This is a genomic window from Tindallia californiensis, assembly GCF_900107405.1.
In the GTDB taxonomy this organism is placed as follows: Bacteria; Bacillota; Clostridia; order Peptostreptococcales; family Tindalliaceae; genus Tindallia; species Tindallia californiensis.
Map to the genome: position 1 here is coordinate 1 of NZ_FNPV01000011.1, position 52,966 is coordinate 52,966.

87 protein-coding genes (1 of these 87 cut by a window edge) are annotated in these 52,966 nt (G+C 38.9%); 76 read left to right on the forward strand and 11 right to left on the reverse strand.

Going from position 1 to position 52,966, the window contains the following annotated elements:
- The 39 genes from BLV55_RS13190 to rpsI all read left to right on the forward strand — a co-directional run.
- Positions 1-464 (forward strand): EF-Tu C-terminal domain-related protein (locus BLV55_RS13190; RefSeq protein ID WP_242870132.1); only part of this gene is annotated, 464 nt, incomplete at its 5' end.
- 400 nt (positions 465-864) lie between these two features.
- Entirely contained in the window at positions 865-1,179 is a 315-nt protein-coding gene (rpsJ, locus tag BLV55_RS13195) for a 30S ribosomal protein S10 (protein ID WP_093315239.1), read from the forward strand.
- A 97-nt stretch (positions 1,180-1,276) separates the two neighbouring features.
- Positions 1,277-1,912, forward strand: a complete 636-nt coding sequence (gene rplC / locus BLV55_RS13200) for a 50S ribosomal protein L3 (RefSeq protein WP_093315241.1) — start codon at positions 1,277-1,279, stop codon at positions 1,910-1,912.
- Positions 1,913-1,932: 20 nt separating this feature from the next.
- Positions 1,933-2,556: a 50S ribosomal protein L4 gene (rplD, locus tag BLV55_RS13205; RefSeq protein ID WP_093315243.1), complete on the forward strand. Its 624-nt coding sequence runs from the start codon at positions 1,933-1,935 to the stop codon at positions 2,554-2,556.
- Positions 2,556-2,846, forward strand: a complete 291-nt coding sequence (rplW, locus tag BLV55_RS13210) for a 50S ribosomal protein L23 (protein ID WP_093315245.1) — start codon at positions 2,556-2,558, stop codon at positions 2,844-2,846. The genes rplD and rplW overlap by 1 nt, the downstream gene beginning before the upstream one ends.
- Positions 2,847-2,874: 28 nt before the next feature.
- The gene (rplB, locus tag BLV55_RS13215; RefSeq protein ID WP_093315247.1) at positions 2,875-3,708 is read left to right on the forward strand and encodes a 50S ribosomal protein L2; all 834 of its coding nucleotides are present in this window, start codon (positions 2,875-2,877) and stop codon (positions 3,706-3,708) included.
- Between the two features lie 51 nt (positions 3,709-3,759).
- Positions 3,760-4,041 carry a 30S ribosomal protein S19 gene (rpsS, locus tag BLV55_RS13220; RefSeq protein ID WP_093315249.1) on the forward strand — a complete coding sequence of 94 codons (282 nt, stop codon included), beginning with the start codon at positions 3,760-3,762 and terminating at the stop codon, positions 4,039-4,041.
- A gap of 33 nt (positions 4,042-4,074) precedes the next feature.
- Positions 4,075-4,422, forward strand: a complete 348-nt coding sequence (rplV, locus tag BLV55_RS13225) for a 50S ribosomal protein L22 (protein ID WP_176968418.1) — start codon at positions 4,075-4,077, stop codon at positions 4,420-4,422.
- A gap of 1 nt (position 4,423) precedes the next feature.
- Entirely contained in the window at positions 4,424-5,110 is a 687-nt protein-coding gene (gene rpsC / locus BLV55_RS13230; protein ID WP_093315253.1) for a 30S ribosomal protein S3, read from the forward strand.
- 58 nt (positions 5,111-5,168) lie between these two features.
- The gene (gene rplP, locus BLV55_RS13235) at positions 5,169-5,612 is read left to right on the forward strand and encodes a 50S ribosomal protein L16 (protein ID WP_093315254.1); all 444 of its coding nucleotides are present in this window, start codon (positions 5,169-5,171) and stop codon (positions 5,610-5,612) included.
- The gene (rpmC, locus tag BLV55_RS13240) at positions 5,602-5,799 is read left to right on the forward strand and encodes a 50S ribosomal protein L29 (RefSeq protein WP_093315256.1); all 198 of its coding nucleotides are present in this window, start codon (positions 5,602-5,604) and stop codon (positions 5,797-5,799) included. Before rplP ends, rpmC begins: the two co-directional genes overlap by 11 nt.
- 48 nt (positions 5,800-5,847) lie before the next feature.
- A complete protein-coding gene (gene rpsQ, locus BLV55_RS13245; RefSeq protein ID WP_093315258.1) occupies positions 5,848-6,102 on the forward strand; it encodes a 30S ribosomal protein S17 in 255 nt (84 codons plus the stop codon).
- A 27-nt stretch (positions 6,103-6,129) separates the two neighbouring features.
- The gene (rplN, locus tag BLV55_RS13250) at positions 6,130-6,498 is read left to right on the forward strand and encodes a 50S ribosomal protein L14 (protein WP_093315260.1); all 369 of its coding nucleotides are present in this window, start codon (positions 6,130-6,132) and stop codon (positions 6,496-6,498) included.
- 16 nt (positions 6,499-6,514) lie between these two features.
- The gene (gene rplX / locus BLV55_RS13255; protein ID WP_093315262.1) at positions 6,515-6,826 is read left to right on the forward strand and encodes a 50S ribosomal protein L24; all 312 of its coding nucleotides are present in this window, start codon (positions 6,515-6,517) and stop codon (positions 6,824-6,826) included.
- A 29-nt stretch (positions 6,827-6,855) separates the two neighbouring features.
- Positions 6,856-7,395, forward strand: a complete 540-nt coding sequence (gene rplE, locus BLV55_RS13260; protein ID WP_093315264.1) for a 50S ribosomal protein L5 — start codon at positions 6,856-6,858, stop codon at positions 7,393-7,395.
- Between the two features lie 22 nt (positions 7,396-7,417).
- Positions 7,418-7,603, forward strand: coding sequence for a type Z 30S ribosomal protein S14 (locus BLV55_RS13265; RefSeq protein ID WP_093315266.1), 186 nt, complete (start codon positions 7,418-7,420; stop codon positions 7,601-7,603).
- Between the two features lie 21 nt (positions 7,604-7,624).
- Positions 7,625-8,023 carry a 30S ribosomal protein S8 gene (rpsH, locus tag BLV55_RS13270; RefSeq protein ID WP_093315268.1) on the forward strand — a complete coding sequence of 133 codons (399 nt, stop codon included), beginning with the start codon at positions 7,625-7,627 and terminating at the stop codon, positions 8,021-8,023.
- Positions 8,024-8,051: 28 nt separating this feature from the next.
- On the forward strand, positions 8,052-8,591 hold the full coding sequence (gene rplF / locus BLV55_RS13275; RefSeq protein ID WP_093315269.1) for a 50S ribosomal protein L6: 540 nt from the start codon (positions 8,052-8,054) through the stop codon (positions 8,589-8,591).
- 23 nt (positions 8,592-8,614) lie between these two features.
- Positions 8,615-8,983 (forward strand): 50S ribosomal protein L18, encoded by a 369-nt coding sequence (rplR, locus tag BLV55_RS13280; RefSeq protein WP_093315271.1) that lies wholly within the window; start codon positions 8,615-8,617, stop codon positions 8,981-8,983.
- Between the two features lie 34 nt (positions 8,984-9,017).
- Positions 9,018-9,524 (forward strand): 30S ribosomal protein S5, encoded by a 507-nt coding sequence (rpsE, locus tag BLV55_RS13285; protein ID WP_093315272.1) that lies wholly within the window; start codon positions 9,018-9,020, stop codon positions 9,522-9,524.
- Positions 9,525-9,536: 12 nt separating this feature from the next.
- A complete protein-coding gene (gene rpmD / locus BLV55_RS13290) occupies positions 9,537-9,716 on the forward strand; it encodes a 50S ribosomal protein L30 (RefSeq protein WP_093315274.1) in 180 nt (59 codons plus the stop codon).
- A gap of 17 nt (positions 9,717-9,733) precedes the next feature.
- On the forward strand, positions 9,734-10,177 hold the full coding sequence (gene rplO / locus BLV55_RS13295) for a 50S ribosomal protein L15 (protein WP_093315276.1): 444 nt from the start codon (positions 9,734-9,736) through the stop codon (positions 10,175-10,177).
- Entirely contained in the window at positions 10,178-11,452 is a 1,275-nt protein-coding gene (gene secY, locus BLV55_RS13300) for a preprotein translocase subunit SecY (RefSeq protein WP_093315278.1), read from the forward strand.
- Positions 11,453-11,517: 65 nt separating this feature from the next.
- Positions 11,518-12,171 carry an adenylate kinase gene (locus BLV55_RS13305; protein ID WP_093315279.1) on the forward strand — a complete coding sequence of 218 codons (654 nt, stop codon included), beginning with the start codon at positions 11,518-11,520 and terminating at the stop codon, positions 12,169-12,171.
- Entirely contained in the window at positions 12,168-12,914 is a 747-nt protein-coding gene (gene map, locus BLV55_RS13310; protein ID WP_093315281.1) for a type I methionyl aminopeptidase, read from the forward strand. The genes BLV55_RS13305 and map overlap by 4 nt, the downstream gene beginning before the upstream one ends.
- Positions 12,915-12,928: 14 nt before the next feature.
- Entirely contained in the window at positions 12,929-13,213 is a 285-nt protein-coding gene (locus BLV55_RS13315) for a KOW domain-containing RNA-binding protein (protein ID WP_093315283.1), read from the forward strand.
- 17 nt (positions 13,214-13,230) lie between these two features.
- Positions 13,231-13,449, forward strand: coding sequence for a translation initiation factor IF-1 (gene infA / locus BLV55_RS13320; protein ID WP_093315284.1), 219 nt, complete (start codon positions 13,231-13,233; stop codon positions 13,447-13,449).
- A gap of 41 nt (positions 13,450-13,490) precedes the next feature.
- A complete protein-coding gene (gene rpmJ, locus BLV55_RS13325; protein WP_093315286.1) occupies positions 13,491-13,604 on the forward strand; it encodes a 50S ribosomal protein L36 in 114 nt (37 codons plus the stop codon).
- 126 nt (positions 13,605-13,730) lie between these two features.
- Complete coding sequence (gene rpsM, locus BLV55_RS13330) at positions 13,731-14,099, forward strand: 30S ribosomal protein S13 (protein WP_093315288.1); 369 nt, start codon at positions 13,731-13,733, stop codon at positions 14,097-14,099.
- A 21-nt stretch (positions 14,100-14,120) separates the two neighbouring features.
- Positions 14,121-14,519 (forward strand): 30S ribosomal protein S11, encoded by a 399-nt coding sequence (gene rpsK, locus BLV55_RS13335; RefSeq protein ID WP_093315290.1) that lies wholly within the window; start codon positions 14,121-14,123, stop codon positions 14,517-14,519.
- 28 nt (positions 14,520-14,547) lie between these two features.
- Positions 14,548-15,171, forward strand: coding sequence for a 30S ribosomal protein S4 (gene rpsD / locus BLV55_RS13340; RefSeq protein WP_093315292.1), 624 nt, complete (start codon positions 14,548-14,550; stop codon positions 15,169-15,171).
- A 73-nt stretch (positions 15,172-15,244) separates the two neighbouring features.
- Positions 15,245-16,195 carry a DNA-directed RNA polymerase subunit alpha gene (locus BLV55_RS13345; RefSeq protein WP_093315294.1) on the forward strand — a complete coding sequence of 317 codons (951 nt, stop codon included), beginning with the start codon at positions 15,245-15,247 and terminating at the stop codon, positions 16,193-16,195.
- A 46-nt stretch (positions 16,196-16,241) separates the two neighbouring features.
- Positions 16,242-16,583 carry a 50S ribosomal protein L17 gene (gene rplQ, locus BLV55_RS13350; RefSeq protein ID WP_093315296.1) on the forward strand — a complete coding sequence of 114 codons (342 nt, stop codon included), beginning with the start codon at positions 16,242-16,244 and terminating at the stop codon, positions 16,581-16,583.
- An 88-nt stretch (positions 16,584-16,671) separates the two neighbouring features.
- Complete coding sequence (locus tag BLV55_RS13355; protein WP_093315297.1) at positions 16,672-17,523, forward strand: energy-coupling factor transporter ATPase; 852 nt, start codon at positions 16,672-16,674, stop codon at positions 17,521-17,523.
- Positions 17,499-18,362 carry an energy-coupling factor transporter ATPase gene (locus BLV55_RS13360; RefSeq protein WP_093315299.1) on the forward strand — a complete coding sequence of 288 codons (864 nt, stop codon included), beginning with the start codon at positions 17,499-17,501 and terminating at the stop codon, positions 18,360-18,362. The genes BLV55_RS13355 and BLV55_RS13360 overlap by 25 nt, the downstream gene beginning before the upstream one ends.
- The gene (locus BLV55_RS13365; protein ID WP_093315301.1) at positions 18,355-19,155 is read left to right on the forward strand and encodes an energy-coupling factor transporter transmembrane component T family protein; all 801 of its coding nucleotides are present in this window, start codon (positions 18,355-18,357) and stop codon (positions 19,153-19,155) included. Before BLV55_RS13360 ends, BLV55_RS13365 begins: the two co-directional genes overlap by 8 nt.
- Before the next feature lie 16 nt (positions 19,156-19,171).
- A complete protein-coding gene (truA, locus tag BLV55_RS13370; RefSeq protein ID WP_207646086.1) occupies positions 19,172-19,933 on the forward strand; it encodes a tRNA pseudouridine(38-40) synthase TruA in 762 nt (253 codons plus the stop codon).
- 157 nt (positions 19,934-20,090) lie between these two features.
- Positions 20,091-20,519, forward strand: coding sequence for a 50S ribosomal protein L13 (gene rplM / locus BLV55_RS13375; RefSeq protein WP_093315303.1), 429 nt, complete (start codon positions 20,091-20,093; stop codon positions 20,517-20,519).
- Between the two features lie 30 nt (positions 20,520-20,549).
- The gene (gene rpsI / locus BLV55_RS13380) at positions 20,550-20,942 is read left to right on the forward strand and encodes a 30S ribosomal protein S9 (protein WP_093315305.1); all 393 of its coding nucleotides are present in this window, start codon (positions 20,550-20,552) and stop codon (positions 20,940-20,942) included.
- Positions 20,943-21,064: 122 nt separating this feature from the next.
- Here the strand turns inward: rpsI and BLV55_RS13385 are convergent, their stop codons facing one another.
- From BLV55_RS13385 to BLV55_RS13420, 10 genes are all read right to left on the reverse strand, one after another.
- A complete protein-coding gene (locus BLV55_RS13385; RefSeq protein ID WP_093315307.1) occupies positions 21,065-22,087 on the reverse strand; it encodes a tyrosine-type recombinase/integrase in 1,023 nt (340 codons plus the stop codon).
- Positions 22,088-22,417: 330 nt separating this feature from the next.
- Complete coding sequence (locus BLV55_RS13390) at positions 22,418-23,158, reverse strand: hypothetical protein (RefSeq protein ID WP_093315309.1); 741 nt, start codon at positions 23,156-23,158, stop codon at positions 22,418-22,420.
- Between the two features lie 874 nt (positions 23,159-24,032).
- Complete coding sequence (locus BLV55_RS13395; protein ID WP_143033221.1) at positions 24,033-24,836, reverse strand: hypothetical protein; 804 nt, start codon at positions 24,834-24,836, stop codon at positions 24,033-24,035.
- A gap of 158 nt (positions 24,837-24,994) precedes the next feature.
- Positions 24,995-25,180, reverse strand: coding sequence for a hypothetical protein (locus BLV55_RS14500; RefSeq protein WP_143033222.1), 186 nt, complete (start codon positions 25,178-25,180; stop codon positions 24,995-24,997).
- 372 nt (positions 25,181-25,552) lie between these two features.
- Entirely contained in the window at positions 25,553-26,578 is a 1,026-nt protein-coding gene (locus BLV55_RS13400; protein WP_176968419.1) for an Abi family protein, read from the reverse strand.
- Between the two features lie 137 nt (positions 26,579-26,715).
- Positions 26,716-27,093 (reverse strand): hypothetical protein, encoded by a 378-nt coding sequence (locus tag BLV55_RS13405; protein ID WP_093315314.1) that lies wholly within the window; start codon positions 27,091-27,093, stop codon positions 26,716-26,718.
- A gap of 57 nt (positions 27,094-27,150) precedes the next feature.
- On the reverse strand, positions 27,151-27,363 hold the full coding sequence (locus BLV55_RS14505) for a hypothetical protein (RefSeq protein WP_143033223.1): 213 nt from the start codon (positions 27,361-27,363) through the stop codon (positions 27,151-27,153).
- A gap of 1 nt (position 27,364) precedes the next feature.
- Positions 27,365-27,646, reverse strand: coding sequence for a hypothetical protein (locus tag BLV55_RS14660; protein ID WP_176968420.1), 282 nt, complete (start codon positions 27,644-27,646; stop codon positions 27,365-27,367).
- Positions 27,647-28,045: 399 nt separating this feature from the next.
- Positions 28,046-29,680, reverse strand: a complete 1,635-nt coding sequence (locus BLV55_RS13415) for an SIR2 family protein (RefSeq protein WP_093315318.1) — start codon at positions 29,678-29,680, stop codon at positions 28,046-28,048.
- Between the two features lie 75 nt (positions 29,681-29,755).
- Positions 29,756-30,511, reverse strand: a complete 756-nt coding sequence (locus BLV55_RS13420; RefSeq protein ID WP_093315320.1) for a LexA family protein — start codon at positions 30,509-30,511, stop codon at positions 29,756-29,758.
- 171 nt (positions 30,512-30,682) lie between these two features.
- On the opposite strand from BLV55_RS13420, the gene BLV55_RS13425 reads away from it, so the two are divergent.
- Genes BLV55_RS13425 through BLV55_RS13435 form a run of 3 tightly spaced genes read left to right on the forward strand, consistent with a single transcriptional unit; the run spans position 30,683 to position 31,635 of the window.
- A complete protein-coding gene (locus BLV55_RS13425) occupies positions 30,683-30,919 on the forward strand; it encodes a helix-turn-helix transcriptional regulator (RefSeq protein ID WP_093315321.1) in 237 nt (78 codons plus the stop codon).
- Between the two features lie 14 nt (positions 30,920-30,933).
- Positions 30,934-31,113, forward strand: a complete 180-nt coding sequence (locus tag BLV55_RS13430; RefSeq protein WP_093315323.1) for a hypothetical protein — start codon at positions 30,934-30,936, stop codon at positions 31,111-31,113.
- A gap of 18 nt (positions 31,114-31,131) precedes the next feature.
- Positions 31,132-31,635, forward strand: coding sequence for a hypothetical protein (locus BLV55_RS13435; RefSeq protein ID WP_093315325.1), 504 nt, complete (start codon positions 31,132-31,134; stop codon positions 31,633-31,635).
- Here BLV55_RS13435 and BLV55_RS13440 read toward each other — a convergent pair.
- On the reverse strand, positions 31,622-32,104 hold the full coding sequence (locus tag BLV55_RS13440) for a hypothetical protein (protein WP_093315326.1): 483 nt from the start codon (positions 32,102-32,104) through the stop codon (positions 31,622-31,624). The two genes, BLV55_RS13435 and BLV55_RS13440, sit on opposite strands and share 14 nt — an antisense overlap.
- Before the next feature lie 87 nt (positions 32,105-32,191).
- Between BLV55_RS13440 and BLV55_RS13445 the strand changes: the two genes are divergently transcribed.
- The 34 genes from BLV55_RS13445 to BLV55_RS13600 all read left to right on the forward strand — a co-directional run.
- Positions 32,192-32,401 carry a helix-turn-helix domain-containing protein gene (locus tag BLV55_RS13445; RefSeq protein ID WP_242870133.1) on the forward strand — a complete coding sequence of 70 codons (210 nt, stop codon included), beginning with the start codon at positions 32,192-32,194 and terminating at the stop codon, positions 32,399-32,401.
- Positions 32,391-32,660: a hypothetical protein gene (locus BLV55_RS13450; RefSeq protein ID WP_093315330.1), complete on the forward strand. Its 270-nt coding sequence runs from the start codon at positions 32,391-32,393 to the stop codon at positions 32,658-32,660. Before BLV55_RS13445 ends, BLV55_RS13450 begins: the two co-directional genes overlap by 11 nt.
- Before the next feature lie 4 nt (positions 32,661-32,664).
- Positions 32,665-32,835, forward strand: coding sequence for a hypothetical protein (locus BLV55_RS14665; protein WP_176968421.1), 171 nt, complete (start codon positions 32,665-32,667; stop codon positions 32,833-32,835).
- 12 nt (positions 32,836-32,847) lie between these two features.
- Complete coding sequence (locus BLV55_RS13455) at positions 32,848-33,063, forward strand: hypothetical protein (RefSeq protein ID WP_093315332.1); 216 nt, start codon at positions 32,848-32,850, stop codon at positions 33,061-33,063.
- Positions 33,064-33,198: 135 nt separating this feature from the next.
- On the forward strand, positions 33,199-33,783 hold the full coding sequence (locus BLV55_RS13460; RefSeq protein ID WP_093315334.1) for a helix-turn-helix domain-containing protein: 585 nt from the start codon (positions 33,199-33,201) through the stop codon (positions 33,781-33,783).
- Positions 33,784-33,962: 179 nt separating this feature from the next.
- A complete protein-coding gene (locus BLV55_RS13465) occupies positions 33,963-34,706 on the forward strand; it encodes a hypothetical protein (protein ID WP_143033224.1) in 744 nt (247 codons plus the stop codon).
- 42 nt (positions 34,707-34,748) lie between these two features.
- On the forward strand, positions 34,749-34,940 hold the full coding sequence (locus BLV55_RS13470) for a hypothetical protein (protein WP_093315339.1): 192 nt from the start codon (positions 34,749-34,751) through the stop codon (positions 34,938-34,940).
- A 107-nt stretch (positions 34,941-35,047) separates the two neighbouring features.
- Complete coding sequence (locus BLV55_RS14895) at positions 35,048-35,176, forward strand: hypothetical protein (RefSeq protein ID WP_278280059.1); 129 nt, start codon at positions 35,048-35,050, stop codon at positions 35,174-35,176.
- A gap of 81 nt (positions 35,177-35,257) precedes the next feature.
- A complete protein-coding gene (locus tag BLV55_RS13475) occupies positions 35,258-35,680 on the forward strand; it encodes a sigma factor-like helix-turn-helix DNA-binding protein (RefSeq protein ID WP_093315341.1) in 423 nt (140 codons plus the stop codon).
- A gap of 47 nt (positions 35,681-35,727) precedes the next feature.
- On the forward strand, positions 35,728-36,387 hold the full coding sequence (locus tag BLV55_RS13480; protein WP_093315343.1) for a DUF6338 family protein: 660 nt from the start codon (positions 35,728-35,730) through the stop codon (positions 36,385-36,387).
- A 400-nt stretch (positions 36,388-36,787) separates the two neighbouring features.
- Positions 36,788-36,970, forward strand: coding sequence for a hypothetical protein (locus BLV55_RS13485; protein ID WP_093315346.1), 183 nt, complete (start codon positions 36,788-36,790; stop codon positions 36,968-36,970).
- Between the two features lie 116 nt (positions 36,971-37,086).
- A complete protein-coding gene (locus BLV55_RS13490; protein WP_093315348.1) occupies positions 37,087-37,860 on the forward strand; it encodes a BRO family protein in 774 nt (257 codons plus the stop codon).
- The gene (locus BLV55_RS13495; protein ID WP_093315350.1) at positions 37,860-38,087 is read left to right on the forward strand and encodes a hypothetical protein; all 228 of its coding nucleotides are present in this window, start codon (positions 37,860-37,862) and stop codon (positions 38,085-38,087) included. Before BLV55_RS13490 ends, BLV55_RS13495 begins: the two co-directional genes overlap by 1 nt.
- A gap of 59 nt (positions 38,088-38,146) precedes the next feature.
- The gene (locus BLV55_RS13500) at positions 38,147-38,695 is read left to right on the forward strand and encodes a site-specific integrase (RefSeq protein ID WP_093315352.1); all 549 of its coding nucleotides are present in this window, start codon (positions 38,147-38,149) and stop codon (positions 38,693-38,695) included.
- 381 nt (positions 38,696-39,076) lie between these two features.
- A complete protein-coding gene (locus tag BLV55_RS13505; RefSeq protein ID WP_093315355.1) occupies positions 39,077-39,394 on the forward strand; it encodes an HNH endonuclease in 318 nt (105 codons plus the stop codon).
- 114 nt (positions 39,395-39,508) lie between these two features.
- Positions 39,509-39,826, forward strand: coding sequence for a P27 family phage terminase small subunit (locus tag BLV55_RS13510; protein ID WP_093315357.1), 318 nt, complete (start codon positions 39,509-39,511; stop codon positions 39,824-39,826).
- Positions 39,807-41,459 (forward strand): terminase TerL endonuclease subunit, encoded by a 1,653-nt coding sequence (locus BLV55_RS13515; protein ID WP_242870134.1) that lies wholly within the window; start codon positions 39,807-39,809, stop codon positions 41,457-41,459. Before BLV55_RS13510 ends, BLV55_RS13515 begins: the two co-directional genes overlap by 20 nt.
- Before the next feature lie 14 nt (positions 41,460-41,473).
- Positions 41,474-42,622 carry a phage portal protein gene (locus tag BLV55_RS13520; RefSeq protein WP_093315359.1) on the forward strand — a complete coding sequence of 383 codons (1,149 nt, stop codon included), beginning with the start codon at positions 41,474-41,476 and terminating at the stop codon, positions 42,620-42,622.
- 5 nt (positions 42,623-42,627) lie between these two features.
- A complete protein-coding gene (locus BLV55_RS13525) occupies positions 42,628-43,368 on the forward strand; it encodes a head maturation protease, ClpP-related (protein ID WP_093315361.1) in 741 nt (246 codons plus the stop codon).
- Entirely contained in the window at positions 43,355-44,515 is a 1,161-nt protein-coding gene (locus BLV55_RS13530; RefSeq protein ID WP_093315363.1) for a phage major capsid protein, read from the forward strand. Before BLV55_RS13525 ends, BLV55_RS13530 begins: the two co-directional genes overlap by 14 nt.
- Positions 44,516-44,541: 26 nt before the next feature.
- On the forward strand, positions 44,542-44,790 hold the full coding sequence (locus tag BLV55_RS13535) for a hypothetical protein (RefSeq protein ID WP_093315365.1): 249 nt from the start codon (positions 44,542-44,544) through the stop codon (positions 44,788-44,790).
- Positions 44,791-44,809: 19 nt separating this feature from the next.
- Complete coding sequence (locus BLV55_RS13540; RefSeq protein ID WP_330386634.1) at positions 44,810-45,088, forward strand: head-tail connector protein; 279 nt, start codon at positions 44,810-44,812, stop codon at positions 45,086-45,088.
- The gene (locus BLV55_RS13545) at positions 45,057-45,437 is read left to right on the forward strand and encodes a phage head closure protein (protein ID WP_242870135.1); all 381 of its coding nucleotides are present in this window, start codon (positions 45,057-45,059) and stop codon (positions 45,435-45,437) included. The genes BLV55_RS13540 and BLV55_RS13545 overlap by 32 nt, the downstream gene beginning before the upstream one ends.
- 8 nt (positions 45,438-45,445) lie before the next feature.
- The gene (locus BLV55_RS13550) at positions 45,446-45,880 is read left to right on the forward strand and encodes a phage tail terminator family protein (RefSeq protein ID WP_093315371.1); all 435 of its coding nucleotides are present in this window, start codon (positions 45,446-45,448) and stop codon (positions 45,878-45,880) included.
- Positions 45,881-46,291 (forward strand): HK97 gp10 family phage protein, encoded by a 411-nt coding sequence (locus BLV55_RS13555; protein WP_093315373.1) that lies wholly within the window; start codon positions 45,881-45,883, stop codon positions 46,289-46,291.
- Between the two features lie 14 nt (positions 46,292-46,305).
- Positions 46,306-47,361: a phage tail sheath C-terminal domain-containing protein gene (locus tag BLV55_RS13560; protein ID WP_093315375.1), complete on the forward strand. Its 1,056-nt coding sequence runs from the start codon at positions 46,306-46,308 to the stop codon at positions 47,359-47,361.
- A 13-nt stretch (positions 47,362-47,374) separates the two neighbouring features.
- Positions 47,375-47,797 (forward strand): phage tail tube protein, encoded by a 423-nt coding sequence (locus BLV55_RS13565; protein WP_093315377.1) that lies wholly within the window; start codon positions 47,375-47,377, stop codon positions 47,795-47,797.
- 11 nt (positions 47,798-47,808) lie between these two features.
- Positions 47,809-48,192, forward strand: coding sequence for a phage tail assembly chaperone (locus BLV55_RS13570; protein WP_093315379.1), 384 nt, complete (start codon positions 47,809-47,811; stop codon positions 48,190-48,192).
- A gap of 188 nt (positions 48,193-48,380) precedes the next feature.
- Positions 48,381-50,135 (forward strand): phage tail tape measure protein, encoded by a 1,755-nt coding sequence (locus tag BLV55_RS13575; protein ID WP_093315381.1) that lies wholly within the window; start codon positions 48,381-48,383, stop codon positions 50,133-50,135.
- Between the two features lie 12 nt (positions 50,136-50,147).
- Positions 50,148-50,570 (forward strand): hypothetical protein, encoded by a 423-nt coding sequence (locus tag BLV55_RS13580; RefSeq protein WP_207646087.1) that lies wholly within the window; start codon positions 50,148-50,150, stop codon positions 50,568-50,570.
- Positions 50,571-51,602: an XkdQ/YqbQ family protein gene (locus BLV55_RS13585; RefSeq protein WP_093315383.1), complete on the forward strand. Its 1,032-nt coding sequence runs from the start codon at positions 50,571-50,573 to the stop codon at positions 51,600-51,602.
- Positions 51,602-52,036, forward strand: coding sequence for a DUF2577 family protein (locus BLV55_RS13590; RefSeq protein ID WP_093315385.1), 435 nt, complete (start codon positions 51,602-51,604; stop codon positions 52,034-52,036). Before BLV55_RS13585 ends, BLV55_RS13590 begins: the two co-directional genes overlap by 1 nt.
- Positions 52,033-52,476, forward strand: coding sequence for a DUF2634 domain-containing protein (locus BLV55_RS13595; RefSeq protein ID WP_093315387.1), 444 nt, complete (start codon positions 52,033-52,035; stop codon positions 52,474-52,476). The genes BLV55_RS13590 and BLV55_RS13595 overlap by 4 nt, the downstream gene beginning before the upstream one ends.
- Positions 52,477-52,966, forward strand: partial view of a baseplate J/gp47 family protein gene (locus BLV55_RS13600; RefSeq protein WP_093315389.1) — the start only. Its footprint extends 569 nt past the window's final position; 490 of the gene's 1,059 nt are visible here — the first part of the coding sequence; the start codon lies at positions 52,477-52,479; the stop codon falls past the right edge of the window.

Sequence of the window (52,966 nt, forward strand, 5' to 3'; positions counted from 1 at the left end):
AAGTACAATTAGTAGGCTTGTCAGAAGAACCACGCAAGCTAGTAGTAACCGGAGTAGAAATGTTTAGAAAACTGTTAGACTTTGCACAAGCAGGAGACAACATTGGACTATTGCTACGAGGAATCCAACGAGATGAAATCGAAAGAGGACAAGTACTAGCTAAGACAGGAAGCATCAATCCACACACAAAATTCAAAGCCGAAGTATACGTATTGAAAAAAGAAGAAGGTGGCCGACACACGCCGTTTTTCGACGGATACCGCCCACAATTCTACTTTAGAACAACAGACGTAACAGGAAGCATCAAGCTACCAGAAGGAGTAGAGATGGTAATGCCAGGCGACAATATAACCATGGACATTGAACTAATCTCACCAATAGCCGTAGAAGAAGGACTAAGGTTTGCGATCCGAGAAGGTGGCCGAACCGTAGGGGCTGGCGTTGTTGCTGATATTCACGAGTAAATCTCAGCAATCAGACATCTAAGGTAACTTACTAAAAAGGCAGAAGAGAAAAGCTTCTGCCTTTTTCGATGTGAAAGATATTGAACCTAATGATTTCTTGAAAATTCCTTATAGAAATATAGAACCTTCGAAAGTCATGGTGGCAATAATAGAAGAAAAAATAAAAATAAACATTGAAAAAGCTTGCGTTCCTAAGAAAAATATTATAAAATAACTAAGTGTCCTTAATTATGCGATGAAGTGGAAGGTAGCTGAGCGATCAGGGAATTTCTGCTGAGCAAGTCGGATCAAAGAATCGGGCGACAGGCCATAATGCGTTTCGGATTAAAAAAAACACAACACACCCGGAGCAGTGTTCATGGTTCCGTCGCACAAAAGTGCGAATGGAGGAGGTTAAGTAATGGCGAAAAACAAACAAAAGATCAGAATTAGGTTAAAAGCGTACGATCATACGGTGCTAGACCAGTCAGCTGTTAAGATTGTTGAAACAGCGAAAAGAAGTGGTGCTAATGTTTCAGGTCCAATTCCGCTGCCGACTGAAAAGCAGGTAGTGACGATATTGAGATCTGTTCATAAACACAAAGATTCCAGAGAACAATTTGAAATGCGTACGCATAAACGATTGATCGATATTTTGAGCCCAACGCCTAAAACGGTTGATTCATTAATGAAATTGGATTTACCGGCTGGCGTCGATATCGAAATCAAGCTATAAGTCAACTAAAAGCAGCGAGTTTGATAGATAAACACACGGATCATTCTTAGGATGATTGCTACGCAATCCGCTGTAAGATTATCAGGAGGTGTCAGAGATGAAAGGTATTATAGGGAGAAAAGCAGGTATGACACAGGTGTTTGACGACTTAGGGAATGTGACACCTGTAACGGTTATTACTTTCGAGACGAATGTAATAACACAAATCAAGACAAAAGAAAAAGACGGGTACAATGCGATTCAGATAGCTACGGAAAATGCGAAAGAACATCGTGTTATCAAGCCTTTGAAAGGTCATTACCAGAAGGCTGGGGTAAGCTTGAAAAAGTATATGAAAGAGCTTCGCGTCAAAGATGTAAGTGGCTTTGAGATTGGACAGGAAATTAACGCAAGCACTTTTGAAGCTGGTGACAAAGTTGATATTACTGGAAAATCAAAAGGTAAGGGCTTTCAGGGTGTTGTTAAAAGACACAACCAAAGCACAGGTCCTATGACTCATGGGTCCCACTTTCAGAGATTGCCTGGATCAATGGGAGCGTCCGCTTCTCCGAGTCGTGTATTCAAAGGAAAGAAACTGCCTGGACAAATGGGTGCTGCAAGAGTGACTGTGCAAAACCTTGAAGTGATTCGGGTGGATGAGGGGAAAAATGCAATCCTAGTAAAAGGTGCTGTGCCAGGACCTAAAAAAGGGCTTGTGATGCTTCGCGAAGCAAGGAAAACAGAAGAAAAATAAAGTAGGAAGGAGGAACCGGAATGCCTAAAGTACCAGTGTATAATCTTTCAGGAGAAAAAGTTAGTGAGCTAGAGCTGTTAGAGTCTGTGTTTGGAGTAAAAGTGAATCAGCATGCGCTCCATGCTGTTGTGAAAAATCAACTTGCTAATAAAAGACAAGGCACCCAATCTGCTAAACTAAGGTCAGAAGTAAGGGGTGGAGGAAAAAAACCATGGAGACAAAAGGGAACCGGACGTGCTAGACATGGTTCGACAAATTCACCCATATGGGTTGGCGGAGGAATTACCTTTGCTCCTAAGCCTAGAGATTATCGATACAAATTACCAAAAAAACTAAGAAGATTAGCAATGAAATCTGCTTTAACAGCAAAAGTTAATGAAGAAGAGCTAATTGTGGTAGACAATCTAACATTGCAAGAAATTAAGACAAAAGAAATGCATAACATCTTAAAAAACTTAAATGCAGGCGAAAAAGCGTTGATTGTTCTTGATCAAAAAGACGATATAATTATTCGTTCGGCCAGGAATATACCGGGTGTAGAAACAACTTTAGTAAATACGCTGAACGTTTATGACATTTTGAAATACGATAAATTTGTGATAACGAAAAGTGCCGTTGAAAAAGTGGAGGAGGTGTACGCATAATGTTTGATCCATATAGCGTGATCACCAGACCTCTCGTGACTGAACAAAGCATGAGTGACATGGGTGAGAAAAAATACGTTTTTGTTGTTAAGAAAGATGCAAATAAGACTGAAATTAAAAATGCCGTTGAAAAAATATTTTCTGTAAAAGTTCGCAAAGTCAATACGATGAACATGCGAGGTAAAACCAAGAGAATGGGTCGACATGTTGGTAAAAGACCTTCGTGGAAAAAAGCGATTGTAATGCTAACGGAAGACAGTAATGAAATTGAGTTTTTTGAAGGAGTATAATTAACGGCTTTATGGAGGAGGGATAGACATGCCGATTAAAAAGTACAAACCGACTTCCCCAGCCAGGAGACATATGACAGTTTCCACGTTTGAAGAATTGTCAAAAGTGGAACCGGAAAAGTCGCTGTTGGCTAAAAACAACAGAACGGGTGGTCGTAACAGTCAAGGAAAGATTACAGTAAGGCATCGTGGTGGCGGTGCAATGCATAAATATAGAATTATTGATTTCAAACGAAACAAGGATGGAATACCGGCAAAAGTAGCTACCATAGAATATGATCCCAACAGAAGTGCTAACATAGCGTTGTTGCATTATGTAGATGGAGAAAAACGATACATTCTTGCACCTAACAAACTAAAAGTGGGTGACAAAGTGGAGTCGGGGGAAGCAGTCGATATTCAGATTGGTAACGCAAAACCACTAAAAAGCATTCCAGTAGGAACGATTGTACACAATATAGAAATGAAACCAGGAAAAGGCGGTCAAATTGCACGTTCTGCAGGGAACTCAGCTCAATTAATGGCGAAAGAAGGCAAGTATGCACTACTGAGAATTCCTTCTGGAGAAATTCGCTACATCTTGAATGAATGTCGTGCAACTATTGGACAGGTTGGTAATATTGATCACGAAAACATTACTATTGGTAAAGCAGGAAGAAAAAGACATATGGGAATACGTCCAACAGTACGTGGATCAGTTATGAATCCAGTAGACCATCCTCATGGTGGTGGAGAAGGAAAAGCACCGATTGGCCGTCCAGGTCCATCAACTCCTTGGGGTAAACCAACACTGGGATACAAAACCAGAAAGAAAAACAAACAGTCAGACAAAATGATTGTCAGCAGACCGAAAAAGCGATAAGATACCAGACTGGTATAATAGAAAGAGTTGGTATTGAAAGGAGGAAGCTCATTGGCTAGATCAGCAAAAAAAGGACCTTTTGTACATGGGAAATTGCTTAAACAAATAGAAGAAATGAATGAGCAGGGAAGTAAAAAGGTAATTAAAACCTGGTCCAGAGCATCTACCATTTTTCCGCAAATGATAGGGCATACCATAGCGGTTCATGATGGACGCAAACATGTACCCGTTTATGTTACGGAAGATATGGTTGGACATAAACTTGGGGAATTTGCACTGACCAGAACCTATAGAGGTCATGATGACTCGGAAAAAACAACAAAGAGAAAATAATAACATTTAGGCATGTGGAAGGAGGTTGCGGCTATGGAAGCTAGAGCGATAGCCAGACATATACGTATAGCACCAAGAAAAGCTAAACTTGTAGCGGACTTGGTGAGAGGCAAACAAGTCAATGAAGCACTGGCGATTTTAAAGTTTACTCCAAAGGGCGCTTCACCGGTTATTGAGAAACTACTGCGCTCAGCTATTGCTAACGCAGAGAATAATCATAGCATGGATAAGGACGATCTTTATATTTCGGAAATATATGCGAATCAAGGACCAACAATGAAAAGGTTTCGGCCCAGAGCTCAGGGAAGGGCGACACAGATTCTAAAAAGAACGAGTCATATTGGTATTGTATTGCGCGAAAAACCAGATAAGGAGGGATAAGATGGGTCAGAAAGTTAACCCCCATGGGTTGAGAGTCGGAATTATCAAAGACTGGGATACAAAATGGTATGCTAACAAAAAAGACTTTGGTGATATTCTGATGGAAGACTGTAAAGTCCGGGAACATGTAAAGAAAAAATTGTTTACTTCCGGAATTTCTAAAATAGAGATAGAAAGAGCAGCGAATAACCGTATAAAGCTAAACATTCATACAGCGAAGCCTGGAATGGTTATTGGTAAAGGCGGACAAGGCGTAGACGAATTGCGAAAAAATGTGGAAAAAATGACAGGGAAAACCGCATTAATAAATGTTGTTGAAGTAAAAAGACCAGAAGTTGATGCTCAATTAGTAGCTGAAAACATCGCATTCTCCCTGGAGAGACGAGTTGCTTTCAGAAGAGCCATGAAACAAGCAATGCAAAGAGCTTTTCGTGCTGGAGCGAAAGGGGTTAAAGTATCTACGTCTGGGCGTTTAGGCGGAGCTGAAATGTCAAGGACTGAAGGGTACAACGAAGGTAATGTTCCTCTTCACACACTTAGAGCAGATATTGATTATGGATTTCATGAAGCAAATACTACTTACGGCAAACTAGGGGTAAAAGTTTGGATTTATAAAGGGGAAGTATTATCTACAGCGAAAGTGGCTGATGAAAAACCTCTAGAAAATCAAAAAAACAAATCCAATTAAAGATGCAATAATACAGCTAAATGCCTGAGCATCATGGTACAGGAAGGAGGAATCGTGCATGTTAATGCCCAAACGAGTAAAACGACGTCGCGTTTTCAGAGGAAAAATGAGTGGTCGTGCTAATAAAGGAAATACTATTTCATATGGTGATTACGGATTAATGTCTACAGAAGCTGCCTGGATCACCTCGAACCAAATTGAAGCAGCCCGTATTGCCATGACTCGATCCATCAAAAGAGGTGGTAAAGTCTGGATCAAAATCTTCCCACATAAACCAGTAACAAAAAAACCTGCAGAAACCAGAATGGGTGCCGGAAAAGGTTCGCCAGAATTTTGGGTAGCGGTAGTAAAACCGGGAAGAATTATGTTTGAGATTGCCGGAGTATCAGAAGAAAGAGCAAGAGAAGCAATGAGACTTGCGATGCATAAACTGCCGGTGAAATGTAAAATTGTTTCAAGAAGAGAACTTGAAGGAATAGGTGGTGAAGCTGATGAAAGCTAAAGTATTACGTGATATGTCAAGTGCAGAATTGAACCAGAAGATGGTTGATGCAAAAAGTGAGTTGTTCAACCTGCGCTTTCAGTTAGCCACAGGTCAGCTGGATAACCCCTTAAGGATCCGCCACGTGAAGAAAGACATCGCTCGTGTAAAAACTATTTTAAGACAACGTGAATTAGATCAAGGTTAATCAGTTAAACGATATCTGTGCATCCATCAAGGAAAGGAGGCCCTTATCTTGGAAAGAAATAAAAGAAAAACCCGGGTTGGATATGTAACGAGTAATAAAATGGATAAGAGTGTTGTTGTTTCGGTGAATAATATCGAATTGCATCCATTGTATGGAAAATCAATGAAACGTGTAAAGAAATACAAAGCCCATGATGAAGAAAACCAGTGCCAGATTGGCGATCGAGTTAGAATCATGGAAACCAGACCTTTGTCAAAGGACAAACGCTGGAGACTGGTTGAAATCATAGAAAAAGCTAAATAAGAGTAAATTCTGAAAGGAGGGGCCGCAATGATTCAGCAAGAGTCTAGGTTGAAAGCAGCGGACAATTCTGGTGCGAAAGAATTACAATGCATTCGTGTTCTTGGCGGTACCAGAAGAAGATATGCAAAGATCGGTGATGTCATCGTTTGTTCCGTAAAAAGCGCAACACCCGGTGGGGTTGTTAAAAAAGGTCAAGTAGTACGAGCGGTTGTAGTAAGAACAAAATCCGATTCTCGACGTAAAGACGGAACACATATTCGCTTTGATGAAAATGCAGCCGTTATTATAAAAGAGGATAAACAACCAATGGGTACTCGAATCTTCGGACCTGTTGCTCGAGAACTAAGAGAAAAAGAATTCATGAAAATAGTTTCCCTGGCACCGGAAGTATTATAACGAGGAGGTGTGCTGCATGAAGGTCAAAAAAGGAGACACGGTGATCTTAGTTTCCGGTAAAGATAAAGGTAAAACCGGAAAAATTTTGGAAGTATTTCCAAAAAAAGATCGCGTAATTGTCGAAGGAATCAATATGGTTAAAAAACATAAAAAACCTACACAAAAAGTTCAACAGGGTGGTATTGTTAATCAAGAAGCGCCTGTTCATGTATCGAATGTAATGTACTACGACAAAAAAACTGGTCAGGGGACAAAGATCGGATATAAAGTACTGGATACAAAAGAAAAAGTACGTGTAAGTAGAAAAACCGGAGAAGTCATTGACTAATAATCCGCTGAAAGGAGGTGCCACCGGTAATGGCAAGATTGAAAGAAACATATCTAAATGACGTGACGAAATCGATGATGGAAACATTTAATTATAAATCTGTAATGGAAGTGCCTAAACTAGAAAAGATTATCGTTAACATGGGTATCGGCGATGCGAAAGATAATGCTAAATCCTTAGAAGCAGCAGTTGGCGAGTTGACAATGATTGTTGGTCAAAAACCTGTGATTACAAGAGCAAAAAAATCTGTTTCTAACTTTAAGGTGCGTGAAGGAATGCCGGTTGGAGCAAAAGTAACCTTAAGAGGAAAAAAAATGTACGAATTTGCTGACCGACTGCTAAACGTTGCTCTTCCACGTGTTAGGGATTTTCGTGGGGTTAGTGCAAAAGCCTTTGATGGTCGAGGGAATTATTCTTTAGGGATTAAAGAACAGTTAATCTTCCCGGAAATCGAATATGATAAAGTTGAAAAAGTAAGAGGGATGGATATAATATTTGTAACAACAGCGAAGACGGATGAAGAGTCTCGCGAATTATTGAAATTGATGGGAATGCCGTTTGAAAAGTAAGAAGTAAAGGAGGCGCAGGCCAGTGGCAAAAAAATCACTGATAGTAAAGCAACAGCGAAAGCCTAAGTTTTCCACACAGGCGTATAGTCGATGCAAGCGTTGTGGAAGACCTCATGCATATTTAAGAAAGTTTGGCATTTGTCGAATTTGTTTTAGAGAACTGGCATATAAAGGACAAATACCAGGGGTTAGAAAAGCCAGCTGGTAGATTCGGAAGGAGGGAAACGCCATGACAATGACTGATCCATTGGCAGATATGCTGACACGTATCAGAAATGCGAGTGCTGTAAAGCATGAATCGGTTGATGTTCCTGCATCAAACATAAAGAAAGAAATTGCGCGATTACTGTTGGAAGAAGGCTTCATTAAGAGTTATGATGCTATCGAAGACGGGAAACAGGGACTGATTCGGATTCAGTTAAAATATGGAAAGAACGAAGAAAAGGTTATTTCAGGGATTAAAAGAATCTCTAAACCAGGATTACGTGTATATGCTAATAAAGATGATGTGCCAAGAGTTCTTGGTGGTTTAGGAGTAGCTATTATCTCCACTTCAAAAGGACTGGCAACAGATAAGCAGGCACGAGAAGCTGGTGTAGGTGGAGAAGTAATCGCTTACGTTTGGTAAGAAATGTTAGATACAAGGAGGTGGAACCATGTCTAGAATCGGTAAAAAAGCTATTCAACTGCCGCAAGAAGTAAATGTGACAGTTGATGATAATAATTATGTAACGGTGAAAGGTCCACTAGGAACGCTTAGTGAACAAATCAATAAAGATATGATTATTTCTCGAGAAGAAGATGAAATTCTTATCAAAAGACCTTCTGACAATAAAAAGCATAAATCTTTACATGGACTAACTCGTTCGCTAATCGCCAATATGGTACACGGCGTAACGAAAGGTTATGAAAAGAAACTGGAAATTGTCGGGGTAGGATATAGAGCTGTTAAGCAGGGGAATCAAATTGTTCTCAGTCTTGGATATTCCCACACCATCGAACTTACAGCACCGGAAGGAATTACAATAGAAGCACCAACGCAAACAGAAGTAGTGGTTAAGGGTATTGATAAGCAACGAGTAGGTAATTATGCAGCGAAAATAAGAGCGTATCGCAAGCCTGAACCATATAAAGGAAAAGGTGTTCGCTATGCCGGCGAATATATAAGACGTAAAGAAGGAAAAACAGGTAAATAGTGTAATGAAAGGGGTGTCAAAAGTTGCTCAAAAAGCCCAGCAAAAATAGTCTGAGATTAAAACGACACAAAAGACTACGTAATAAAGTGAGTGGTACGCCACAGCGACCAAGATTAAATGTTTATAGAAGCTTAAACAATATTTATGCACAAGTTATTGATGACATTAACGGAAAAACACTGGTTGCTGCTTCATCCTTAGAAAAAGAAGTGAAAGATCAGGTTAAATCCTGTGCATCAAAAGAAGCGTCAGCTCTTGTTGGTAAAATTGTTGCACAGAGAGCTGTGGAACAGGGAATAACAGAAGTAACTTTCGATCGTGGTGGGTACATTTACCATGGACGTGTTAAATCATTGGCAGATAGTGCCAGAGAAGCCGGATTGAAGTTTTAGGGAGACTGGTATTATTAAAGAAGGAGGGTAATTAATGCAGAAGGACCGAATCGACGCTTCACAACTTGACATCAAAGAGCAGGTTGTTGATATACGACGTGTCACCAAGGTAGTAAAAGGTGGACGCAACTTTCGATTTGCAGCTATTGTCGTTGTTGGAGACGAAAATGGACATGTAGGAATAGGATCTGGAAAAGCAATGGAGATTCCAGATGCAATTCGAAAAGGAATAGATGATGCTAAAAAGAATATGATTCAAGTTCCAACAAAAGGAACTACGATACCTCATGAAGTGCGAGGACATTTCGGAGCTGGTAAAGTACTAATTATGCCGGCTGTTGAAGGTACTGGTATCATTGCGGGTGGACCAGTACGTTCTGTTTTGGAACTGGCTGGACTTAAAGATGTAAGAGCTAAATCGCTAGGTTCTAACAACTCAAGAAACATGGTCAATGCAACAATGGCGGGATTGAAAGAACTAAAAAGAGCGGATGAAGTTGCTCGCCTGCGGGGAAAATCCGTGGAAGAAATTTTGGGTTAGGAGTGAACTGTTATGGCAACAATAAAAATCAAGTTGACTAAAAGCCTGATCGGAAGACTTCCCAAGCAGCGTAAAACGGCAGAGGCCCTGGGATTGAAAAAAATCGGACAGGTAGTAGAAAAAGAAAACAATCCTTCTATCATGGGTATGGTTGAAACTGTAAAACACATGGTAGAAGTAGAAGAAGCTTAATAACAGGAGGTGGGAACATGAAACTGCATGAACTGAAACCAGCAGCGGGCGCTGTAACAAAGCCTAAACGCAAAGGAAGAGGTACAGGATCTGGCTTGGGCAAAAGCGCCGGTCGTGGTGGGGACGGACAACGTTCAAGAAGCGGCGGTGGTGTTAGACCTGGTTTTGAAGGTGGACAAATGCCTCTAGCTCGTCGCATTCCCAAACGAGGGTTTACTAATATCTTCAAAAAGCAGTATAACTTGATCAACATTGATGATTTGAATGTTTTTGATGATAACACAGAAATAACGGCAGAGTTGTTAAAAGAAAAAGGACTCATTAAAAAGATTGAAAAAAATGGGTTGAAAATTTTAGGCGATGGAGAACTTACTAAAAAATTAACTGTCAAAGCTACAAAGTTTACAAAATCTGCAGCAGATAAAATAGAAAGTGCCGGCGGAAAGGCAGAGGTGATTTAATTGCTTGAAACCCTGAGAAATGCCTGGAAAATCCCAGACCTGCGAAAGAAAATGACATTTACAATGCTGATGTTAATGATTTTCCGACTCGGGGCCGTTATTCCGGTACCGGGAGTTAACATTGACTATGTTAGGAACATTGTTGAAAACGCAGGTCTCTTATCCATGTTTGACATGTTCTCTGGTGGCGCTTTTGGGAATATGACGATTTTTGCACTTAGTATTACGCCTTATATCACAGCGTCCATTATTATGCAACTTTTGACGATTGCTATTCCAGCTTTGGAAGAATTATCGAAGGAAGGCGAAGAAGGGCGAAAAAAAATTGCACAATATATCCGATATGGAACAGTGATTTTAGCTTTCATACAAGCTACTGGCATCAGTGTGGGCTTGTTTAGAGGAGCTTTAATTCAAAGAGATACATTTAGTATTATTGTTGTTGTTTTAACATTAACAGCTGGTACAGCTTTCTTGATGTGGCTGGGTGAACAAATAACTGAGCATGGTATTGGTAATGGGATCTCTCTCCTTATTTTTGCAGGAATTGTTTCCGGGATACCAGATGGCTTATATAGAACCTTCATGCTGACTAGCCAAGGAGAAATTCATATTATTTCTCTTGTCATATTTGCTGTTATTGCTCTATTGATTGTAGCTGGTGTTGTTGCTATTCAGGAAGGTCAGCGAAGAATACCAGTGCAATATGCAAAAAGAGTGGTAGGCAGAAAAATGTATGGGGGGCAAAGCACGCATATTCCGTTAAAGGTGAACCAAGCAGGAGTTATACCAGTAATATTTGCAATGTCGATTTTGGCATTTCCTCAAACAATAGCCTTCTTTGTCGGAGAAACTAGCGGGTTTGCCAGATTTGTTGAAAGATGGCTTTCGCCTGCAGGGAGTCCTGGTGTTTACGTATATGCGATATTGACAGCGACACTAATTATATTCTTTACGTATTTTTATACAGCTGTGACTTTTAACCCTGTTGAAATTGCTTCTAATATGAAGAAAAATGGTGGTTTTATACCGGGGATAAGACCTGGAAAACCAACGTCAGACTATTTAGGTAAAGTACTCAATAGAATCACCTTAGCAGGTGCTGTATTCTTAGCCTTTATTGCGATGATGCCAATGATTGTTTTGAATCTGACAGGTATGCCTGTTGCTTTTGGAGGAACAGCATTACTAATCGTTGTAGGGGTAGCCTTGGAAACAGTAAAACAAATTGAATCACAAATGATGATGAGGCACTATCAAGGATTCCTTAAGTAAAAAGCATCTCTAATCATAATGGAAACCAAAATGGTATGACAGGACCTTGGACAGGAGATGATACGATGAGAATAATTTTGCTAGGACCGCCAAATGCAGGAAAAGGGACACAAGCAAAAAAAATGGTGAAAGACCTTGGAATTCCTCAAATCTCAACAGGTGATATTTTTAGAAAAAACATTAAAGAAGGAACGCCCCTTGGAGTAAAAGCAAAAAACTACTTGGATGAAGGGCTCTTAGTACCAGATGAACTAGTTGTTGAGATTATAAAAGATCGTTTGAACCAAGAGGATTGCAAGGATGGATTTTTGCTAGATGGCTTTCCAAGGACAGTTGTTCAAGCTGAGGCGTTGGACAACTATCTGGATAGTCACGGTTTGAATTTAGACTTAGTTCTGAATATACATGTTGAAAAAGATGTTCTAATTGAAAGGGCCGTTGGCCGGCGTGTGTGCAAAAGCTGTGGAGCAACGTATCATATTGAATTTCAACCAGTGAAGGTCGCTGGTGTCTGTGATGCGTGCGGTGGTGAAGTTGCTCAAAGAGACGACGACAAAAGAGAGACTGCTGAAAAACGAATTAAAGTGTATTTTGATGAGACAGAGCCATTGATTGAATACTATGAATTGAAAAACTTGCTAATGACAATTGATGGTGAGAAAGCTATAGAGATCGTTACCCATAGCATCATGATGGCAGTAAAGGAAATTTCTAAATGATTTTTACACGTTCTGAACAAGAATTAATCCGAATGAGACGAGCAGGAGTCATTGTGGGTGAAGTCCACGAATTAATGAAACAACATGTGAGACCGGGGATCACTACCAGGGAACTGGATGAAATAGCTGAGGATCATATCAGGAATAGTGGGGCTGAGCCAGCATTTAAGGGGTATGGCGGCTTTCCGGCATCTATTTGTAGCTCCATTAATCATCAAGTAGTCCATGGAATACCTGGAAATGTTAAACTGACAGACGGTGATATTATAAGCATAGATACTGGTGCTCAGTTGGAAGGCTACTTTTCTGATGCAGCTAAAACCTACCCTGTTGGCAACATAAGCTCCGATGCTCAAAACCTCATTGACGTAACACGGCAAAGTTTCTATGAAGGACTAAAGTATGTACGAGAAGGTTGTCGATTGTCAGATATCTCCCATGCAATACAAACCTATGCTGAAAGTTACGGTTTTTCAGTCGTTAGAAATTATGTAGGACATGGGATTGGAACGGCTATGCATGAAGAACCTCAGATACCGAACTTTGGCTTACCTGGAAAAGGACCCAGGTTAAGAAAAGGCATGGTGTTGGCGATAGAACCGATGATCAATGCCGGTAGTTACAACGTACATGTCTTGCCTGATGGATGGACGGTTGTAACCGATGACGGTTCACTGTCAGCTCATTATGAGCATACCGTGGCCGTAACAGAAAATTTGCCGGAAATTTTAACAGGTTGTTGATAAGAGGTGAAACTGTGAAACAGCAGCAAGTAAGAGTGGGGCAAGTAGTACAGTCTAAAAAAGGTCGTGATCATGGACGGTATTTCGTCATTATTGATGTTTTAGATCCCGATTACGTATTGCTTGTTGATGGAAAACTTAGAAGACTTGATAAGCCTAAGAAAAAAAAGGTGAAACATTTTAAGGTCAGCAACCATATCTCGGAAGAAATTAAATGCAGAGTCGAGTCTGACAGTAAGTTAACTAATGCTTTAGTGAGAAAAGAAATAGAAAAGTTAATCGGCAATGAGATAGAGTAAGGAGGGTGAATGGTTGCATGTCAAAAAAAGATGTTATTGAAGTGGAAGGTACTGTTAAAGAAGCCTTACCAAATGCAATGTTTGTTGTACAGTTAGAAAATGGACATGAGATTTTGGCTCATATTTCTGGCAAACTGAGAATGCACTTTATCAGAATTTTACCGGGAGACCAAGTGACAGTGGAACTGTCTCCCTACGACCTAAAGCGTGGACGAATCACCTGGCGTAAAAAATAAGATCCTGCCACGTGTATGTAATGAATTAAGGAGGGGTTGTTTTGAAAGTACGAGCTTCCGTAAAACCAATGTGCGAAAAATGTCAGGTGATCCGAAGAAGCGGTAAAGTGATGGTCATCTGCCAAAACACAAAACACAAGCAAAAGCAAGGATAATAAGGATTTTCAGGGTGCGGCTGAATCAGTAATCCTGATTCCCTGTAAATAGAAACTGGACGCTAGGTCCTTTGAAATCGATGTGAATTTTACTATGATTAAAGAAAGCAGGAGGTGTATTGTTTAATGGCAAGAATTGCTGGTGTGGATTTACCCAGAGATAAACGTGTTGAAGTGGGACTAACCTATATTTTTGGTATAGGAAGAACAAAGTCAAATGAAATTTTGACAAATACTGGTATCAATCCTGACACAAGAATAAAAGATCTGACAGAAGAAGAAATCAACTCTTTGAGAAAGAAAATTGATGCTGACTATACAGTTGAAGGTGATCTTCGAAGAGAAGTTTCACTGAATATTAAAAGACTGAAAGAAATTCGTTGCTATCGAGGAATTAGACATATTAAAGGACTTCCGCTACATGGTCAAAAAACAAAAACCAATGCAAGAACATGTAAAGGTCCGAAAAGAACCGTTGGACGCAAGAAAAAATAGGGTGTAAGGAGGGAAGATTGAATGGCGAAAGCAGTTAGAAAAAAGACTTCAAGAAGAAGAAAAGAAAAGAAGAATATAGAACGTGGTCAGGCGCATATCCAGTCCACTTTTAATAACTCGATTATTACGCTTACAGATACTAGTGGTAACACTTTAGCCTGGGCTAGCTCTGGTCAGCTTGGATTTAAAGGTTCCAGAAAGTCAACTCCTTATGCAGCACAAATGGCAGCTGAAGCGGCTGCAAAAACAGCTATGGAGCATGGATTGAAAACGGTAGAAGTATTTGTTCGTGGGCCAGGATCAGGAAGAGAAGCGGCAATTCGATCCTTACAGGCAGCTGGACTGGAAGTAAGTATGATTAAGGACGAAACTCCAATTCCACATAATGGTTGCCGTCCACCTAAAAGAAGACGTGTATAGATTATAATCAAGGAGGTGTATTCATTAAATGGCAAGATATACAGCAGCGGTATGCAGATTATGCCGCAGAGAAGGTATGAAATTATACTTAAAAGGCGATCGATGCTATACAGATAAATGTGCGATCAATAAACGTAATATGGCTCCGGGCCAGCATGGTACCAGTCGTAAAAAACTATCAAACTATGGAATTCAACTTAGAGAAAAACAAAAAGCAAAAAGATTTTACGGAGTGTTGGAAACTCAATTCCGGAACTACTTTGAAATGGCCGATCATCAAAAAGGAATTACTGGTGAAAATTTGCTAAGAATTCTTGAATCAAGGTTAGATAATGTAGTATACCGTATGGGCCTTGCAGCTTCAAGAGCTCAGGCGAGACAATTAGTAGTCCATGGCCATTTTATGGTTAATGGAAGAAAAGTTGATATTCCGTCTTACCTTGTAAAAGTCGGTGATGAAATTATTGTTTCAGAAAGATCCAAAGGCCTTCCTAAATTCAAGGCACAGATTGAAGAAGCAAAAGGAAACGCTCCGGAATGGTTATCAGTAGACGTTGAAAACCTTCGCGGAAAAGTGGTTTCTATGCCAAGTCGAGAAGATATTGACCTGCCTATTTCAGAAAACCTTATTGTGGAGCTTTACTCCAAATAATTGAAATACAGGACATGATTGCCCTCAACGGTAATAAGGAAACCCGGGGAATCCAAAGGAGGGTCTTATTCGAATGATCGAAATGGAAAAACCGAAAATAGAAATGCTGGAATTGGATGAAAATCAGAAATATGGCAAGTTTGTCATTGAGCCACTGGAAAGAGGATATGGTACTACTTTGGGTAATTCCATGAGAAGAATTATGTTATCTTCACTTCCTGGTGCGGCTGTCACCTCTGTTCATATTGAAGGAATTCTTCATGAGTATGACAATGTAGAAGGTGTTAAAGAAGATGTTACAGAAATTATTCTGAATATCAAAGACCTATCGATCAAAGTCCATGGAAATGAAGAAAAAACTCTTCGTATTGAAGCAGAGGGGGAAGGCGCCATTAATGCTGGCGATATCATTGCTGATGCAGATGTGGAAATTCTAAACCCTGAGATGCATATTGCTACTCTTGCAGAAGGTGCGCGTTTAAATATGGAGATGAATGTATCGCAAGGCAGGGGTTATGTAACGGCAGAAAACAACAAAACTCCGGGAATGCCGATTGGTGTTATACCGGTGGACTCTATATTTACCCCGGTAAAAAAAGTAAGCTACACGGTAAGTAATACTCGTGTGGGACAGATGACGGATTATGATAAGCTGGTGATTGAAGTGCACACTAATGCTAGCATAACACCAGAAGAATCGCTTTCGCTTTCGGCTAAAGTGATGACAGAACATCTTAATCTTTTTATTAATTTGACGGATCATGTAAATGATGTGGAAATAATGGTACAAAAAGAGGACGATGAAAAAGAAAAAGTCCTTGAAATGACCATTGAAGAACTTGATTTATCTGTTCGTTCATACAACTGTTTAAAGCGTGCCGGGATTAATACAGTAGAGGAATTAGCTGAAAAGAACGAAGAAGAAATGATGAAAGTTCGTAATCTAGGGAAAAAATCGCTGGAAGAAGTACAGAAAAAACTGATAGCGCTTGGATTGTCATTAAGAGATAAAGAAGAAGTATAACCAGCCTTATGATAGATAGCTATCATTAGCAAAGGAGGGAAATCCGATGGCAACATATAGAAAACTTGGAAGAAATAGTGGACACCGGGACTTAATGCTAAGAAACCTGGTTACAAGTTTGCTTAAGCATGGCAAGATACAAACTAGCATTACAAGAGCGAAAGAAACAAGAAGATTAGCAGAAAAAATGATTACTCTTGGAAAAAAAGGGGATCTTCATGCTCGTAGAAAAGCATTAGCCTATATAACAGAAGAAACTGTTGTAAAATCACTTTTCGATGATATAGCACCCAAATACCAGGAAAGAAACGGTGGTTACACCCGCATCCTGAAGCTTGGCAATAGAAAAGGTGACGGAACTGAAATGGTAATGATTGAAATGGTTTAATAGCCAATCTCGGGATTAAGTTGAAATGCTTAGTCCCTATTTTTTATTTTAGGATTAGTAACATTGAAACCTTAAGGGGTATTAATTTATGGAAAAAGAGCTTATGATGAATGTAGAAGGTGTAACATTTTTTTATAAAGGGCAGGACACGCAGTTGCTAGCCTTAGATCATATCAATTTATCCATTTCTGAAGGGGAGCATGTTGTCATCATAGGGCATAATGGCTCGGGAAAATCAACTCTGGCAAAACAAATGAATGCTCTTTTGTTGCCAGATCAAGGAACAGTAATGATTAAAGCCATGGATACACAGGACGAAAGTCAGCTGTGGAAAATAAGGCAAACAGCGGGGATGGTATTTCAAAATCCGGACAACCAAATTGTTGCGACAATTGTTGAGGAAGACGTTGCCTTTGGCCCTGAAAACCTGGGAGTTGATCCGCCAGGTATTAGAAAAAGAGTTGATGAATCCTTAAAGGCTGTAGATATGATGGATTTTGCTGCAAAAGCTCCTCATTTACTTTCAGGTGGGCAAAAACAACGCATAGCCATTGCCGGGGTTATTGCGATGAAGCCAAATTGTATTATTTTTGACGAGCCTACAGCTATGTTAGATCCATCTGGTCGGAAAGAAGTTATTAACACAATGAAAAAACTTAATCGAGAAGAAGGAATTACGATTATTCACATCACTCACTTTATGGAAGAAGCTGTTGATGCCGGAAGAATTATTGTCATGGAAGAAGGAAAACGAGTGATGGAAGGAGTACCTAAAGAAATATTTGCACAGGTCGACAAGCTGAAAATGTTAGGCCTAGATGTTCCGCAAATGACTGAATTAGCCCATGAACTGTCTAAATCAGGGATCGATGTGGATAAAAATATATTGACTGTTGAAGAGATGGTGGAGACATTATGTCGATTAAAATTGAAAACGTAAATCATATCTATAACCCGGGAAGTCCATTCCAAGCTAACGCTCTGTCAAATATTAACCTTGAAATCAAAAAAGGTGAGTTTGTTGGTCTGATAGGCCACACGGGGTCTGGGAAATCTACGTTAGTACAACACTTAAATGGGCTTTTAAGACCTACTTCTGGAAGTATTTGGATTGATGACCAGGATATTACAGCTTCTGGGGTGAAAATGAAAGATATTAGAAAAAAAGTAGGATTAGTATTTCAGTATCCCGAACATCAACTGTTTGAAGAAAGTGTTTATAAAGACATTGCCTTTGGACCGATAAATCTTGGATTAGCAAGTGAAGAAATAAATGATCGAGTGAAGGAAGCGATGGCGTTAGTCAATCTATCCTTTGAAGATTTGAAAGACAGATCTCCCTTTGATTTAAGTGGTGGACAGCGAAGAAGAGTGGCTGTTGCAGGGGTTTTAGCCATGAAACCAGAAATACTAATATTAGATGAACCTACAGCTAGTTTAGATCCCAGAGGGAGAGACGAAATTCTGGATCAAATACAGTTACTTCACCAAGAGTATCAACAAACAGTTATTCTTGTTTCTCATAGCATGGAGGATGTTGGACGCTTAGTGGAAAGAATTATCGTAATGGATCAAGGAGAGATTGCTCTTATTGGGAAACCGGGAGATATCTTTGCTCAATCAGAGAAACTAGAAAAGATGAGCCTAGGAGTGCCACAGATTTCAATGCTGATGAAAAGATTGAACCAAGAAGGACATCAGCTACCAGAAGAACTGTTTACGGTAGAGGATGCAAAAATGGCTATTTTGAAATGGTTGAGGAGAAAAGATCATGCTTAAAGACATTACGATAGGACAACATTACCCAACAGGATCTGTTATACATCAATTAGATCCAAGAACGAAAATAATGGGAACCTTTGCTTTTATGGCAGGGTTATTTCTAATACAATCATTTTCAGCCTATATAGCGGTTATTTTGCTTCTTGGAACCGTTATTTTAACATCACAAATCCCTTTCAACTATGTTCTAAAGGGATTAAGGCCATTGATGGTACTTATTTTTGTGACTTTTTTTATTAATCTTTTTATGACAAGAGGAGAAGCTATCTTAGGAATAGGACCACTAACCATCACAAGAGAAGGGCTTAACCAAGGGGTTTTTATGGCTATGCGGTTAATTTTCCTTATCGTTGGAACCTCTTTGTTAACCTTAACCACTTCGCCAATTACCTTGACAGATGGAATTGAGCATCTATTAAATCCACTGAGGAGGATAGGTGTTCCCGCTCATGAATTAGCTATGATGATGACGATTGCGTTGCGGTTTATACCAACTCTCTTGGAAGAAACAGACAAGATCATGAAAGCTCAAATAGCTCGAGGTGCAGATTTTGAAAGCGGCAATTTGATGAACCGGGCAAAAAGTTTGGTGCCTTTATTAGTACCTCTGTTTATTAGTTCTTTTCGGCGAGCGGATGATTTAGCGATGGCGATGGAAGCTAGATGTTATCGGGGTGGAGAAAATCGTACTCGTCTAAAAGCTCTAAGTTGGAAAAAACGAGATGCGTTAGCGCTAATGGTAATAGGAGGATATTTTATATTAATGCTTTTATTGCGTTATATGGGATAGTTGAGGTGTTCGCAAGGTGAGAAATCTAAAAATGACAATCGAGTACGATGGCACTAATTATTGCGGATGGCAAATCCAGAAAAATGGCAATAGTATTCAATCAGAGATCAACAATGCCCTTAATACTTTGACGGGGCAGAATGTGACCATAAATGGAGCTGGCAGAACAGATGCAAAAGTCCATGCTTTAGGACAGACTGCAAATTTTCATATTAGTTGCAGCATACCTACAGAAAAGTTTTCAGCCGCCTTAAACAGTAAATTACCAAAAGACATTGTTGTAACCAAAACAATTGAAGTGCCAAAGGATTTTCATGCGAGGTTTAGCGCTATTGGCAAACAGTACGAGTATAAGATTTACAACCACTTCTGTCGAAGCGCTATTAAGCATAACTATGTATGGTATTTTCCGTCAACTCTAGATATTGAACGGATGAAAGACGCATTACAATCTGTGGTAGGCACTCATGATTTTTCTCAGTTTATGGCAAGCGGAAGCGATGTGAAAGAGACAGTGCGCACCATTACACGTGCTGAAATACTTAGTAATGCAGAAGGAAAAGAGATATCTGTTATTTTTGAAGGTGACGGTTTTTTATATAAGATGGTACGCATGCTAGTAGCAGCAATAATAAAAATCGGGGTTTATAAGTCATCAAAAGAAGAGCTGGAAGCCAGGCTTTTCTCACAGCAACATTGCCAAAATAAATGGACAGCACCACCGGAAGGTTTGTTTCTCAATGAAGTGTATTACGATAAAAAAAATATGCATTGTTGATAAAATAGTATTGACACATTTGGAACAATAAGATAATATGTTAGAGTGTGTCTTGCTGATCCCGCCCCGGGTCAAAGATACCTTTATGAAATTATATAGGACAAGAATCATTTAGAGGATAGAATCGCAATTGTTCTTGCAATAAGGAGGTAATAAAATGAAATCATATATGGCTAAGCCAAAAGAGGTTGAGCGTAAATGGTATGTCGTAGATGCTGAAGGCAAAACTCTTGGTCGTCTTTCAACACAAATTGCCATGGTTTTGATGGGAAAGCACAAACCAGAGTATACTAGTCACATTGATACAGGCGATTACGTTATCGTAATAAACGCTGAAAAGGTAACATTGACCGGTAAAAAACTGGATCAGAAATTCCACGTTCGACACACAGGCTACCCAGGTGGTCAAAGAAAAGTATCATTGAGAAACGTACTTGACAAGCATCCTGAACGAGTGATAGAGCATTCTGTGAAGGGGATGCTTCCTAAGAACCGATTAGGTCGTCAAATGTATAAAAAGCTTAAAGTTTATGCCGGCAGTGAGCATGCACATCAGGCTCAGCAACCTGAAGCCTTGGAAGTGTAGAGACTTTTTTCAGAAAGGAGTTTTCGAAAGATGAGTAATGTAGTCTATTGGGGAACCGGACGACGAAAGACATCTGTTGCACGAGTTCGATTAGTACCTGGCGATGGTAGAATTATTATTAATGATAAAGATATCAATGAATATCTAAATTACGAAACGTTAAGAGAGCAAGTTAGAAGCCCGCTTGAAAAAACAAACACACTTAATAAGTACGATGTATTGGCTAGAGTGCATGGTGGCGGTTTTACAGGCCAATCCGGTGCACTAAGACACGGAATTGCCCGTGCGCTTGTGAAAGCTGATGGCGAATTGAAAGACACACTAAAAAAAGCAGGATATCTTACAAGAGATGCTCGTATGGTTGAGCGGAAAAAATACGGTCTTAAAAAAGCTCGTAGAGCTCCACAATTCTCGAAAAGATAATAAAAAAAACACTGGAAGCCCTCAAATTGTTGAAATTGGGGGCTTCTTATTTTATGAAAAGCTGTGAAAACCCACAAAAAAACCGTAACAACTAACATACAACTAACATGTAACTAACAAATCTAAATCTTATTAATTTCAATAATCAGTTCTCGAATATCTTTATGTGTGTAAACCTTATCAGTAATATCTTTACTGGCATGGCCCATGATTCTTTTGATACAAACCTTGTTTGCACCGGCAGAATCCATCAGACTGGCAAAGGTGTGCCGGCAATCATGAGGGCGATGACTCAGTTGCAGCTGCTCCATGACTCTCTTCCATTTTTCCTCGTAAAAATTCCAATAACGCATCTGCTCTCCCTTGTGGTTGGCAATAAAGAATTCATTTTCAGAGGACATTCTTTTCTCTATTAAGGGAACAATTTTTTCGTTTAGAGGAATCACCCTGTCCATGCTGTTTTCATTTTTAATTCCACCACGAAGATATCGTTCTTCCAGGTTAATGTCTTGATTTTTTATTGTAATCAGCTCTCCAGGTCGCATACCAGTATAAATCATAATAAGTATCGCATCAATATAATCCATCCGTTCAACATGATCCCACAGTAAATTAATTTCTTTCCCTGTAAATACTTCTCTCTTTTTGCCGATATCCTTTCTTCCTAAATCAACGAATTTTGAATAATCTCTGACATCAATATCGTTTTTAAGGGCATAAGCATACATTTGGTTAAACAAAACCTTAATTTTTTTCTTTGTGCCCCAGCCCTTGTCACAATTATCAATAACAGACTGAAGATGTGCGTGTTTAACATCAACAAATCTCATCTGATGCAGCTTTTCTGACTTTTTAAATGCTGCAGTATACCCCAGTTGATTACTCCTCGAAATCTTATCAAATTTTTCGTTTTTAAGCCTTTCGAATAATTCTTCAAAGGTCACAGTGGAAGCTTCTACGGAGTACGGGTTTTTATTATAATCAGAAAGGGCTGTAAGTGCTTCCTGACGTGTTTTATAATATCCGATGGTCTGACATACCTGTTCGCCTTCATCAGTCCATCCTGTTGTTTTTCTGGCGATCCATGGCCGTCTTCTATTTCCGCTTAATTTGTAAACTGTTCCATATCCATTTGGCAATCTCATTTTGTTTCTCCTTTCTTGGTCAGTGATGAAAATGTGTAATCATTTGCGTGATCTAAATAAGCGACCGACAAAACAATACTCAAAGTAAAACCCCGATATGCAAATGTATGTTCGATAATAATGTGAAAGAAAAAGCTGCCGAGGCAGCAATTGAGCACCGCGTGATAATACACACCATAATCTGTTGGAAGCTTTGAAATTATGATTTAAGAATTTTTTATAAAGATTAACTAATGCTCATCATAAAAATTACAAGCTTCAACTAAATTGCAACATATTTTTTTTCTCTCATCATCTGAGTTTAATGAATACTAATCAGGTTCACTAGTTTTATTCTTTGTAAAATAAGAGCTGTATAGAATTTGTTGGAACTAGAATTGGCTGTTCAAGTGATTTTGGCAATAATAAAGTGAAATCTTTTTCTACTTCAAAAGCATAAGCTTCGATCAGATTTCTCTTAAATAAATGCGGAAAAGAATCTTGAGCCGAAGTGCATTTTATTTGGCATAAAGGAAGGCTCATGATTTTTATGATTCCTAAAACAGCACCTATTACATACAAAACTAGTAACGTAGTAACCACTGCATAGAATAATGCAAAATGGAAATATAAATTATTTTGGTCCTCGTTGGAGGTTGATAAAACCTCTTGTATAAATTGTAGATTTAGTAAAGTAGTAAAGAAAGAAAGAGAAATTAAACAAATAACAGACAAACATACAATAGAAATTTTTATCTTGTCCGACATTTTTAGTGAAAAATAGAAAAAACGTTTCATTGTTTTGTGCGTAATAGTTACTACATTGAGAATTGCGAAGAGAAAAGCTAACAGAATTGTAAGAAATGAAAAATAAAATGGTTTTAAAAGGATATCAGAGTAATTGAATTTATAAATAATACAAAACGCAAGCAAGGATGGAGTTAGAAAAATTATTAACGGTGACAAGCCTCTAGTGTGGGGTCTATAGAGGGACCAGAATGACAGGCTGTTATTCCAAATATTTGAAGTAGCGACAACAGCTAATACAAAAAACATGAGAACAGTTGGGACAAGTTCTAATAAAGCACTCATTTTAAACATCCTTTCGAAAGTTAGATATTTTGGTCTGTGATTTACAAACTGCTGTAGTCTTTTTCTAGTTAGACTTATCAAGTTAATGCTATCATCATATTTTTTTGATCCAGATGCTCTTTATCGGCGGCCAGAGCAAAAAATTCATCGGTGGTCTGGAAAACAAACATTCCAGATGTTTATCATTAGCGGAGTTTGTATTGATAAAATGTGCAAATCATGGTAAATTTTAGTTACTAGTGGGAGATGCGAATCTCCTCGTGGCTCGCAGTTTGGTAAATGGGAAAGCTCTATGCAGGAATGATAGTTTTTTTGTTGTCGAACTCGAGACGAATTTTTAAAGTCTTTTCCAATATGACAGAGAGTTTCAATGGGTCGAATATAACACAAGATTGTTTTGACATGCTAAGGGAGGAATAGTAGTATTTAATTAGGTGCGCAAAATATTTAATGAACAATGAGGTGTGCAATGAGACTATCACGGCGTATTGATAATATTATAGTAGATATTGATAACTTTGGAAGGCGTCATGTTCTTGTGTTGATTCCGGTAACTTGTTTAATCATAGTTGTCTTACTTTCTGGTAGGTTTGAGCTTTCAAGCCATAACATTTCTAATATCGTTAACGTCTCTGGAGTTTTAGCAGGTTTTCTTTTCTCGGTACATAGTATTATGTTGTCATTTCCTGATGAAAAAAATTTTGTGCAGCACCTTAAGAAGTCTGGCTACATAAAAATCATCTTTAGGTGTATTTTTACTGGCGAAATGTTTCTTTTTGCAACTTTGTTAATAGGCATTTTTATTCCGAACAAAAACCTGCTTTTATTCACATTCTTAAGTGGGCTAATCTGCGCTATTGTATCAGCAATTTACCTATATAGAATTTCTATCATGGTAAGCAATTCGAAATAATTCATCCTTGAGAGCTTTTTTTATTAAATTTTCATTTTCGTACATATCGTCGGTAAGTTCGATAGCTATTCTTTTTGTTAAACTTTTTTCAATTAGATCAACTGTCTGTGTTATCGGATTATCCTCTAATGTTCCTTTTAACAATAGATTACTGAATTCTGATTCAAGCTCAGGGTTGTCAGCAAGTTGTAAAAGTAATTCCCTGCTGGCGGAATCCTTAACTATATCAAGGTGCACTGATACTTTTTCTAGATCGCCTTGAGAAAAGCTGAAAATATCCTTAAGCTTTGGTGGTGTATCGTTGTATCCTGAGAATGCATAAGTGTATGAGACAGAAAATAGTTTTTTGAAGTTACGCAATGTCGCAGAGATATCATCTATCTTTATTGGTACTAATTTGAACTCATTGATTTCGCAGTGTTCATCAATCAAAAGACTCCTGAAGTGCGATGCTAGTTTTGGTGCGCTACTATTAGAAAGAATGCTGGTTTTGCCAATATCGTGGTTTATATAAAAGTATGTAAAATCTTCTAACAGTTGCTGAAACACTTCAGGACGAATTTTTTCGTTTCGATTTTCCCTATTTCTAAACCGTCTTAAATTACTTTTGCTAATCTCTCCCAATTTTCCAATGTTTCCAAACACTTCTTGTTCAGAAATACTCAAAATTTCGATAACGACGCGTGAGTTGATTTCATATGTTTTTTCAATTTTTAAAGATTCCAAGAGTATTTTCCCAAAGCTTCCTCTTGATTTAAGAATCATTGGTTGGATCTCATAGATAGTCTTATAAAAATAAACTGTTCTTTCGATAAGGCACACCTCCATGAAAGAATATAAAGAAATCCTTAGGTTCGGCTCATTCCTTATGGTGGGGAGACGTACTGCCAAGGATTGTCGTTAATGAGTTGATTACAATCATATTATACAAGCCCATGGCATGCAATACAATGATATAATAACACTTGTTTACCGAAGGCCTTCACTCCTAACTGTGTACACTCGTTTCCGGTTATGGACGGCAGAGAAGTAAGGGCTTTTTGATGAGGCCTTAGCCCAATATCCAGCCCCTTTAATACTGATACATTGTTGACGGTATGCTGTTTCATTGCGAGTGATCCTGCTATGCCAATATTCAATGTGTTATCCCGCAGGCTCTTTATCCTGCAGTTCTTGCAGTTGCCTGCAAGTTCAGACCATCTCATCATCCCGGTAGGATGCCGGGCGCTCGTGGGTGGTTTATTGTTAGCCTACTCACCACCTGGTCGTTGCACCTTCCAGGGAATGTTGAAGGCTATCCCTGGCTTGGCTCACGGTTGACCTTGTAGGTGTTTCCGTGAATTCACCCGATGCATTTTGCCGGTTGCCCGGCAAAGGGGCATAAGTGGAGTTCTTGTTTATGACAGCCATCCTTTTGGGTGGTTGTTTTTCTATAGGTTTATTTATAATGTTATTATGTGACTACTTAAAAGAAAATTTATTTATAGGTTCTTATCTATTGACTCAACCTTTAAAAAAGAAGCTTTGCTAATGGAAAATTTTTGCAACCGATCCATTATATCATCCGGCAATCCTAACAATTCAAAATAAGTTTTATTGAGGATCATTTCATCGTAATAATCGCGGAAAACATGTGTTAAATCCAAGAATAAGGAGCGCAATAGATCCACATTATTTGTTAATAGAATTAATGAAGCAAACACAGCATAAAGATCCTTTTGCCCTAGCCCTTTATTAAACTCATTATCGGAAAGTACGGCTTCATCGTTTATTAATAGGAAGAGTGGATCTTTAGGCAATATACTTTTTATGTGTGGTGAGAAGACCTTATTTCCATGAGCAATTGAGTTTCGATAGTCCAAAAGCAAGGTCACAGCTTTAATGAAAAATTCTTTTTTGTTATCGATTGTTATTGGAGATGCGCTGTATGGAATCATGTTTTGACACACATAATCTTTATCACTGGCGTTCATGGCTTTATACCAGGAAATTATTTGATTGAAAGTAATATCGTTAACAAGAATCCATGGCGGCACGTGATTTTTATTATGACGGTAGTGGTATGAAGTGGTATTTCGATAAGGAGAGTTGCATTTCTTTTCCAGTGCATTTAAAAGTTGGGTTGTTTTGGTTTTTGATCTGGTGGTATAATTTCTTGGATCTAAATAATCATCATGATGAACACCGTAACTTTTTGACACGTGATAAGCTATTTTAGTTTTTAATGACCGCTCTATAATTAAGATATATTTCAATAATACGCCAGCTATCGCTGAGTCTAACAAATAAATGTAATAGATCATTTCGAATGTTGTTCCTTCAATAAATATGTCAACATTGGGGCTTTTTAAAAAAGTGTTTTTATAGCCATTTACAAGAGAATAGTAAGAAATAGAACTCAGTATTTCAATGGTGCGGGAATCTTTTTTTACTGCAATGCCCCTGCTTTGCATCAATGCAATTTGTTCCTCAAAGGACTTGAATGGCTTGTCATAAACCGATGACACAGAAAAAGACCCCCTTACCCGACTGGGTAAATGAGGTCTCTCGCTAGTCGACAAGTCGACCATTGGCCAGCCTATAATGCTGGCTCCTGTACCTATATTATACCCTATCAGGAAAAATTAATCAATCGACACCAAAATTATTTTATAATGACCAAATCTCCAATTTCAATAGGTGAAACCTCGCCAGAAAATGCAGGTTGAATGGAATCCTTATTCAAATTCAACTTACTGTAACTCGATTTAGAATCAAGAGAAAAGTGTTTGTTAAAAGATAACGCATCAAGATCCCTTTTTCTGCAAACTGAGTATTTTGGATAGACCTGAACCACTTCAACTTCCTCTTTAACACGCATGGCATTGCCAAGTGATTTGCCATCAGTATCAAAAAGTTCGTAACCAGTTTCAACTACCATTAATACATGTCCTTTTTTGAGAAGCTTGTTTTCTGAACCACTGTTGACATATATAGTATATTCGTCTGGCATTGCAATTACTCTAATTCCTTGGTTTGCCATTGTGCATCATCTCCTTCGCACTATTCTCGCACACTTATTTATATTGTTATTTTATGACTACTTAAAATTTTTCTTAGCCAGTGTAGCCATGGAAACCATCATGTTTCTCACCATATCCGGTGTCATGCCAAGTCCGGCGGCTTGCTCAATGGTTTTTTCCCAGGCTTGATCCCGCATAAGTAAGATATAAAAAATCCTTGGGTTCGGCACATCCCTTATGGTGGGAGACGTACTGCCAAGGATTGTCGTTAATGAGTTGGTGATAATCATATTATACAATCACATGGCATGCAATACAATGATATAATAAAAACAGGAACTCCACTTGTTTACCGAAGGCATCATCTCCTTTGAAAGGTCTGTTTTCGAAGGCTTCACTGATTGAAGTTCTACTTTCATTGATTATGCTGCCTAAGCCTTTCATGCTGTCAGTTAATTCATTCATACCAGTTTTGATTCCAGGTGCATCTAGTATGTCGTTTATCAATGTGTTATCCCGCAGGCTCTTTATCCTGCAGTTCTTGCAGTTGCCTGCAAGTTCAGACCATCTCATCATCCCGGTAGGATGTCGGGCGCTCGTGGGTGGTTTATTGTTAGCCTACTCACCACCTGGTCGTTGCACCTTCCAGGGAATGTTGAAGGCTATCCCTGGCTTGGCTCACGGTTGACCTTGTAGGTGTTTCCGTGAATTCACCCGATACATTTTGCCGGTTACCCGGCAAAGGGGCATAAGTGGAGTTCTTGTTTATGACAGCCATCCTTTTGGGTGGTTGTTTTTTTGTATTTATTTATGATGTTATTATGTGACTACTTAAAATTTTTCTTATAGGTTATTGCGGCAAATATCAGTTTGACAGATAGGTACGATTTATGGTATGATTTCATTAATTAAGAAAGCCGACTTAGGTGTGTAAGTTCTGCATAATGCATGTGGAGCGCCACCGGGTGGGCTTTATTTTTTATATAATAACCAATCGTATATTTTTATGATTCTTCTTAGATCTGTTTCATGAGGCGCTTTTGGGTCCTGAAGTAACAGTTCATCTTTTGGAAAAGAACCCTTAAGAAAATGACCAAGTTCATCAACGTTTATTTTGTCTTCCGTCAACAGGGGGAGTTCTTTTAATTGTTTATCTAGCTCATCATTTTTTACTAGAACATCCTGCACAGAACAATACTGATCACCTCTTTTTTTTCTGTTATCGAGAAGGTTTCTATTTAAAAAGCTATCAAAGTCACCTTTAATATGCTTACTTATATCGCGAGGCAAAGATGAATAATCCATGTCTTTAATGTACTTATAAAAAGGCAGGCTTCCAGAAGCATCCCTTAAATGTTTAGGGAGTGCCTTGTTTACAAAGTCCACAAGCATTTCAGGGAATGATCCAAGATCAAGATTATTCCATATTATATCCTTAAATATTTCCTCGGTGCTTATGCCTATTACTCCTTGTTTGGCAAACTGCTTCATCCCCACGCCAATTACAACATCAATATCATTGATATCTTGCTCATCATCGATATCGGCAGCAACAATTAACTTTCCGCTTGGCTTGTTCGCAACAACCATTTCGAAAATATCCTTTTTTAGTTGGCTTAAAAGCCTCGGGCTATATCTGGATTTAGTGTTTAACAACTCGTCATAAAAGATAGAATAATCATCTAATTTGATTTGTTTCATTTGAATGTTTTTGTTGCCGAATTGTCTAATCATATTATTAACGTGAATAAGACCATCTCCATCTCCCCGTTGAACAAAAATCAAACGATTATTTAACTCATTTATATTATCACTGTTAAGACACTCTACGATAGATTCAAGGATTTTTATAATATTGTTATCTGTGATGCTATAACCAAGAAAGATAATTGGATGTTCAACAAAAAAAGTGATCAGTTTTGCAGAAAGATAGGCGTTTCGTTTGATAAAATTGGTATAATCTTTGTGATTTATTGTAATACTATCTGGTTTTTTACAACATCCATGAATTTTAAAAATATCTCTAATTCCATTTAGTGGAGAAAAAATAAGACTTTGTTGGCCTTCGTATACTTCATACTCTAAATCAGAAAACAAATCTTCAATTAAAGTGTCAAAATTTGTGGTTATAACTCCATTGATTGAACGAGAAGCTGCTTTCTTCAGCGATTGTAATTCATGATTGTGATCAGAATTATAGTTTGCTTCATCGGAACGCAATTTCAAAAAAGCAGCAATTTCTGCTTTGAAAGGTGAAACGCCATTTTTTACATATTTTGACAGCGTGATCCTGCTTTCTGAGAATTGCTGATCTTCAAACCATTTCTTATCAAAATCTTCTTGGATCATAGTTGCGACCATGGGCAATAAAAAAGAATCATCATTATAAGGTTCAGGTTGTTTTCTCAATTCATTAATTGCTTGTCTATGATATTTTTCATAAGCATAATCGCTATCACTATCACTCTTTGTGTTAATCATATTTGCAAATCTTTTTAATAAACCCTCCCAGTCGTCAGTGTCAAGATGTCTTCTCGATAGACCAGACCCTATAAATAAATATGGAAGCGATTTAAATTCACTTATAATTTTTTTTAGTTCATTCAAAATGAATCCCTCCTATAGAGAGCAACATAATAACGAAAAAGTACAACTTCTTTTATTTATATTGTTATTTTATGACTACTTAAAATTTTTCTTAGCCAGTGTAGCCATGGAAACCATCATATTTCTTACCATATCCGGTGTCATGCCAAGTCCGGCGGCTTGCTCAATGGTTTTTTCCCAGGCTTGATCCCGCACTTCTTTATCGGTGGCCAGCGCTAAATATTCGCTGGTTGTTGGTGGCTGCTTGAGGATGTGGACCACTTTACCAATGATCCGGTGATCCGGTGAAATAATGATATCTTCATAAGATGGATTGGCGGCACGCAAAAGAAGCGTGCCGTTTTCCTGTATGTAATATTTTAAGGTGGCGTTCCAGGTCTCTTCTTCTACACCGGCAGCGACGATATCGCCATGACTGGCGACGTTCTGTTTTATTAATAGAGCAGTATCACCGGCGTGGATCCCGGCCCAGCTCATGGAATCTCCCTCGACCTTTAAAGCAAAATCTGCTTTGAGTTCGCCCAGTTCTAAATCTGCAACGTGATTATCTTCTGCCAGGAGCGGAATCCCGGCTTTGATTGTGCCGATGATGGGGATGGTTTTGCATCCTGTACCAGCACCGGGTTTTCGTTCGTCTGTTCTTCCGAGGAGATAATCGGTGGACACGTCAAAATAGTCGGCAAGCTTTGATAAGGTTTCGTAGTCCGGCCTTCGTGTTCCTTTTTCATAAAAAGAAATTGTAGATTCACCCAACGAAAAAATATCAGCTAGCTCTTTCTGCGTAACTTCTTTTTCTTTGCGCATTTTTTTTAATCTTTCACCTAAGGTCATTGAATAACCTCCATTCTATTAACCTTCATTATATCTTACATATAGCAAAGTTTTAATGGCAATAAAAAAAGTTGGCGAAATAGAAAGTTTGATATTGACATTGTGCAAAGTTGAATGTATTATGTTGTTAAAGATGGCGATAAGCAAAGTTTAGGAAGGAGGGGGTTACTCATGGAAAAACTTAGAGAGTTAAGAAGAAAAGCCAATATAACTCAATTAGATATGTCCAAAAGACTAGGAATATCAGAAAGTTATTACTGTCAGTTAGAAAATGGCAGCAGAAGGATGTCGTTAGCAGTGGCAATAAAAATATCTGAAATACTTAATGCGACAGTAGAAGATATTTTTTTGATTGAAAACATGGCGAAACGACAAGTTGAAAACAACGACAACGGCCCAGCGGCGTAAAAGGAGGCGCAAGTATGGCAAAAGAAATCTGGGAAGTTTATTACAGGCAGCAGGGAGACCAGGAAGGAAGGGTCTTTTGTGAAAGGATCGGTTATCCGAAGGGCATGAGCATTGATGATGTATGGCAAGATTCTTATTCGGAAATATCGGGAAATGCAACGATTGTTGGGGTTCAGATGATGGTGGTTCATTAAGAAGAGGAGGAAGGATGTATGGATAAAACAAATAAAGAAAAGCTATACGAAACGATTAGCGAAGTAATCGAAACAAGTAAGGGCAATATAGATGAAATGGCCAGAGAAATAGTTGAATTGGCACGCCAGAATGCTAAGACATACGGTGAACTACTGGAAGGCATCAGATTTGCAGAAGAACAGGAAATATTTGTTGAGCCAGATACGTACAGAAAGGATTTAATTAAAACGTTGTTTAATCGTTGCCGGGAGATGGTTGATCAGGAAAGGAACGATTTGCCGCTAACAAACCGTTCCGAAGATCCTTCAGATAGTGATCAGCCCGGTGCAGCAGAATTGACACAGGCAATGGTTAAATTTGTCATAGAGAATTTAAAAGCTGAAAATCCGAAAATTGCAAGGATTTTGGTGACTGAATTAGATTTTAAAAAACAAAACTTTGAAATAGAGGTTCATGGAACATCAATGACCACAGATGAAATTTTGAAGGCTGGCATTTATAGGCGCACTAAGTCTTTTTAATTTCTCCATAAGCTATGCCGCAAATGTGTTCGGTAAATAAAATTAACTCAGGTAAGGGGATTTCTTCAGCATGACTTGCAAACGGTCTAAGCTTTACATTTTTAAGAGTTATAACGGATGCAACGTTTTGAACTCTTAAGTTGGGATTTTCATCAAGTTCTAATTCAAGGTTTTTGTTTCTAAGCTCCAACATTTTACGCGACAACACAGTTTGATTTTCTTCAGTTGAGGTGTTGCTTTGCCTATCTTCATCGACATTAAAAGAAGTTGGGCTGCAGTATACCATGCCAAAATTTGTGAGAAGAATAATACTGTTGTGAATTTTCACTCCATCGTTTTCATTCTCCTGGTTTAAGGTTTCCAGTAAATAGTTGAATTGAGAAATTGAAAACTTTTTAAAGTCTATAAGGTTTTTAAGTGAATCAGATGCTGCGGTATTGTCATTTTGAGTATGTTTTTCGTTTTCCATAAGTCCACCTCCTTTCTATATATAGGTTTCGAAACTCTTGTTTATACCATATATAGTATTAGAGGGGAAAGGAGTTGTCAAGAAAAAGTGAATGATCATTTTATAAAGGTAATCAAAAAGGAACGATTAAGGCAAGGATTAAGTGCACGTGCATTGGGTTTTAAGGCAGGGATAACCGGCAGGGCCATTACTTACTACGAAAGTGGGCAACGGTTTCCAAAACTGGAACATGCGGACAGATTATTAAAAGCACTTGGAATCACGATGGTGATTGGAGGTTCTTTGAATGAAAAATGAACTTGCCAGGCATATTGAAGAAACGGCAAATATATTGAACGGATGGACTACCGGTATATTGGTGATCGAACCGGGTTGCCTGTGTGTCTATGATCGGGATCTAGATCTGGAGCATGAAATTGATATTGCAAAAGATCATGTGGAAGTAGAGACGGTGGATGGTGGATGGCGAAAACTCAAGATGATGGACTATGCCAGGAAGACAAAGGAAGGTTGGCTATTATTCGCTGGATTGGATGCCAGGATGAAGAAAGGGTGAGATGATGCCAAGGAAAACATGGAAAGGGAGAACAAAACCTAAAAGAAAAACGATCAAAACAAAACCGAATGAGGTTGTGCGGTTGATAGAAAAGTTCAGCAGTAAGGATCGGGATGTGTATCCGGGTTATATCGTAGCTGCTGCGGAGTATGTTGGCAATAAAAAAGCTGAATAGGAGGGCTGAACGATGAAAAGAAAGTTATCGGTAAAGGATGCAGCTGCCATTCTTGGCAAGGGAGAGCAGTTTGTAAGGATTGGTCTTCAGAGGAATATCCTTCCCATTGGTACGGCGGTTAAAGTTAGTACTCTGTGGACGTATCACATCAGTCCAAAACTCCTGGAAGACTATGTCGGAAAAGAAGCCATGGAAGAATGGTATGCGGAACATAATGAAGCGGTGTAAAGAAGGGAGCACCCGGGGCGGCGGGTGCTGTGGAAGGTGAGACACTTGATTAGATAGGCGGGTGGTTTTGGTTATATTGTATCATGCGAAATGGCTGTTATCCACGAATGATGGTAGTAAAAGGGAGGATAAAACATGTATCGTACTGCACGGAACGGGAAAAAATTATCTATTGATGAGGCGGCAAAAAGGTTATTTATCAGTGCCAGGTCGTTAAGCAACTATGAACTGGGGACTCAAAAGCCTTCGCCGGATGTGGCTATTCAAATGGACCGGGTGTATGAAGATCCAAAACTAAGTGCTTGGTATTGTCGGAATGAGTGTGCCATTGGCCAGCAGTATTGCTATGATTTGTTGAATAATGTGGACCTGTCGCCGATGGGGATATTGACCAAGTATCGCCAGGAAGAAGCAGAGGCCCATGAAGCACTGGAAAAAATAGCACTACTGCTCTTGAATAAAAGGAACAAGAAGGACTGTACAGACCAGGAAATTAAGGAATTGGAAAGATGGTCTCAGGAGATGCTGGATCTGGAACATGTGATTGAAACTTTAAAAATCAGATTGTGGGATTTTCTGAATGTAGCGGATCTGGTAAGAGATCATAATGAAAAATGTAAGCGGAAAAAATATGTAGTGGATGAAGAAGATCAAAAAATGGAAAGGTCCCACTCAGCGGCAACTGAAGTGAGACCAAAAGAAAAACTTCTATGTAAATAGTATAACACGAAATGAAGCTGAATGTCTATGTATGTAGGTTCATGGAACTGGTTTAAGAATAATTTGGAGGTGATTGATTGTCAAAATTGGGGTTTGTTAAAATACATCGAAAAATTCAGGATCATTGGCTGTGGCAAGATAAACCGTTCAGCAAAGGTCAGGCTTGGATTGATTTAATCATGATGGCAAATCATGATGAAAACAAGTTTCTGCTTGGAAATGAACTAGTGGAAGTAAGTCGTGGTCAGCTCATAACTAGTGAAATTAAATTAATGAATCGGTGGGGTTGGAGTAAATCTAAAGTGAGAAACTTTTTGAATCTTCTAGAAGCTGAACAAATGATATGCAAAGAAAGCGATAAAAAAAAGACCACACTCACTATTTGCAATTATAGGGACTGGCAAGAAGTGCAGACTACTAAAAAACCACAAAGAGACTATGAAGAGACTACTGAAAAACCACAAAGAGACTATGAAGAGACTACTGAGAGACTACAGAAAGACCATGAAGGGACTACTGAGAGACTACAAAAAGACCATGAAGAGACCATGAAGAGACTACAAAAAGACACAAACAAGAATGTAAAGAATGTAAAGAATGTAAAGAATGTTAAAGAAGTAAAGAGAGAGGGAGAAAAGACACCCCGCTTTTATTCACCCAGCTATGAAGAAGTTAAAAAATATTGTGATGAAAGAAAAAACAATGTTATTCCCGAGAGATTTGTTGATTTTTATGAATCGAAAGGATGGATGGTCGGAAAGAACAAAATGAAAGACTGGAAGGCAGCTGTCAGAAGTTGGGAAAAGAAAGAAGATCCAAAACAATTGCAATCTATTAAAAAAACACAATTTCACCTGTGTGAATCTAGAGGTAAAGATTGGAGTAATGAGGATCTTGAAAAGATATTGCTCAAAAAGGTATAAAACAATGAAGGACATGAGAACTGCAATGAAAGGATGAATTTAATGGTTGAAATTACGTTTGATGGAACAGAAAAAAGTATTTTGAAGATAATCGAAAACCTTCGAAGTACAGATGCAACAGCTTTTATTTGCAGGGGTAATTCAATTCAATTTGGTACGCCAAATGGAGCTAAACAAGTATTCATAGGTGATACCGTTGTTATCGAAGAGGAAAATGTTTGGGTGGAGGATTAACAAAAATAATCGCCATGTAGCGTAATAAAAATGAGGTGGTAAAAAATGGATTTTAATTCTAAATTGCGGTGTAAAAATTTTACCAAAGGAAGGATACTGATGTACTGATGTCACAATACATTGATGCTGGTATATGGTGCGAAAAACATACTGAAGAATATATTAACTATGCATACAAGGAAGACTCGAAGAAGAAAAAGGATAAGGAAGAAATTAAAGAGGCTATGGAAGAATAAAAAAAAGGACAGCCGCCCGCTGCCCGAAAAGTGTTCACCTAACACTATTATACCATAAAAAGAATTTGGGAGGGGCGGCCTTTGAAAATTACAAAAAAAGAATTGCAGGAATATTGCTGGTTAAAACAAAATATTCGAAGGAACGAGGAAAGGCTCTTTGAATTACAGGAACAGGCAAGGTTTAAGTCTAGAGAAATGAAGGAAGATAATACTAAGTGCACTCCTGAAAATGGTGATCGTATAGGAAATTATGTATCAGAAATAATTATTGTACGGGATATCATTAACAGGGATTTACAAAAAGCTTATCGTGTTCAGGCAAAAATACTTAAAGCAATCAATACGCTTCCAGAGAGAGAAAAACTGCTTATGACTTTACGATATATTGATTGTTTAACCTGGGAAGAAGTCGCTGCTGAAATGGGTTATACGTGGCAGCATCTTCATCGGATTCACCCAAAGTGTTTGGATGTTTTGAGCGGTAGAGATAGAATGCGAGCCTGATAGTATGATATATTGTATAACAGGAGACTTAGGAAGGGGAATTGAGGATGGATATTTCAAACATTATTGCGTTATTGATATTTATATTACCAGGACTCTTGAGCGAATCTGTAAGCAGCGCATTGGGATGCCCCAAAAAGGATAGCCCTTCAGAAATAAGATTGGCAGTAAAAGGCATTATGATCAGTATTCCGATTATTGTAGCCAGCAGCATTATATATGCGTCTATTAACAAATTGTGGTCCATTAATCTGTTGGTGGAGTCACTAAATCAAATATCAAACCTTGCGATTTATCTAATGATAGTATTTGTATTATCAGTAATTGCAGGAGTTTTATCTGAACCGGCATACTCTCTATGGATGAAGCTCATAGCTTATATAAGAAAACAAAGGAACCTTATTGAGTCAAGCAATAAGTCGTGTTGGGAAAAGTTTTTAATTGATCGGAAGGAATCACGTTTTTTAGAGGTCATTCTTCCCGATGGAAAAAGCGAGAAAGGATTTGCATACTGTTATTCCACTCCCAATGAGGAGAAATCTCTTATTTTGGGGATAGACGAAGTTTTATTCGAATTCGAAGACTTTGATGTGGAAAGGCTATTTCATAATGTTAAAGAAACTTATATTGATATAGAAAAAAATGTCGTAATCAAAGACTACGACATGAGTGATTATATTGATTGGCAGGAAAGTAAAAGTGAGTGATTGCCTACTTTTTAGGTTTTTTAGGCAGTGGTGGTCTTGGTGGCTCTGCAGACCTTTGTTGCTCATGAATGGGTCTGTTAGGAGTTGAAGGTTTAGGAGACTTTGGAGGAGTCTTCTTGTCTGTCATCAATATCACCTCCCTTTTTATTCTTTATCATAACATAAACCCGGCCTCAATGAGCGCCGGGTTTACTTGTGTATTTTATTAGTTAGAAGATTAAGCAAAGAGAAACCAGTTATATAAATTATTTTGCGATTACAAGGTAGTCTATTCAGTGGACGCCCTTGGAAGAATGCGTGATGGTTTTTTGTGTTCTGAGCTATTTAAAAAACATTAATAAAAATATATTGACAAATGTAATCACGAATATTGTTATTATGTATATAAGGAGGTGGTTGATTGACGAGAAAACAATTTACAACTACAATTGACGAAGATATTCAGAAACAATTCAAAGAAGCATGCTCAAAAAACAATGTAAAAATGAATGATGTCTTGGAAGCATTTATGCAAGGCTACATTGAAGGTAATTTTCAAATTGAGAAGGAAGTAAAGTATATTTTAAAAAGAAGCAAAAAATAAAAGGAAGCCCGAACAAGTTTGGCGACTGACGGACTCCCTACCACAACAACACCCCAAGGGGCATTGCTATGTTCATTATAGCATATCTCAAGGGTGATATTCAAGGAGGTATGAATATGAATGAGTTGCAGGTGTTCACTGATAAACAATTTGGTGAAGTAAGAACATTAATGGTTGATCATGAACCATATTTTATAGGGATAGATATTGCTGAAATATTAGACTATAAAGAACCTAATAAAGCCATTGTCCGGCACGTGGATGAAGATGACAGGATGAAACATCCCGTCATCGATGATTTGGGTAGAAAGCAAGAAACATGGATCATTAGCGAAAGTGGATTATATTCACTTATACTCTCGTCAAAACTACCAACAGCTAAGAAATTTAAACGTTGGGTAACAAGTGAAGTTTTACCATCCATAAGAAAGCATGGACTTTATGCAACAGATGAGTTGCTCGGCAATCCTGATCTGGCGATCAAAGTATTTCAAGAACTTAAAAAGGAAAGAGAAGACAAAAGACGGCTGCATCAACAAATGGAATCTGAAAAACCTTACACCAATTTTGGAAAAGCACTGTCAACATCTGATGGCGGGATTTTAATTGGTGAGTATGCGAAGGTAATCCATAATGCTGGAATAAAAATAGGCCAAAATCGATTATTTGAATGGCTTCGTGAAAATGGTTATCTGATCAAGTCTGGAAGAAGGCGAAACGCACCAATCCAAAAGTATTTGGAAATGGGATTATTTGAAGTGAAAGAGACCGTTGTTCATATGCAGGATGGAGATAAAATCCGATCAACAACCCTTATAACCGGCAAAGGACAGATGTATTTTGCTCGAAAATTAGAACAGTCTGAATATAATAAGGGGGTTGTATCATAATGGATGTTAAAAAATTCAAAGACGGAAGTCGTTGTATTGTAGAAGAGCGTAATGGTGAGCAGATAATTCATATCAGGCTTGGGAAAGAGCTTGGTTTCGTCAAGGGATTAGTGTTATCGGACGACACATATATTTTAAACATGAACTGTTCGCTTTCAGCAGAAGTTCCTCAACCAAAGAAACTGATTCATCAACTCAAATCACCAGATGAATCATGCAAAGTATAAGAACTAAGAACCCAGTCTCATAAGGCTGGGTTTTTTCGTGAAGAAAAGGAGGTATATCCATGAACTATGTTGAACCTATACGGGATTTGGATGTATTAGAAAGTATGTGCCGTTATTTGAAAGAAAGAAACGAACGAAATTACATCTTGTTTTTAATGGGAATTTATACGGGTCTTAGAGTATCGGATATATTACGGTTCAGAATTAGGGATCTAAAAGGTAAGCAAGAAATAAGGATCAGGGAAGGGAAAACCAATAAACGTAAAAGTATTCCCTTTAATCCGATACTTAAGAAAGCCCTTGAAGCTTATTATCCTGGAAAAGAATTAAACGACTATCTGATTAAAAGCCGGCAGGGATACAATCAGCCCATTAGCCGGCAGATGGCTTATGTTATTCTTTCGGATCTTGGAGAGTCTTTCGGGGTGGAAGGGCTGGGCACTCATTCCATGCGAAAGACTTTTGGCTATCATTATTATCAAAAGACCAAAGACGTGGCATTGCTGCAGACTATTTTTAATCATTCAACACCAGGAACAACACTAAGATATATCGGTATTGCCCAGGATGATATTGATAAAGCCTATCGAAATTTCAAATATTTTTAAGTTCAGTTAGTCATATTTAGTCATAGTTAAACTGTATTTTAGTAAAAGGGTTGTAAGCCTTGATAAATATAAGGTTTAGCGGTTGGTGTGAGTTTGACAGAATACCAGATATGACAAATAAAAAAGGGAAAAAAATCTGATTTTGAAATTGGTGATAGAATGCGAGTATTAACCTGTGATAAAAGATAAGATGAGAGAAAATAACTTAAGATATTAATCACGTTGGCCCAATCCTTTGTTTAGGATCGGGCTATATTATTGGAGCTGATGATATGGAACACGGCTTAAAAAGAAAACTGATTAAGAAATCTAAATGCTATTCCTGTGTCTGGAGTAAAGATGCAGGTTTAAAGCTGGTCTGTTTATTTCCGAGGTGCTTATATGTTAAAGATGCAGGAAAGATACCTTCAAGCAATCCGTAATGGTAACACCAGTTATTTTTATAAGAGCAAGACGTGGCAAAAGAAGCGGAAACAAATATTGCTGCGGGATCACAATGAATGCCAGATGTGTAAAAGCAAAGGGAAAGTAAGCATTGCTGATCACGTCCATCACATTAAACATTTAACCGCTCGCCCGGATCTTGGACTGGATGATGATAACCTAATAGGTTTGTGTGCTGCTTGCCATAACTATGAGCATCCGGAAAAACTATGGCAACCAGACATTAAAAAATATATTACTGAGGAAAAATGGTGATGATAGATGCACCCCGGGTGAAAAAAATCGATTTTCCTGCAAAACCGGGAGACCGCATGGGGGACAATTCAAAACAGATATTTTTCGAAAAATCCGGAGAGGGGAGGGTATGACATGGCAATCAAAAAAACAGAAATCAAAAGAGACCTGATGGACCAGCTGGAAGAAAAAGGCATCCATGGTTCCATGTACTCTGACCTGATCAATGATTATATGAATCTGTGGGAAATTAAAAACGCACTGATTAAAGATATTAAGCAGCGTGGTGTTTCGGTGGAATACAACAATGGCGGAGGGCAGACCGGATTTAAAAAGAATGATTCCATTACCGAGCTCAATAAGACGAATGCTCAAATGATGAAAATCCTTAATGAGCTTGGGTTGAGAGCAACACCGAAAGTAGTTGAAATGGATGACGAACCAGAAATGTAAGTATCACCCGCACATTGATCAGTACATGGATGATATTCGGTCTGAAATAATCAAATCCTCCCACGAATTAAAATTGGCAATGGATTACATTGAGGGAAAGCTTAATCAGGCGCATGTATGGATTGACCATGAAAAAATTGATACGGCAGTCGAAAAGATTGAAGCGTATATGGAAATGGAATTGATGGACTGGGAATTATGCATCATTGCACTGATGCACTGCTATAACACGAAAAATGATACTGTCATATTTGATGAGTTCTTTATTGAGATGGGAAGAGGAAATGGGAAAAACGGCTTTATTAGTGCTATTTGCTTTTATCTTGGCACACATTTTCATGGTGTAAAGGGCTACAACATCGATATTATTGCGAATAACGAAGATCAGGCAAAGACTTCCTTTGATGATGTGTATGAAATGCTAGAACAGAAATGGTCAAAGCTTAAAAAGCTGTATTACCGCACCAAACAAAAGATTGTGATGAAGAAAACAAACTCCTATTTAAAATACAATACGTCCAACGCCAGGACAAAAGACGGGAAGCGATCTGCTTGTCTGGTCTTTGATGAAATCCATGAGTACGAAAATTATGACACCATAAAAGTATTCACCAGTGGGTTCGGGAAAAGGAAGCATTCCCGGACTTTTTATATTACCACCAATGGTTATATTCGTGGTGGTGTATTGGATGATTACTTGGAATTGTCCAAGGATGTTCTGAATGGAGAAATAACGGATCTTGGGCTGCTGCCATTAATTTATAAAATTGATCACCGGGATGAGTATCAGGATCCGGACAACTGGGAAAAAGCAAATCCATCCATAAGATATTTTCCTAATCTTAAAAAAGAGATTGAAAAATCCTTTGTAAAAATGAAATATCAGCCAAGCATCGCACAGGATTTTATGACGAAACGAATGAATTACCCGGCTGAAAACAATTTTACGGTGGTGGCCACCTGGGATAAAATTATGAAAACAAATCGTGCCATCCCTTATGAACAATTAGAAGGGAAAGCATGTATAGGTGCTATTGACTATGCACGCATTACTGACTTTACAAGCGTAGGGCTTCTTTTTAAGGTGGATGGTATAAGGTATTGGGTTGAACATACCTTTGTATGTCACAAAGCACTGGAAGTTCAGAGCCGCCCGATTAAGTTTCCAGTACAGGAAGCTGTTGACAAAGGATTAATTACAATTATTCATAGAGACTCCATTACGGCTTCAGATGTTTCAAACTGGTTTTTAAAACAAGCTAAAAAGTTCAACATTATTAATATTTATGCTGACTCATATCGGTTCAGCTTTCTTGAATCAAAATTTACTGAATACGGGCTGCCACTGAAAGAAGTTAGAAGTGGTCCTGTAACTCATGCAAAAGTAGCTCCCTTGGTGGAGTCGTTATTTGCAGAAGAAAAGTTGGTTTTCGGTGATAATATGACGATGCGCTGGTACACGAATAATACCTGTACGGATGTGGATGGGAAAGGAAATACAACGTACTTGAAAATAGAACCTCAAACTCGTAAGACAGATGGGTTCTTTGCTTTAATACATGCATTGGTAAATGATTCGGAATTGGTGGAGATGCAAAGTGAAATTAAGTCATTCGATGTCGTTCTCTATTAAGGGGAGGTGAGAACTTGGGAATATGGGAATGGTTTTTAGGTTTGTTCAAAAAAGAAAGTGGATTGGTTAGGCTGGACGAAAACATTGATAACATAAAGGCTGAAGTGCTTTATAAAAAATTGGCTGTTGATGCCAGCATTAATTTGATCGCCAATGCTGTTGCAAGAAGTGAATTTATTACTTATGAACAAGGAAAGGAGAAGCGGGGTGAAAACTACTATTTATTTAACGTAGAACCAAACCCTAATAAAACTTCCAGTAAATTTTGGCGGGAAGCGATTCATCAATTGGTGTATAACAACGAGTGTTTGATAATACAGCAGAATGATTATTTTTATGTTGCTGATAGCTTTGTTAAAAAACCGTATGCTTTCCGGGATAATTTATATGATCAGGTAGAAGTGTCCGGATTGTCTTTAAGAGAAAAATTCAGAGAACGTGATGTGTTTCATCTGGAACTGCACAAGCAGGAAATCAGGAAAGTAATTGACGGGATGTATGTTTCCTATGGGAAGCTGATTGAAGCAAGCATGAAACATTATAAGGCAAACAATTCAAGAAGAGGAATATTAAAAATTCCAACCAGCTATCCGGAAACAGAAAAAGCACAAAAAGAATTAGAAAGCCTTCTCAATGAAAAAATGAGGAGGTTTTTTAATGCGGAAGGTGGGGCAGCGCTTCCTCTGTCGAATGGCATGGAATATGATGAACTGACCAGTAATATTGGTGTAAAAGGGACGGCGGAAGGCAGGGAAGTTAGATCCTTTGTGGATGACATATTTGATTTTGTAGCAGTTGCTTTTCAAATCCCGCCGCAGCTGCTTAGGGGAAATGTAGCTGATACAGACAAAGCAGTGAACAACTTTTTAACCTTTTGCATAAATCCGATTGCAGAATTGGTGGAAGATGAAGTTAATCGAAAGCTTTACGGTAAGGCAAACTATCTTAATAGGACTTACATGAAAATGGACACCACAAGGATTAAGAGTGTAGATATTACTGATATTGCATCCTCACTGGATATTTTGACCAGAATCGGAGCAAATACCTTGAATGACAATCTGAGAATATTGGGGCGTGAAGAAATTGATGAAGCATGGGCAAATGAAAGGTACATTACCAAGAACTATGAAAAAATCAATGACAACGCTGAAGGGAGGTGAATGAATTGAAAGATATTCCAAAGATCGATACCAAGCTGGAAGTAAAAAACGAAGTGGAAGAGGAAGCAGCCGAACTATATCTTTATGGAGCCATCCGCCAGGCATTTTGGTTTGATGAAGAGGATGATGTAATATCGGCGAAACGTGTAAGAAATGCCTTAAATGAGTTGAAAGGTAAGGCAGTCAATGTGCACATCAATTCACCCGGTGGTGATGTGTTTGAATCCATCGCTATTTGCAACAAGCTTAAGCAGCATGATGGTGAAATAATCGTATATGTTGATTCACTGGCAGGAAGCGGGGCCAGTATCGTTTGTACCGGAGCGGATAAGGTATATATGTTTTCCAATTCCATGCAGATGATCCATAAAGCCTGGACGTTTGAAGTTGGAAATGCCGATGCACTCCGAAAAACAGCAAATGATCTGGATAAAATTGATGCAACGCTTAAATCAAGCTATATGAACCGCTTTGTTGGAACTGAAGAAGAACTGGAAAGCCTATTGGCTGAAGAAACTTTTCTAACATCAGAAGAATGCCTAGCGCTGGGTTTGTGTGATGAGATTATTAGTGGACAGGCTGAGGTGGATAAGAAGCCCCAGAACAATACTAAGGAAACGCTGCTCACAAAGTATGCAGCGCAGGCGAAACCTCAAGGGAATGCACCCGGGAAACACAATGAAGAAGTAAAGTCCATATTAACCAAGTTTAAAAAACAGGAGGTAACGAATAATGAAAAATCTTGATGCAAAGAACGTTGAATTAAAAGAAATGATGAAAAATGCCATTGAAAGCGGTGACTCTGAAGCATTTGCAAAGGCACAGTTTGAATTTGCGAAAGAAATTGAATCGAATATTTTGCAGGAAGCCAAGCAGACCATGAACGAAAACCTGAACGATCAGGCCGTTATGGCCAAGCGTGGGCTAAATCCTCTGACGGCCCAGGAACTGGAATATTACAACGAAGTGATTGGTGGAGAGGGTTTTGCTGGTACTGAAAAGCTAATGCCGGCGACGATCTTTGACCGGGTATTTGAAGACCTTCGGTTGGAGCATCCACTTTTGAGCGAAATTGATTTTGTGAACACGACTGCGACCACGGAATGGATCACACGAAATAACGATGTGGAGGCAGCCTGGTGGGGTAAGCTGACGGCTGAAATTACCAAGAAGCTTGAAATGGCGTTCAAGAAAGAAAAGACGGAACTTTACAAGCTATCTGCTTTTGTACCGGTGGCCAAGGCGATGCTGGATCTTGGCCCACAGTGGTTGGATCGTTTTGTACGTGAAATTCTGTTTGAATCCATGGCGATTGCCCTGGAACTGGCCATCGTTGCCGGTACTGGTAATGAGCAACCTATTGGAATGATTAAAGATTTAAGTGGATCAGTTGTTGAAGGCGTGTATCCGGATAAAACGGCTGTTGCTCTTGAAAACCTTGAACCTCAAACGCTGGGTGAGAAGATCATGGCTCCGTTAACGAAAAATGGGAAGCGGACCGTTCCCAGTGTACTGATTGTGGTAAATCCGTTGGATTACTGGAAAAAAGTATTTCCAGCAACCACGATGCTCACCACTGATGGCACCTTTGTGCATGGAGTGATGCCGATTCCGGCAAAAGTTGTTCAGTCTGTGGCTGTGACAGAAGGCAAGTTAATTGCAGGGATGGCAAAGGATTACTTTATGGGCGTTGGGTCAACTCAAAAGATTGATTACAGCGATCACTATAAGTTCCTGGAAGATGAGCGAACTTATATTGCCAAGCAGTATGCAAACGGACATCCTATCGACAATGACAGCTTCCTTCTGTTTGATATATCTGGCCTCGACATTACGCCGGCTAAAAATGTTTACGTGACCAATGCTGAAGATTTCCATGAGCCGGAAGCGTAGGCAGAAGGAACTAAAGGAGGATTAGCATGAAAGCCAAAGTGTTAAAACGTTTTCGCGATAAGCATACAAAAGAAAGATATGCTGAAGGACAGGAAATAGAGTTAAACGAGGAGAGGTTGAATGATATTAATTCAACCTCTCACGGGGTTCTTGTAGAAAAATTAGAAGATGAGCCTGAAAAAGAAGAACCTGAAAAAGAAGAAGAGCCTGAGGAAAAAGAAGTATCAAAAGATACAAAGAAACCAGCTCCAAAAGGAAGAAAAAAAAGCAGCTGAAAAGTAGGTGGTTTGAATGTTGGAAGAAGTAAAAGAAGTCCTTAAAATCACATGGGATGATGAAGATGTTATGCTGCAACGAATGATTGATCAGGCAAAGGCGTATCTTCAAGACTTAGCCGGCATTGAACTTGATTTTGAGACGGCATCCCTCGAAAAAGGGTTGCTGCTGGATCGGTGCCGGTATGTCTATAATAATGCCACTGAATATTTCGAAGAAAACTTTCAAAGAGAAATACTTCGAATGCAATTGAAGGCTGCTGCGAATGAAAAGAAAGAAGCGATGGAAAATGATTGATCGAAAAAAAGCAGCTGAAAAGGTTCGATGGACACCCAATGTTAGGGTTGATGTTTATGCCAAGGGGAATAAGACCAATGAATTGATGGAAACAAAACATGAGTTTACCAAAGTTGATTCCATGTGGGCCAAGGTTATTCCGCAAACAGGTAAGCTTCAGAACCAACAAACGGAAACGGTGTTGGCTAATGTCAGTCATAAAGTAGAAGTACGGTACCAGGCAGGTAAAAATATCACCAGGGAAATGTATTTGATGTGTCGGGGTGAGCGCTTCGATATCAAATACATTTTAAATCCGTATATGAAAAATGAGTTCCTTGAAATATTCTGCCAACAGATTATTAAGTAGGTGAAAGCATGATCCCAGTTAAAAGCATTGTAAGATCAATCAACACAAAGATTATTGAGGAGTTCCCGGAGATCCCAATTCAGTCGAGGGACGTTAAGGAAGGTTTTTCAAGGCCTTCCTTTTTCCTTCGGCTTGCTAACATTGAAAAAGAAACATTCTTGAGGGTTACTTTGCGCCAGATGACTTGTCGAGTTTTATATTTTGCCAGCAATCGGTATGAGAGTGATCTTGAAAACTTAGAGATTTTGGACCGTCTGGAAAAAGTCTTTGCACTGAATTTTTCTGTTGAAACGGAAGACTTGGCGAAGATTGTCACAATCAGCGACACACGATCCCAGTTTGTGGATGATGTGCTGGAATTTGAGTTTGATTTTAGTTTCTATCAGGACAACGATTCAGATGATGAAGAACTGCCGTTGATGGAAGAGTTGGAGATGAGTTAAATGTTTGATGTAAAAGATGAAGGGATGGATGAATTTCTCAGGGATTTAGAAGTGGCGATGAAAAATTTTCCTAAAGAAACAAAGCGAATGTTGAGAAGTTCTGGATCAAGGGCAAGAACCATTGTTAGGAGATACGCTAGAAAATTGGTTGGTTCCGAGACGGGGAATTATCATAAACGTTGGAAACTTGGAAAGGCATGGTCGGAAGGTGCAAATTATAAGGTCAGGGTTTATAATAACGCTCCTCATGCTCACCTAATTGAAGATGGGCATGTTATGAAAGGAAAAGACGGAACAGAGTATGGCTTTAAAGAAGGCTTAAAAGTGGTTGATAAAGCCAATACAGAGATGGAAAAGAAGTGGGATGAAATACTGGAAAAAGAACTGGATAAAATTGTTAATAAGATTTAGAGAGGGTGAAACAGATGGGACTGCCTGAAATATTAATAAAGTTTCAGTCGCTGGCCGTGAGTGCAATCCAGCGGAGTGAACGAGGCATTGTTGCTTTAATTTTAAAGGACGACACAAAAAAGGATTTTGACACAAAAGAATACAGTATCATTACTGATATTGATCCAGATGATTGGACTGAAGAGAATAAAGACTATATTGAAAAGGCTTTTCTGGGTGTTCCAAACAAAATCATCGTGGAACGAATCGATGAAGATGCTACCGACTACAATGAAGCGTTGCAACGTTTAGCAACAAAACATTGGAACTGGGGAGCTATCCCAGGTATTGGAGAGTCTGACGTGTCTACAGTGGCCACTTGGCTGAAAACCAAAAGAGATAACTTTGACAAAGTTTATAAGATGGTGCTGCCAAATAATGACGGAGATCATGAGGGAATTGTGAATTTCACTACTGAAGACATAAAGGTAGGAGAAAGGGTTTATACGACTGCTGAATATACTGCCAGGCTGGCAGGTGTATTTGCCGGGTTATCCCTGCAGCGATCTTCTACCTACTACAAGCTGAATGAAGTAGACAGCATTAAGGAAAGCGAAGACCCTGATCAGGATATTGATGATGGCAAGCTGATTCTTATCAATGATGAAGGGGTTAAGATTGGACGTGGAGTCAATTCGCTTACAACTTTAGACGTTACCCAGGGAGAAGATTGGAAGAAAATTAAAATCATTGAAGGGCATGATTTGGTTAAAGAAGACATCCGAAGAACCTTTAATGATGAGTATGTCGGAAGGGTTAACAACAGCTATGATAATCAGGTTCTGTTCATTTCTGCGGTTAACGCTTATTTGCAAACATTGGAAGGAGAAGTGTTGAATCCAAACGTAGATAACTTTGTTGATGTGGATATTGAAGCACAGCGGCTAGCCTGGGAAGGAATAGGCACCGATACATCTGAATGGGATGAGCAAGAAATCAAGAACAACACTTTCCAGTCTAAAGTATTTATCAATGGTCCAATGAGATTCCTTGATGCAATGGAAGATCTGTATCTAAAAGTAAATGTATAAAGGGGTGTGAAATATGCAAGAAGCTAGCAAAGTAATGAATGGTACTTATGGAAGCCTTTGGGTTGACGGTGAACTGTGGGCGGAAGTGGAATCCTTTGAGGCCAAGGTAAATATGGACTATGAGGATGTAAACTTTGCCAACCACGCAGGAACCTACAAAAAAGGAACTGGATGGAATGGCGAAGGATCGATTACGATAAAGAAGGTTTACTCTCGAATCCAGCGAAAGGTTGCTAATAACATCAAAAAGGGCATATTCCCCAGGAGTACGATTGCCGGCAAGTTGGATGATCCGGAAGCGCATGGCGCCGAAAGGGTTGTATTAAGAGATGTTACATTTAACGAAGCTACGCTACTAAGTTTTGAACAAAAAACACTTGGGTCAACCGAGGTGCCATTTAACTTTAGCGATTTCAGTATGCCAGATATGGTTTAGGAGGATACTAAATGAAGAAAGTGACAATAAATGATTTACTGGAGAAGAAAGACGTATTGAAAAATAAGAAGCACCGGAAGCAAAATATTTATGTGCCATCTCTGGATGGGAAGATTGTGATTCAGGAGCCTTCCCGGGAAATCTGTGCTGAGGCACTGGAGATGGCAAATGATGGTGATGTGTATCGTTCAGATGCACATGTTGTCTACAACTGCGTGGTAGATCCGAACATTAAAGATGAATCATTGCAGAAAGAAATGGGTTGCGTTGAGCCAACGGATATTGTGGACATCTTGTTTAATGCTGGGGAAGTGGCTTCTATATCTGGACATTGCATGGAAATGGCTGGATACGGATCTGGGATTAAGAAGTTGGACGATGAGTTAAAAAACTAATACGTAGTGATGAATACTTTTATTATCTTCATCACTACGTACAGAGAGGGCATAGCATCCACGATTTAATGAATGTCGATTTCGTAACACAGCGCTTTATGGTGCAAAGCATGAACCGTGCTATGGAAGAAGCAGTAAAAAAACCAATGGGGTAGCGAAAGCTACTCCATTTCTGGTGGTGAAAGAATATGGCAAAGGTAATTCAACGAGTATTTGAATTAAAAGATCGGTTTACGCCGCAAATGCAAAAAATCAAACAAAGCCAATGGCAGTATCAGCGGGATGTACGGAAGTTGAAGCGTGTGGGTACATCCGCTTTTAGGGGGTTGGCTAAAGGGGTAATGGCATTTGGTGCCGCTGCTGCTGGTGCTGGTGTTGGTGTTGCCGCTATTGCAAAGCAGACGGCTAACGCCGGTGATGAAGTCGATAAAATTTCGCAACGGTTAAGCATGGGACGAAAAGAGTACCAGGAGTGGAAACATGTCATCGATCAGACCGGTGTTTCTCTTTCTACTTTTGAGCGTGCTGCAAAAAATAACCGGAATGCAATGATACAGGCTAGTAATGGAACGGCAGCTGCTCAGGAGGCTTACGCCAAATTGGGAATGGAGTTAAAGAACACGGATGAAAGCCTCCGAAATCAGCAGGACGTTTTCGAAGAAACCATTTATAAGCTGTCTCAATATGAAGATTCTACGGAGCGGGCTAAAATTGCCCAGCGTTTGCTTGGGGATAATGCCAGTAAAGAGTTTGCTCCCCTGCTTAACTCTGGTGCTGAAAGTATCGAGGCTCTAAGGGAAGAAGCCCATGAACTTGGCATGGTAATGTCTGACAGTGCCATTGATATGAGTATTAAATTCAATGATCAGCTGGATCGATTAAAAAAAGTAGGCACTGGCGCTTTCCGACAGCTGGGCGTGGTTGCCCTGCCATACTTTACCAATGGTCTTGAATGGGCCATGAAAGCGGTGCCACAAATCAGAGATTTTGCAGTTGGAATGTTTAACCGTATCAACGAGATTCTGGAAGAGAATCGGCAAAGAATCGACAACATCAAAAGCGTATTTTATGATGTGCGGGATAGTGTTGTTGATACATTTGGCTCGTCCGGATCCGGTGGCGGTGCTTTGAATTGGTTTACAAATACAGCACTTCCTATGACAGTGGCTGGGATTTTAAGCGTGCTTGATACGGCTTCTAAAATGTATTTTTTCATACGGGATAATTGGTCAAGGATTAGTCCTTTGGTTTATGGAATTGTTGGTGCTTTGAGTGCATATTATCTAATGACGAAAGCTGTAACAATGGCAAAGTTTGCCATGACTGCTGCTCAGGTGGGACTAAACGCGGCAATGATGATGAGTCCTGTTGGATGGCTCGCTCTCGGTATTGGTGCTTTAATTGTTGCCGGGGTAGCTCTTGTGAAAAATTGGGATGATGTAAAACTTGCTGGAAAATCATTGTGGAATGCTATTGTTGGCTTTGCTGAAGCTGGTGTAAATGGATTTCTTGGTGCGGTAGATGCGCTTCTTGGAGGAGTCCTAAAAGGAATAAATGGGACTATAAAACAGTTAAACAAAATCCCTGGTGTTGACATATCTACTGTAGATAGCGGTGTCGGACGTGTGGATTTTGGAGCAGCTAAGGCTAATACTGCTGGAAAGGAATTCAGCTGGAAGAATAATAAAAGGGAATCTGCATCCCCAGAAATGGATTTCGGTGATCAGCTGGCCAAGTACGAAAAAGAACAGGAAATTAATTTTAACCAGGATAAAACAGCAACGGAAAATTTAGCTAAAGAATTGAAAGACAACACCGAAACCATGAAAAGCACTCGTGGTGGTGGAAACAACTTCGAGATCAACGTCTATGGTACTGATCTGACAGCGGAAGAAATTGCTGATAAACTTGTGCCTCGAATTGAACGGAAATTATTTGCATAGGAGGGGTGAATCGTGTCAGTAGAAATTTATTTATCCATTAATAATAATGAGGAAGTAATTCAGCTGCCAGCCCCTCCTGAACAATATGAAATTGACTCACCCTTTGGATCGGAAACTTTTGAATCTATTATGCAAGCATTTAATCTACCTGGAACCAGAGGTTTAAAAACCCTTGAAATAAGCAGTTTTTTCCCTGTGAGAAATTATCCATTTCTGCAGAATAGAAGTATGTGGGGCATGGATTATGTAGATACCATTGAAAGATGGAGGGATCGACGGCTGCCAATGAGACTTATTATAGTTAGTCGTAGAAGAACACTCTCCATTAATATGCCAATAACAATAGATGATTTTCAGTACAGCACTGATAAAAGTGGTGATATTAAATATACTATGTCAATTCGTGAATTCACATTAGTCCAGGTGGGTGATTAAATGTTTCGATTACTTTTGATAAAGAATGATCAAAGCGCAACATATGATATCACTCCTTTGACGAATGATATTGCATGGGATAGTGGATTTAGCATTACCGTCTCTCTGGAATTTATGATGGCTAATTCCGATACGGATGCCGTTCCAGTAAACCCATGTGAAATTGGTGATTTGGTTATTTTAACACAAGAGGATTACATTAATAGCCCTACAGAAAAGGAAATTATTGAATTATATCGTGGCGTCATTGTAGAAGAGCAAAGAAACGGGAGAGATCCGATTAAATACATTAGTTATGATTATACCTGGTACCTGAATCAATCAACGACTGTATACCAATTTAATAGCGTTTCTGCTACGGAAGCTATCAGAAAGGTTCTTACTGATTTTGGAATACAGATTGAATCTATCATCGAAATGCCTACCAAAATCAATGAGATATATATGCTGAAAACTCCAGGAAAAATTATTCAGGATATTATTGATCAGGTTGAAAAAAAGGAAGGGTATCGAATCAGCGCAGAGATGAGATATGGAAAATTAGTAATCAGAAAACGAATTGATTTGGTGATCGCTGGTTTCTTTGAATTGGCTGAAAATGTTCAAAGGGAAAATATATTGGAAGCAGTCGGCAATCCTTCCAGGACAAGAAGCATTGAATCAATGCGGAATCGTATTCGGCTTATTGTTGACGATGAAGAAACGGAATACCAAGTTACTGCAGAAAAAGAGGATACAGCAATGATCGGACGATATGGATTAATTGAGGAAACCATAAAGATCGAAGCGGAAGATGCAGCAAAAAGCAGACAGGTAGCTATGATTCTTTTGAATAGATTATCAAAAGTGCATGAAACAATAACTTTGAAATTTATTGGCAATACGTTATTCAGGGGAGGCAGACTGTTTGATGTAGTTGAATCGGTAACTGGCATTTCAGGTCGATATATGATTGTTGAAGCAAAGCATCGAATCAATAAAAAGAAATACACAATGGAATTAGAACTGGCATTGCCGGAGGATGTGGTGTAATGAAAAACATTGATAAGCTGGCTAAAATGTTTGAAGAAAGAGAAAATAATACAATTATTACCGCAACGATTGGTGAAGTGTTATCCATGTCGCCGCCAAGGATTAAGTATGGTGACAATATAATTCTGGAAAGAGACAGGCTGGTATTTTCCAATCATGTGTTGAATGGTTATGTTAGAACGTTTCGCTTGACTGGAATTGACATTAATCAGCTAAGCATAACCAGTGATGGTGAAATGTCGTTCCACTTAAAGGATAGCCCTCCAGCACAGGATTATGATATTAAGGGTTTTACGTTGCCGACATCTCAGGCCAATCAGTTGACAGCAACAATGGAATATACAAATACTCTTGTTCCTGGGGATAAGGTGATTATGATTCCAGATACATCACTCAGAAAATGGTTTGTAGTGGATAAGGCGGTGATGGTATGAGCTTGCCTGATATTGCTAAATTAGAATATACCGAAAATGATGTTGTGGAAAAACAGCAACAAAGGGAAAGCAGGGTTTATAAGACGCTCGTGTGGGACTTCGAAAAAGGTGATTTTGAACTTAGAGATGGAAAAACCCTGGAAGCAGATGGAAAGAAATACTTGAAGATATGGATTAAAAAAACATTACTAACCATAAAAAGTACACTTATTTTTGAAGAAACAGAATATGGATCAGAGCATTATAGCTTGATTGGTAGCAATTTAAAGCCTACTTTCGTGGAGGAAGAGATGAAGCGGATGATCCGTGAAGCATTAATAAGAAATTCTGCGGTAAGAAGTGTAAGTAATTTTGAGTTTGAACAAGAAGGTTCCAGGCTTAAGATAACTTTTGATGTTGATAGCATCTTTGGGATCCTTAACGGGGAGGTGGGCTTATAGATGTCTAAGAAAGAAATATTGAATCGTTTGCTTAATGATGTAAACGATAAGTATGACAAAAGACCAGGCTCTTTTATCTATGACGCATTGGCTCCAGCTGCCGAACAGTTTAACGTTAAAAGGAATAAAATTGAATCAGTAGAAGAGAAACTAAATATTGAGAACCTATCTGGTGAGGAATTGGAACAGCGTGTTAAACAGCGTTCTGGTATTCGAAGAAGATTAGCAACGCATGCCATTGGCAAGGTTACTGTTACTGGAACTGGCACCATTCATGAAGGGGACCTTTTCGAAACAGAAAACGGAATCCAATTTGAATCAGTTGAAACGGTTGAAATTGTTGATTCCGGAGAAGTGAATATTCAATCGACTATAACAGGGGAACAGGGAGAAGTGCCAGCGGAGTCGATCACTCTTTTCCCAGTGACACTTTCAGGTTTTACAAATGTAATTAATACAGAGCCGACATACGACGGTTTTGAAAAAGAAA

Coding starts and splice junctions, on each gene's coding strand:
- rpsJ (WP_093315239.1), top strand. CDS start 865: ATGGCGAAAAACAAACAAAAGATCAGAATTAGGTTAAAAGCGTACGAT.
- rplC (WP_093315241.1), top strand. CDS start 1,277: ATGAAAGGTATTATAGGGAGAAAAGCAGGTATGACACAGGTGTTTGAC.
- rplD (WP_093315243.1), top strand. CDS start 1,933: ATGCCTAAAGTACCAGTGTATAATCTTTCAGGAGAAAAAGTTAGTGAG.
- rplW (WP_093315245.1), top strand. CDS start 2,556: ATGTTTGATCCATATAGCGTGATCACCAGACCTCTCGTGACTGAACAA.
- rplB (WP_093315247.1), top strand. CDS start 2,875: ATGCCGATTAAAAAGTACAAACCGACTTCCCCAGCCAGGAGACATATG.
- rplV (WP_176968418.1), top strand. CDS start 4,075: ATGGAAGCTAGAGCGATAGCCAGACATATACGTATAGCACCAAGAAAA.
- rpsC (WP_093315253.1), top strand. CDS start 4,424: ATGGGTCAGAAAGTTAACCCCCATGGGTTGAGAGTCGGAATTATCAAA.
- rplP (WP_093315254.1), top strand. CDS start 5,169: ATGTTAATGCCCAAACGAGTAAAACGACGTCGCGTTTTCAGAGGAAAA.
- rpmC (WP_093315256.1), top strand. CDS start 5,602: ATGAAAGCTAAAGTATTACGTGATATGTCAAGTGCAGAATTGAACCAG.
- rplN (WP_093315260.1), top strand. CDS start 6,130: ATGATTCAGCAAGAGTCTAGGTTGAAAGCAGCGGACAATTCTGGTGCG.
- rplX (WP_093315262.1), top strand. CDS start 6,515: ATGAAGGTCAAAAAAGGAGACACGGTGATCTTAGTTTCCGGTAAAGAT.
- rplE (WP_093315264.1), top strand. CDS start 6,856: ATGGCAAGATTGAAAGAAACATATCTAAATGACGTGACGAAATCGATG.
- rpsH (WP_093315268.1), top strand. CDS start 7,625: ATGACAATGACTGATCCATTGGCAGATATGCTGACACGTATCAGAAAT.
- rplF (WP_093315269.1), top strand. CDS start 8,052: ATGTCTAGAATCGGTAAAAAAGCTATTCAACTGCCGCAAGAAGTAAAT.
- rpsE (WP_093315272.1), top strand. CDS start 9,018: ATGCAGAAGGACCGAATCGACGCTTCACAACTTGACATCAAAGAGCAG.
- rpmD (WP_093315274.1), top strand. CDS start 9,537: ATGGCAACAATAAAAATCAAGTTGACTAAAAGCCTGATCGGAAGACTT.
- rplO (WP_093315276.1), top strand. CDS start 9,734: ATGAAACTGCATGAACTGAAACCAGCAGCGGGCGCTGTAACAAAGCCT.
- BLV55_RS13305 (WP_093315279.1), top strand. CDS start 11,518: ATGAGAATAATTTTGCTAGGACCGCCAAATGCAGGAAAAGGGACACAA.
- map (WP_093315281.1), top strand. CDS start 12,168: ATGATTTTTACACGTTCTGAACAAGAATTAATCCGAATGAGACGAGCA.
- infA (WP_093315284.1), top strand. CDS start 13,231: ATGTCAAAAAAAGATGTTATTGAAGTGGAAGGTACTGTTAAAGAAGCC.
- rpsM (WP_093315288.1), top strand. CDS start 13,731: ATGGCAAGAATTGCTGGTGTGGATTTACCCAGAGATAAACGTGTTGAA.
- rpsK (WP_093315290.1), top strand. CDS start 14,121: ATGGCGAAAGCAGTTAGAAAAAAGACTTCAAGAAGAAGAAAAGAAAAG.
- rpsD (WP_093315292.1), top strand. CDS start 14,548: ATGGCAAGATATACAGCAGCGGTATGCAGATTATGCCGCAGAGAAGGT.
- BLV55_RS13345 (WP_093315294.1), top strand. CDS start 15,245: ATGATCGAAATGGAAAAACCGAAAATAGAAATGCTGGAATTGGATGAA.
- rplQ (WP_093315296.1), top strand. CDS start 16,242: ATGGCAACATATAGAAAACTTGGAAGAAATAGTGGACACCGGGACTTA.
- BLV55_RS13355 (WP_093315297.1), top strand. CDS start 16,672: ATGGAAAAAGAGCTTATGATGAATGTAGAAGGTGTAACATTTTTTTAT.
- BLV55_RS13360 (WP_093315299.1), top strand. CDS start 17,499: ATGTCGATTAAAATTGAAAACGTAAATCATATCTATAACCCGGGAAGT.
- BLV55_RS13365 (WP_093315301.1), top strand. CDS start 18,355: ATGCTTAAAGACATTACGATAGGACAACATTACCCAACAGGATCTGTT.
- rplM (WP_093315303.1), top strand. CDS start 20,091: ATGAAATCATATATGGCTAAGCCAAAAGAGGTTGAGCGTAAATGGTAT.
- rpsI (WP_093315305.1), top strand. CDS start 20,550: ATGAGTAATGTAGTCTATTGGGGAACCGGACGACGAAAGACATCTGTT.
- BLV55_RS13385 (WP_093315307.1), bottom strand. CDS start 22,087: ATGAGATTGCCAAATGGATATGGAACAGTTTACAAATTAAGCGGAAAT.
- BLV55_RS13390 (WP_093315309.1), bottom strand. CDS start 23,158: ATGAGTGCTTTATTAGAACTTGTCCCAACTGTTCTCATGTTTTTTGTA.
- BLV55_RS13395 (WP_143033221.1), bottom strand. CDS start 24,836: ATGATTCTTAAATCAAGAGGAAGCTTTGGGAAAATACTCTTGGAATCT.
- BLV55_RS14500 (WP_143033222.1), bottom strand. CDS start 25,180: ATGAAACAGCATACCGTCAACAATGTATCAGTATTAAAGGGGCTGGAT.
- BLV55_RS13405 (WP_093315314.1), bottom strand. CDS start 27,093: ATGGCAAACCAAGGAATTAGAGTAATTGCAATGCCAGACGAATATACT.
- BLV55_RS14505 (WP_143033223.1), bottom strand. CDS start 27,363: ATGATTATCACCAACTCATTAACGACAATCCTTGGCAGTACGTCTCCC.
- BLV55_RS14660 (WP_176968420.1), bottom strand. CDS start 27,646: ATGAGATGGTCTGAACTTGCAGGCAACTGCAAGAACTGCAGGATAAAG.
- BLV55_RS13420 (WP_093315320.1), bottom strand. CDS start 30,511: ATGACCTTAGGTGAAAGATTAAAAAAAATGCGCAAAGAAAAAGAAGTT.
- BLV55_RS13425 (WP_093315321.1), top strand. CDS start 30,683: ATGGAAAAACTTAGAGAGTTAAGAAGAAAAGCCAATATAACTCAATTA.
- BLV55_RS13430 (WP_093315323.1), top strand. CDS start 30,934: ATGGCAAAAGAAATCTGGGAAGTTTATTACAGGCAGCAGGGAGACCAG.
- BLV55_RS13435 (WP_093315325.1), top strand. CDS start 31,132: ATGGATAAAACAAATAAAGAAAAGCTATACGAAACGATTAGCGAAGTA.
- BLV55_RS13440 (WP_093315326.1), bottom strand. CDS start 32,104: ATGGAAAACGAAAAACATACTCAAAATGACAATACCGCAGCATCTGAT.
- BLV55_RS13450 (WP_093315330.1), top strand. CDS start 32,391: ATGAAAAATGAACTTGCCAGGCATATTGAAGAAACGGCAAATATATTG.
- BLV55_RS14665 (WP_176968421.1), top strand. CDS start 32,665: ATGCCAAGGAAAACATGGAAAGGGAGAACAAAACCTAAAAGAAAAACG.
- BLV55_RS13455 (WP_093315332.1), top strand. CDS start 32,848: ATGAAAAGAAAGTTATCGGTAAAGGATGCAGCTGCCATTCTTGGCAAG.
- BLV55_RS13460 (WP_093315334.1), top strand. CDS start 33,199: ATGTATCGTACTGCACGGAACGGGAAAAAATTATCTATTGATGAGGCG.
- BLV55_RS13465 (WP_143033224.1), top strand. CDS start 33,963: ATGATGGCAAATCATGATGAAAACAAGTTTCTGCTTGGAAATGAACTA.
- BLV55_RS13470 (WP_093315339.1), top strand. CDS start 34,749: ATGGTTGAAATTACGTTTGATGGAACAGAAAAAAGTATTTTGAAGATA.
- BLV55_RS14895 (WP_278280059.1), top strand. CDS start 35,048: ATGTCACAATACATTGATGCTGGTATATGGTGCGAAAAACATACTGAA.
- BLV55_RS13480 (WP_093315343.1), top strand. CDS start 35,728: ATGGATATTTCAAACATTATTGCGTTATTGATATTTATATTACCAGGA.
- BLV55_RS13490 (WP_093315348.1), top strand. CDS start 37,087: ATGAATGAGTTGCAGGTGTTCACTGATAAACAATTTGGTGAAGTAAGA.
- BLV55_RS13495 (WP_093315350.1), top strand. CDS start 37,860: ATGGATGTTAAAAAATTCAAAGACGGAAGTCGTTGTATTGTAGAAGAG.
- BLV55_RS13500 (WP_093315352.1), top strand. CDS start 38,147: ATGAACTATGTTGAACCTATACGGGATTTGGATGTATTAGAAAGTATG.
- BLV55_RS13505 (WP_093315355.1), top strand. CDS start 39,077: ATGTTAAAGATGCAGGAAAGATACCTTCAAGCAATCCGTAATGGTAAC.
- BLV55_RS13510 (WP_093315357.1), top strand. CDS start 39,509: ATGGCAATCAAAAAAACAGAAATCAAAAGAGACCTGATGGACCAGCTG.
- BLV55_RS13515 (WP_242870134.1), top strand. CDS start 39,807: ATGACGAACCAGAAATGTAAGTATCACCCGCACATTGATCAGTACATG.
- BLV55_RS13530 (WP_093315363.1), top strand. CDS start 43,355: ATGAAAAATCTTGATGCAAAGAACGTTGAATTAAAAGAAATGATGAAA.
- BLV55_RS13535 (WP_093315365.1), top strand. CDS start 44,542: ATGAAAGCCAAAGTGTTAAAACGTTTTCGCGATAAGCATACAAAAGAA.
- BLV55_RS13545 (WP_242870135.1), top strand. CDS start 45,057: ATGAAAAGAAAGAAGCGATGGAAAATGATTGATCGAAAAAAAGCAGCT.
- BLV55_RS13550 (WP_093315371.1), top strand. CDS start 45,446: ATGATCCCAGTTAAAAGCATTGTAAGATCAATCAACACAAAGATTATT.
- BLV55_RS13555 (WP_093315373.1), top strand. CDS start 45,881: ATGTTTGATGTAAAAGATGAAGGGATGGATGAATTTCTCAGGGATTTA.
- BLV55_RS13560 (WP_093315375.1), top strand. CDS start 46,306: ATGGGACTGCCTGAAATATTAATAAAGTTTCAGTCGCTGGCCGTGAGT.
- BLV55_RS13565 (WP_093315377.1), top strand. CDS start 47,375: ATGCAAGAAGCTAGCAAAGTAATGAATGGTACTTATGGAAGCCTTTGG.
- BLV55_RS13570 (WP_093315379.1), top strand. CDS start 47,809: ATGAAGAAAGTGACAATAAATGATTTACTGGAGAAGAAAGACGTATTG.
- BLV55_RS13575 (WP_093315381.1), top strand. CDS start 48,381: ATGGCAAAGGTAATTCAACGAGTATTTGAATTAAAAGATCGGTTTACG.
- BLV55_RS13585 (WP_093315383.1), top strand. CDS start 50,571: ATGTTTCGATTACTTTTGATAAAGAATGATCAAAGCGCAACATATGAT.
- BLV55_RS13590 (WP_093315385.1), top strand. CDS start 51,602: ATGAAAAACATTGATAAGCTGGCTAAAATGTTTGAAGAAAGAGAAAAT.
- BLV55_RS13595 (WP_093315387.1), top strand. CDS start 52,033: ATGAGCTTGCCTGATATTGCTAAATTAGAATATACCGAAAATGATGTT.